The following is a 57,671-nucleotide window of genomic DNA, read 5'->3' on the forward strand; positions in this document are numbered from 1 at the left end:
CCGCGGCGACGAGCAGGCAAACGTGGACGGCAACACGCAGCTGGCGCAGCAGGTGCTGGCGGCGGCCTCGAGCGACAGCAATCCCGGCCGGATCCTGAGCACCGAGGCGATCGGGTCGCAGGTCTCGGGCGACCTGCGCAAGAACGCGATCTACGCGGCGATCTTCGTGCTGGTGGGCTTTCTGCTCTACATCAGCGTGCGCTTCGAATGGAAGTTCGCGGTGGTGGCCAGCGTGACCACGCTGTTCGACGTGCTGGTGGTCGCTGGGCTGTTTTCGCTGACCGGCCGCGAGTTCGATCTGACCGTGCTCGCCGGCCTGCTGTCGGTCATGGGCTTCTCGATCAACGACACGATCGTGGTGTTCGACCGCGTGCGCGAGAACTTCCGCGGCGTGCGCGCCGAGCCGCTGGAGATCTTCAACCGCTCGATCAACCAGACGCTCTCGCGCACGATCATCACCTCGCTGGTGTTCTTCCTGTCGGTGCTGGCGCTGTTCCTCTATGGCGGCGGTTCGCTCGAAGGCCTGGCGCTGACCCAGATGATGGGCGCCGTCGTCGGCACGCTGTCGTCGATCTTCATCGCCTGCCCGTTGCTGACCTACGGCGTGCTGCGCGTCACCAAGCAGGACCTGCTGCCCAAGGCGAAGGACGAAGCGGCGCTGGCGCGCCGGCCGTAAAGCGGTGTGCTGCCGACGCTGGGCGTCGGCAGCAGGCACTCTGACCCAGGGTTTTTGTTCGGGCTGGGGCGAAAAAAGCCACGCAATGCGTGGCTTTTTCTGTTTCTGAGCGTGCGCTCCGGCTGCTGGGGCCGTGCGCGCGAATCCTGCAGCTAACGGACCCGCAGGCTCAGTCGAACTCCTTCGCATACCCCGACGACACCAGCACCTGCTGCAGGGGCTCGATCAGCCGCACATTGGAGGCGAGGATCGGGCGGCCGCCCGCCATGGCCACGTTCATCGGACCGGTGGCGCGGCCCTTGAAGTCGCTGATGCGGCCGCCGGCTTCGCGGACCAGCAGCACGCCGGCCGCGATGTCCCAGGGGTGCACGCCGGCCTCGAAGTAGGCGTCGCAACGGCCGGCCGCGACGTAGGCCAGGTCCAGCGCGGCCGAACCGGCGCGGCGAACATCCTCGGCGGACTCGAGCAAGGCGTCGACCGCGCGCAGCTGCGCGCCGGCACGCTTGCGCTCACGCGGGGCGAAGCCGGTGGCGATCATCGCGCCCGACAGGTCCTTGCGGTCGGCGACGCGGATGCGGCGTTCGTTGAGCTGGGCGCCGGCGCCGCGCGTGGCGGTGAACAGTTCGTTGCGCAGCGGATCGAAGATCACCCCGTGCAGCGGCTCGCCGCCCTCGACCAGCGCGATCGACACGCACCAGTGGGGGAAGCCGCGCAGGTAGTTGCTGGTGCCGTCGAGCGGATCGATGACCCAGGTGTAGCGGCTCGCACCGCCACGGCCGGGCTTGGCGCCGCCTTCCTCGCCGAGGATGGCGTAATCGGGATGCGCCCGGCGCAATTCCTTGACGATCGCCTCTTCGGCCAGGCCGTCGACTTCGCTGGCGTAGTCCAGTCGGGCCTTCTCGACGACGTTGAGCGCGTCGAGCTTGTGCATGTTGCGCAGCAGGACGTTGCCGCCGGCACGCGCCGCCTTGACCATGATGTTGACAGCAGGTTGAAGCATCGCGGACGACTCCGGGCGCGGGCGGGTTCGAGGGGAAAAAGAGCGGTGCCGGCGCTTGGCCGGTCGGGCAGTTTACCATTCGCGGCATGCAAGCGCCCCTCAATCCTGACTCTTCGCCCGACACGATCGCTGCGCGCCTGCGCATCGTGCTCGTCGGCACCCAGCATCCCGGCAACATCGGCTCGGCCGCACGCGCGCTCAAGACGATGGGGCTGCACCGTCTGGTGCTGGTCGCGCCGCAGAAGTTTCCGCATGCCGAGGCCGAGGCAATGGCCGCCGGCGCCGACGACGTGCTGGCCTCGGCCGCGCGTTTCGACACCCTGGCCGATGCGGTCGCCGATTGCCGGTTCGTGCTCGGCTGCACCGCACGCAGCCGGCGGGTGCAGTTGCGCGAGTTGCGTCCGCGCGAGGCCGCGGCCGCGGCGCATGCGCAGGCGTTGGACGGCGGCGAGGTCGCGCTGGTGTTCGGGCGCGAGCGCACCGGGCTCGAGAACTCGGAACTGCAGCTGTGCCATGCGGCCGTGCACATCCCGGCCAATCCCGACTACAGCTCGTTGAACCTCGCCGCCGCGGTCCAGGTGCTCAGCTACGAACTGCGGCTGGCGCTGTTGGGCGAGGCCGCGGCCCCGTCGGCGGTCGCGCCGGTCTCCACGGACGCCGTGCCGCATGCCCAGCTCGAAGGCTTCTTTGCCCAACTGGCCGACACGCTCGAGGCGATCGACTTTCACAAGGGGCGGGCGCCGGAGTCGGCGATGCGCAAGCTGCGCCGGCTGTTCGTGCGCACCGGGCTCGACGAGAAGGAGGTCCGGCTGCTGCGCGGCATCCTGGCCGATGCCCAGCGCATGGCGCAGTTGGCCGGCGAACGCCAGCGCTGATCCGCCGGCTGCGGCGCCAGGCTAGGTGAGCCGCGAGAGCCAGTCCGTCGCGGCGGCGGCCAGCGCGCCGCTGAGCACGCCGAACACCCCGATCGCCAGCAGGCCGGCGGCCCAGGCGACCAGCAGCAGGGCACCGTCGCGCTCGAGCAGGGCCAGTGCGTAGGCCAGCAGCAGCACGGCGAAGACATAGTTGGTGAACGGGATCGGCAGCGCCAGCAAGATGCCCAGCAGCACCAGCAACAGGCCGGTGAACATGGTCGCTGCGCGATGGTCGAGGACGCCCGGCAGGCGCGGGCGGCTCACTCGCTCCAGGCGTCGGAACCAGGGCTCGAGCACGGTCTCGAAGCGCTTCACGGCGCTGCGGTGCGGGCCGCGCTCGGCGATGAAGCCGGGCAGCCACGGCTTGCGCAGCCCGATCAGCAACTGCAGCCCGACGAAGATCACCAGTGGGCCACCGACTGCGCCGCCGACCCCGGGGATCGGGATGAACGCAGGCAGTGTGGCGACGAACAGCATCATGCCGAACACGCGCTTGTCCAGGCCAGCCAGCAGGTCGCGGAAGCGCAACTGGTCGCCAGGATCGCCCGCCGCCATCGCCGCGAGCAGTTCCCGGGTCGAGGCTTCCTCGCGCGAACGCAGCTCCGGCCGGTCAGGCCGCATCGTCGGCCTCGTGCTCGGGCAGCCGCTGCAGCAGCAGCTTGTCCACGCGTGGCCCGTCCAGGTCGACGATCTCCACGCGCCAGCCGTTGGCGTCAAAATGCTCGCCGACGTTGGGGATGCGTCCGAACTGGGCGATGGTCATGCCGGCGGCGGTGTGGAAGATGTGTTCGTCCTCGCCCGGCAGCGCGCCACCGCCGAGCAGCTCGCGGACCGCCTCGACCGACAGGCTGCCGTCGACCAGCAGCGAGCCGTCGTCGCGCGTGACCACCAGTGGCGAGGCGTCGACACCGCTGCTCTGGGTGCGCCCGATCACTGCTTCCACGACATCGTTGACCGTGACCATGCCGGTGATGTCGCCGTACTCGTCGACCACCAGCGCGAGCGACTGCTGGTTCTCGCGCAGGATCTCCAGCAGCTTCATCGCCGGTGTCGATTCGGACACGAACAGCGGTTCGCGCAGGTACTTGAACAGATCGAAAGCCCCGGCATCGAACCGGTCGATCAGCGATTTGATCTCCAGGATCCCGACCACATCGGCGTCGTTGCCGCGCAGCACTGGGTAGCGCGAGTAGGGCGTGTCGCGCATCCGCGCCAGGTTCTCCTCGAAGCTGGCCGACACGTCGAGCCAGGCGATCCGGGTGCGCGGCGTCATCAGCGTCTCGGCGTCGCGGTCGCCCAGCGTCAGCACGCGGTTGACCATGTTGCGCTCGTCGGTGTCGATTACGCCCTGCTCGTGGCTCTCGCTCACCAGCATGCGGATTTCTTCTTCGGTCACCTGCGCCGCTTCGGTGTCGTTGAGTCGCAGCAGCCGCAGCAGGCCGCGGACCGAAGCGCTGAGCAGCCATACAGCCGGAGTCGCGATGCGCGAGAGCCAATGCATCGGCAGCGCGACCACGCTGGCCACGCGCTCGGGCGCCAGCAGCGCCAGCCGCTTGGGCAGCAGTTCGCCCAGCACGATGGTCAGGAACGTGATGAGGCCGACGGCCAGCACGGTGCCGAACGTGGTCGCATAGGCGCCCAGCGCCGGCAGCCTGGACGCCAGCCAGCTGCCGATGGCGCTGCCCAGTGCGTCGCCGCCGAGCATGCCGGTGAGCACGCCGATCAGCGTGATGCCGACCTGGACGGTCGACAGGAAGCGCTCGGGATGCTGGGCCAGTTCCAGGGCGGTGCGCGCGCCGCGCCGCTCGGCCATCTGCTTCAGGCGCGGCTTGCGGGACGTCACGACCGACATTTCCGACAGCGCGAAAAACGCGTTGCAGGCGATCAGCGCCAGGACGATGAGGATCAGCTCAAGCATCGACGTCGCCCGGATTCAGGCCATGGCCGGAGATGAAGGCCGGCGGGCGGGGGCATCGGCGGGCGGAGGGCGGTCTAGAGTCGTCGTCCATGGGGGGCGGGCAGCGCAGAAGGGCGCGGGCCGGACTATAGCAGGTGCCCGCGTGAGGGCCCTGGGCATGTCCGGGCTGGTCGCAGGCGTCATGGAGCCGTCATAATTCGCCCTTGCGCAAGCGCCCGGCCCCGCGGGTGCGCGGACAAAGGCGTCGGCATGTTCTCCCTGCAAACCATCTTCGGCCAAGGTAACCAGTTCTACACCCTGCTCGAGGAGGCGGCGGTCGCCGCGCACGACAGCGCCATCGCGTTGCACGCGATGCTCAAGGACGCCGATCGGCAGCCCGCGCTCGATGCCTTCAAGCTGGCGCGCATGCGCGAGCGCGAGGCCTCAGACAAGATCAGCCAGGCGCTGGTCGACAGCTTCATCACCCCGATCGAGCGCGAGGACATCGAGGCGCTGGGTTCGGCGCTGTACAAGATCCCCAAGCAGATCGAGAAGTTCGCCGATCGCTACTCGCTGGCCACCCAGCACCTGGAGCACATCGACTTCGCGCCGCGCGCGGCGATGCTCGAACAGGCCTCGGCGGTGGTCGTGAAGATGGTCAAAACCCTGCGCAGCATGAAGCTCGAGCCGATGAAGGCGCTCAACGACGAGCTGCGCGCGCTGGAGAACGAGGCCGACCGGCTGATGCTCGAGCTCTACCGCGACATCTACTCGGGCAAGCTCGATCCGCTGCAGATGTTCCTGCTCAAGGAGTTCTTCGAGATCCTCGAGAAGGCCATCGACCGCTGCCGCGAAGCCGGGGTCGTGGCCTACGAGATCGTGCTCAAGAACTCCTGACGGGCCGCCGACCATGCTGACCCTCGTGCTGATCGTGGTCGCGACCGCGCTGGTGTTCGAATACATCAACGGGTTCCACGACACCGCCAACTCGATCGCGACGGTCGTCGCCACCAAGGTGCTCTCGCCGATGCAGGCGGTTGGGCTGGCGGCGTCGATGAATCTGATCGGCGCGCTGATGGGGACCGCGGTCGCCAAGACGATCTCCTCGGGCCTGATCGACGCCGGCGTAATCGACGTCGGCTCGCAGCTGATCCTGTGCGCGCTGCTGGGCGGCATCATCTGGAACCTGATCACCTGGTGGTGGGGCCTGCCGTCGTCGTCCTCGCATGCGCTGATCGGCGGCCTGATCGGCGCCGCGCTGGCCGCGGCGTCCAACAATTTCGACGTGGTGGTGTGGTCGGAGCCGGCGACGCCGTTCTGGCAGAGCGCCGGCGTGCTGTGGAAAGTGGTCGTGCCGATGGTCAGCTCGCCGGTGCTGGGGTTCGCGGCCGGCTTTCTGATGATGGGCGTGCTGTTCTTCGTGATCTCGATGATGGCGCGCAGCGGCGGCGTGTTGGCGCGCATCGCGCGGCCGCGCTGGGTCAACGCGTTCTTCGGCAAGAGCCAGATCGTCTCGGCTGCCGGCATGGGTTTCGCCCACGGCATGAACGACGCGCAGAAGACGATGGGCATCGTGGCGCTGACCCTGGTCAGTGCGCAGAGCGTGGGCACGCTGGACAACCTGCCGGGCTGGCTGGCGTTCCTGCACCCGTCCGAGGCCGCGCTCAACGACGGCGACATCGATCTGTGGATCAAGATCTCCTGCGCCCTGGTCATGGCCGCGGGCACCGCCGCCGGTGGCTGGCGGATCATCAAGACACTGGGCCACAAGCTGGTCAAGCTACACCCGATCCACGGCTTCGCGGCCGAGACCAGCGCCGCGTCGGTGATTCTGGCGGCCTCGTCGCTGGGCATTCCGGTCTCGACCACCCACAACATCTCCTCGGCGATCATGGGCGTGGGCACCGCCAAGCGGCTGAATGCGATCAAGTGGTCGGTGGTCAACAAGATGATCTGGGCCTGGATCCTGACGATCCCGATGTCGGGCGGCATCGCCTACGGCCTGTTCCGGGTGTTCCACCACTTCGGCTGGGTGTGACGCCGGGCCGCCAAGCGAAGACCGGACGGGCCGAGCGGCCCGTATCGCCGTCCCAGGCGCCCGACCAGAACCCGCACGCGCGCATTGTGGATGCGATCCGCGCCGTGCCCGCCGGACGGGTCGCCGGCTATGGCCATATCGCACGCCGCGCCGGATTGCCCGGCCGCGCACGGATGGTGGCGCGGGTGCTGCGCGAGCACGATGGGCCGACGCTACCCTGGCACCGCATCGTCCGCAGCGATGGGCGCATTGCATTTCCCGACGGCTCGCCCGGCTTCGAGGAGCAGGTGCGCCGGCTGCGCGCCGAAGGCGTGACGGTCGTGCGAGGGCGCGTACGCATGCCGGCCGACGATGGGCTCGATGCGGTGTTGTGGGGACCGGACGCGCGCGACTGACGGCGACGCAGTCGACACGGTGCGCCGGTATCATGGGCGTGCATAACGAGGAGTGCCGATGTTCCCGAGGTTGCCGCAGGCCGTCAAAGTGATTCTGGCCATCAATGTCGTGGTGTTCCTGCTGCAACTGGTGATCGGCGGCTTGCTCGCGCCGTTCATGCTCTGGCCGCTGGGCGGTGCCGACGCCGGTGGGCTGGGCTTCCAGCCGTGGCAGCTGTTGACCTACGGCTTCATGCACGACCCGCGCAATCTCGCGCATCTGGTGTTCAACATGCTGGCGCTGGTGATGTTCGGCTCCCAGCTCGAGTACACCTGGGGCACGCGCCGCTTCGTGACCTACTACCTGGTGTGCGTGGTCGGCGCCGGGCTGTGCCAGCTCGCGGTGGTGACGTGGTCGCTGACGCAAGGGGCGTTTCCCTATCCCACGCTCGGCGCGTCGGGCGGGGTGTTCGGCCTGCTGCTGGCCTACGGCATGCTGTTTCCGAACCAGCGGATCATGCTGCTGTTCCCGCCGATCCCGATGCGGGCGCGCACCCTGGTCATCGTCTACGGCCTGGTCGAGCTGGTGCTTGGCATCACCGGCACGCGCTCGGGCGTGGCGCACTTCGCGCATCTGGGCGGTATGCTGTTCGGCTGGCTGCTGATCCAGAACTGGCGCGGCCGTCCGCCGTTCAATCGCAGTCGGCGCCACGTGCGGCGGCTGTAAGCGGGCGGGGTCGCTCCCGAAGCGGATGCCTCGATGGATCCACACTGATCGGAAACGAAGAAGGCCGCACACTGTGCGGCCTTCTTCTTGGTTGTTCTCGACGGCGGGAATGGAACTGGGGTCAGAGTGCAATTTCGCCACGCGAAATTGCACTCTGACCCCGCCGCAAGCTCGGCTCAACGCCAGATCCGGACCTGATCCTCGGCCTTGCGGTTGAGCGCGTCGCCGGCCTTGCACTGGAACGTCTCGGCGAACGCCGGCAGGTTGGCGACCGGGCCGTTGGCGCGCCACTGGCCGGGGGCCTGCTGGCTGGTCGCGGCGTTGCGCGTCGCGGTATCGACTGCCGACTGCTGCCGCCACAGCTGCCCCCAGGCGTTGAAGAACGCTTCGCGGGACGGCTTGGCCAGCTCAGGCGAGGCCTGCTGCAGCGCATCCCAGGCCAGTTCGACGCCTGCCAGGTCGGCGGCGTTCTCGTCGCGGGTCAATGCCCCGTTGACGTTGACCCCGGTCAGGCCGGGATAGGGATAGCCGTTGTACTGGGTGACCAGGCGGTCGGTCGTCTGCAGCCACGCCGCGTCATCGGCCGGGGTCCACCAGGTGCGCAGGGCGTCGTTGCTGTCGACAAACTTGCCCTTGATGTCGACCGCGCGGCTCATTTCGTGGCCGACCAGCGCGCCGAAAGTGCCGTAGTGCGCGGCGCCGTCCTGGGCCATGTCCAGCACCGGCGCCTGCAGCACCGCGGCCGAGACGATGATCCGGTTCTGCGCCGGGTCGTAGGCCAGGGCCGGCGTCTGCGGCAGCACGTCCCAGCGGCGGGCGGCATTGGTCTGCCCGATGCGGCGCATTTCCTGGCCGTGGCGCCAGGTCGCGGCGATGAGCATGTTGCTGCCGAAGCTGCCGCGGCCCATCGGCTGGACGGTGTAGTCGATGTCCTGCACCGGCGTGCCGATCTCGATCCGCAGCTTCGCCAGCTTGGCGCGCGCTTCGGCCTTGGTCGGATCGCTCATCCAGGTGCTGCGGTCGATGCCGCGGCCCAGTGCGTCGCGCACTTGGCCTGCGATCGTCTCGGCGCGTGCACGGGTGGCGTCGGGCAGGTAACGGCCGATGTACTCGCGCGAGACCATCGGGCCGGCGGCGCGGTTGATCGCCGCCATCACCTGTTGACGGCGCTCGGGCTGGGCGGCTTCGCCGCGCAGGATGCGACCGTGGAAATCGAATTCGGCATCGCGGAAGCGCTTGGACAGGTACGGCGCCATCGCATTGCCGATATGGAAGCGCAGGTAGGCCTTCCACTGCTCGGGCTTGAGCGTGTTGACCAACGTGTCGAGTTGCTGGAACAGCGCTGCATCGGCCAGCGAGACCTGCTGGGCGGTGACGTGCTGCGCCTGGAGGAATTCCTCCAGTTGCAGGCGTCGGTACTGCTTGTCCAGACCGGCGACGTCGACCAGCGCGTATTGGGTGCGCGGGTCGCGGATGTCTGCCAGCGACTTGGAGGCGGCGGCGATGCGGCGCTCGAGGTCGAGCACCAGCGCGGTGTCGGCTTCGAGCCGGTCCTCGGTGGTCCCGGTCAGCGCCAGGATGTTGCGCACGTACTGGGTGTACTGCGTGAAGACCTCCTGGGTCTGGGCATCGCCACGGCTGTAGTAGGCCGGGTCGGGCAGGCCCAGGCCGCCCTGCACGAAGTAGGCGATGTCGCGGTTGAGGTCGGCCACGTCGACCTCGGCACCGAAATTGAAGAGCACCGGGATGCCGACCGAATGCAGCGCGGCGATCGACGGCGCGATGTCGCGGGTGCGGCGGATGGCGTCGATGCGCGCGATCAGCGGCGCGATCGGCTTGGCGCCGTCGGCCTCGACCGCGGCCTCGTCCAGGCCGCTGGCCCAGAAATCGCCCAGCAACTGCTGCACGTTGTTCTGCGGCGCCTGCATCGCGGCATCGAGCAGGTCGTACTGCTGCTGTTGCGCCAGCGCCTGCAGCTCGCCGAGCGCCGAGCGTGTGCCCTGGCCGGCGACCAGGACATTGGCGGCCAGCCAGTCCTTGTTGACGACGGCGTACAGATCGCTGCAGGCGGTCACCGGCGGCGGGCCCTTGGGGGCGGCTGCGCGCCGGCGCTGGGCGTCGGCATCGGTGCTCAGGCCCACGAGCAGGGCGATCGATGCGGCGAGCAGCGCCGGGCGGGCGAGGGTGGCATGGATCGGCATTGCGGATTCCGTTCGGCGTGATGCGCGCAAGTCTAGCAAGCGCGCAAGTGCGCGACGTGCAGACGCGCGCAGGGGGTGCGGGACCAGCCGGCCGGCCGGCATCGTTGCGATGCCAGGGCCGGAAACGACGAGGCCCGGCGTCGCCGCCGGGCCTCGTTGGTCAGCCGATCGGGGCTGGCCGGGGCGTTACCAGATCACCACCTGGCGCTCGCCGTCGCGCACCATCGGGTCGCCGGGCTTGCACTGGAACGCGGCTGCGAACGCCGGCAGGTTGGACGGCGCGCCGATCGCGCGGAACGACGACAGCGCGTGCTCGTCGGTCGCCAGCCGCTGGGTCAGCTGCTCGGGCGTGAAGTTGCGGCGCCACACCGTCGCCCAGCTCAGGAAGAAGCGCTGGTCGCGGGTCATGCCATCGGTCATCGGGTCAGGCGTGCCGGCGGTGGCCTTCTTCATCGCGTCATAGGCCGTCGCCAGGCCGCCCAGGTCGGCGATGTTCTCGCCCAGCGTGTGGTTGCCATTGAGTGCGCGACCATCCGGCAGACGGTAGTCGTTGAACTGCTGGACGAGCTTGCCGGTCCGCGCCTTGAAGCCGGCGAAATCCGCCGGCGTCCACCAGTCCTCCATGTTGCCGGTCGGCCCGAAGCGCGCGCCCTGGTCGTCGTAGCCGTGCGTCATCTCGTGGCCGATCACCGCACCGATGCCGCCGTAGTTCATCTCGTCGGTGGCCTCGGGGTCGAAGAACGGCGGCTGCAGGATCGCCGCGGGGAACGTCAGCTGGTTGGCCAGCGGGTTATAGGACGCGTTGACCGTCTGCGGGCGCATGCCCCACTCGGACTTGTCGACCGGTTTGCCGATCTTGCCCAGATCCCACTTGTAGTTGAACTCGGTCGCCGCCAGCACGTTGCCCAGGTAGCTGTCGCGCGAGGTCGTCAGGCCGCTCCAGTCGCGCCACTTGTCGGGGTAGCCCACGCGCGGCTCGAACGTCTCCCACTTGGCCAGCGCCTTGCGCTTGGTCTCCGGGCTCATCCACTCCAGGTTCTCGATGCGCTGCTTGAGCGCGTCGCTGAGGTTGGCGATCAACGCCTCCATCTTGGCCTTGGACTCGGGCGGGAACGCGACCTGCACGTACAGCTGGCCCATCGCGTGGCCGATCTCGTTGTCGACCGTGCCGAGCACGCGCTTCCAGCGCGGCTCGATTTCTTTCTGGCCGCCGAGCGTGCGGTCGTAGAACGCGAAGTGCTGCTGCACGAAGGCGTCCGACAGGTACGGCGAGGCGCCGTCGACGAGATGGAAGCGCAGGTACGCCTTCCACTGCTCGACCGGCACGTCGACCAGCATCTTGTCGACTTCCTGGTGGAACTCGGGCACCGACAGCGACAGGGTCTGCGGCACCGCGACGCCCTGCGATTCGAAGAACGTCGTCCACGGGAAGTTCGGCGTGAGCTTGTCGGCCTCGGCCACGGGGATCGGGTTGTAGTACAGCCCGACATCGCGCGAGAACGCCTCGCGGGACTTGGAGACCTTGGCGATGCGGGTTTCGAACGCCATCACGTCCTTGGCTTGCGCCTGGGCCTGCTCGGCCGGCACGCCGGACAGTTCGAGCACCTTGGCGATGTGGGCGACATAGGCCTCGCGAATGCCGGCCTTGTCGGCGGCGCTGTAATAGGTGGTGTCGGGCAGACCGAGGCCGCCCTGGCCGGTCGCGGCGATGTTGACCGAGGAGTCCTTGAAGTCCGGCATCGCGCCGATGCCCCACAAGAAGCCCTGGCCCTTGGCCGCGCTCGCGCGCAGCCACTGCGCGATCGACGCGCTGTCGGTCAGGCCATCGATCGCGGCCAGCTCATCGTGCAGCGGCGCCAGCCCTTGGGCCTCGATCGCGGCCTCGTCCATGCCGGTCGCCCAGAAATCGCCGACCAGCTTCTCGATGCCGGTCGCGTCGCCGTGTTCGGCCGCCTGCTGCGCGAGCTGGTGCTGGACCGCGGTCGAGCGCTCGTCGAGCATTTCGAACGCGCCCCACGAACTGCGGTCGCCGGGGATCGGATTGGCCGCCAGCCACTTGCCGTTGACGTAGCCGCCGAAGTCGGCGCAGGCATTCTTGGTCGTGTCCAGATCGTCGATCAGGAAGCGGTTGTAGGGCGGCAGCGAGGCCTCGTCGAGGTGGAACGTCGGCGTTTGGGTCGTCTGCGGTGCGTCGGCGGCGGGGGCCGCGGCGTCCTGGCCGCCCGAGCAGGCGGACAGCGCGAGTACGACGGCGCCGGTCAGCAGCAGGCGCTTGGGAACGATGGCAATCAAGACAGTCTCCGGGAGAGCGGCGCCGGACGGCGCCCTGTGAGCGCGCACTCTACGCCTGCCCCCGGGTGCCCGGGGGTGTCGAAGGTCATGCGGGCCCGGTCCGCCGCGGCCCGCCGCGGTAGGCGACCCGGATGGCAGGGTGACGTTCGACCCATGCGCACAGCGCGGTGCGGGCGCGACGATCGGCGCTGGCATGCCGATGGACTGGAACTGCGATGCTCGCGATCGATGGCCTCACCAAGACCTATGCCAACGGCGTTCGCGCCCTTGACGGCGTGACCCTCGACATCCCGCGCGGCATGTTCGGACTGCTGGGCCCCAACGGCGCCGGCAAGTCCTCGTTGATGCGGACATTGGCGACGCTGCAGTCGGCCGACGCCGGCAGCGTGACCCTGGTGGGCGAGGGCGGCACGATCGATGTCCTGCGCGACAAGGATGCAGTGCGCAGGCAGCTCGGCTATCTGCCGCAGGATTTCGGGGTCTATCCCAAGGTCAGCGCGCTCGACCTGCTGGAGCATTTCGCCGTGCTCAAGGGGCTGACCGAGCGTAAGGTCCGACGCGAGGTCGTCGACGGTCTGCTGCAGCAGGTAAACCTCTGGGAGGCGCGCAAGCGCAAGCTCGGGACTTATTCGGGCGGTATGCGCCAGCGCTTCGGCATCGCCCAGGCCTTGCTCGGCAATCCGCGGCTGGTGATCGTCGACGAGCCCACCGCCGGCCTCGATCCGGAGGAGCGCAACCGGTTCTTGAACCTGCTGGCGGCGATCGGCGAGGACGTCGCGGTGATCCTCTCCACGCATATCGTCGAGGACGTGACCGATCTGTGTCCGACGATGGCGATCATGAACCGCGGCCAGGTGCTGCTGACCGGGCGCCCGACCGACGCGATCGCCGCGCTCTCGCAGCAAGTCTGGCGCAAGCAGGTCACCAAGGAGACGCTGGCCGGTTACGAGGCGGCCCACACCGTGCTGTCGACGCGCCTGGTCGCCGGCCAGCCGGTGATTCATGTGCACAGCGCCGAACGCCCGGATGCGGGCTTTGTGCAGATCGAACCGGATCTGGAGGATGTCTACTTCCAACGGCTGCGCCTGCAGGCCAGGCAGCAGGCCGTGTCCGCGCCGGCCGCCTGATCGGGAGCGCGACATGCTGATCGAATTCTTCCGCTTCGAGCTGCGTCAGCAGCTGCGTGCCCCGCTGCTGTGGTTCCTGGCTGTGCTGTTCGCGCTGCTGGGCTTCGGCGCCGCGTCCAGCGATGCCATCCAGATGGGCGAGGCGATCGGCAACGTGCACCGCAACGCGCCGGTGGTCATCGCGCAGATGTTTGGGGTGTTCACCCTGCTGACGATGCTGATTGTGCCGATCTTCGTCAGTACCGCGCTGCTGCGCGACTTCGAGCAGGGCACCGCCGACCTGCTGTTCGCAGGACCGGTCCGGCGTCGCGACTACCTGCTCGGCCGTATCGCCGCGGCGATGCTGGCCAGCTTTGCGGTGTTCGTGATCATCGCCATCGGCCTGTTCGTCGCCCAGTTCATGCCGTGGATCGACCCAGTCCGATTGGGACCGGTGTCGCTGCGTCCCTATCTATGGGCGCTGGGTGTCATCGTGCTGCCGAACCTGCTGTTCGTCACTGCGCTGCTGTCGCTGTTGGCGGTGACCACCCGGTCGATCCTGTGGGTCTATATCGGCGTCCTCGCGTTCTTCGTGCTCTACGGCGTCAGTGCCACATTTCTTCAGGACATCGACAACGTCTGGCTGGCGACGCTGCTCGAGCCGCTGGGCGGCCGTGCGCTGTCGCGCACGGTGCGCTACTGGTCGGCCGAGGAGCGCAATACCGGCTTGCCGGCGCTGGGGGAGTACCTGTTGGCCAACAGGGCGTTGTGGATCTGCGTGGGGTTGGCGCTGTTCGTCGCGACCTTTGCGCTGTTTCGCACCGAGCGCACCGGGACCGGTCGCGGCGTGTGGCGGCGTCGGCGCACGCGCGTGGGCTCGCCGCCCGCGGCCACGGTCGTGCCGGCGCGTGCGCCGATCCGTGCACAGCCCACGTTCGGCAGGGCCACCTCGTGGACCCAGACCTGGCGGCAGGTGCGTTTCGACACCGCCGGGGTACTGCGCAGCGTCCCGTTCCTCGTGATGCTGCTGTTTGGCATCGTCAACTTCGTGCCGTCGGCGTTCTCGCAGCAATCGCTGTACGGCACGGGTGTCTATCCGACGACCTCGCAGTTGCTCGATGCATTGCGCGGCAGCTACAGCTTCCTGCTCCTGCTGGTGGTGATGTTCTATGCCGGCGAGTTGGTCTGGAAGGAGCGCGCGGCCAAGCTCGGCGAGGTCGTCGACGCGATGCCCGTCGCCAACCGCATTCCGCTGTTGGCCAAATGCTTGACCCTGCTGGTCGTGGTGGTGCTGTTCCAGGCGCTGGGCATGGTCATGGCGATGGCGATCCAACTGGTCAAGGGCCAAGTCCAACTCGAACCGACGGTGTACCTGCAAGCGCTGGTGCTCGATTCCATTCCCTATATGGTGATGGGCGGGCTGGCGCTCGCCCTGCAGGTGTTCGCCAACAACAAGTTCATCGGCTATGGCCTGCTGGTCCTGGTGCTGGTCGCGCAGGCGGTGCTCGGCACGCTCGACTTCACCCACAATCTCTACATCATCGGCGGGTGGCCGAACGCGCCGTATTCGGACATGAACGGCTACGGCCACTTCCTGGTGGGCCAACTGGCGTTCCAGGGCTACTGGAGCCTGTTCGTCACCGCGCTGTTGTTGTTGGCCGCGTCGCTGTGGGTGCGCGGTCGTGACAACGGCCCGCGCCAGCGGCTGGCCGGCATGCGCACGCAACTGCGGGGTGGCCTGGGTGTGGCGCTCGCGGTGACGCTGGTGGCGTTCGTCGGCTTGGGCGGGGTCCTGTACTGGAACACCAACATCCGCAACGACTTCGTTTCGCCCGACGGCCAGCTCGACCTGCGCGCACGCTACGAGCGCGAGTACAAGCGGTACGCGGCCTTGCCCCAGCCCCGGATCATCGCCAGCCGGTCCGATCTCGATCTGCACCCGGAGACGCAATCGATGAGCGGCGAACTCGTCTACACCGTGCGCAATCCACACCCCACGCCCATCCAGGACGTGCATCTGGGCATGAGCGAGGACCGCGCGCTCGTCGAGGTCGATCTCGGTGGGCAGACCTTGCTCGAGCACGAGGTGCCGCTGGGGTACCGGATCTACCGCCTGGTGACGCCGCTGGCGCCGGGGGAACAGCGCGATTTCCGCTTCCGTCTGGACTTCCGCCCCACGGGCATCACCAACGATCAGGCGCAGACGGCGTTCGTCGAGAACGGCACGTTCTTCGACAGCGACCTGTTTCCCCAGTTTGGCTACAACGCGCGCCTGGAGATCGACGACCGCAACGAGCGCCGCAAGCGCGATCTCGGCGAGCCGCGCCGCATGCCCAAGCTCGAAGACGAAGCCGCGCGCGCAAACCCGTACATCGGCGACGACGCGGACTGGATCGATTTTTCGACCACCATCTGCACCGCGCCCGATCAGATCGCGCTGGCGCCGGGCTATCTGGAGCGCGAGTTCGAGCGCGACGGTCGCCGCTGCTTCCGCTATGCGATGGATCGGCCGATGCTGAATTTCTACGCGTTCCTGTCGGCGCGCTGGCAGGTTCGGAAGGCGACCTACCGCGACATCCCGATCGAGGTCTACTACGACCCCAAGCACCCGTTCAATGTCGGCCGGATGATCGAAGCGGCGCAGAAGTCGCTGGCGTACTACGAGGAGAACTTCACCCCGTACCAGCATCGCCAACTGCGGATCATCGAGTTTCCCGGCTATGCCAGCTTCGCCCAGGCGTTCGCCAACACCGTGCCGTACTCCGAGTCGATCGGTTTCATCGCCGACCTGCGCGATGCCGACAAGGTCGACTACGTGTTCTACGTCACCGCCCACGAGGTCGCCCATCAGTGGTGGGCGCATCAGGTGATCGGTGCGAACGTGCAGGGTGCGACGATGCTGTCCGAATCGCTGGCGCAGTACTCGGCCCTGATGGTGATGGAGCGCGAATACGGACGCGCCCGCATGCGTCAGTTCCTGAAGTACGAGCTGGACCGGTATCTGAGCGACCGGGGCGGTGAACGGATCGAGGAACTGCCGCTGTACCGAGTGGAGAACCAGCCGTACATCCACTATCGCAAGGGGTCGCTGGTGTTCTACCGGTTGCGCGAGGAATTGGGCGAAGCGGCGCTCAACCGAGCGCTCAAACGATTCCTCCAGGACAAGGGCTATCAGCAGCCGCCGTACACCACCTCACGCGAGTTGCTGGACTACATCCGCGCAGAAGCGCGTCCGGACCAGCAAGGTTTGATCACCGACCTGTTCGAGAAGATCGGCTTCTACGACAACCGGGTCGAGTCCGCGACGGCGAGACGGCGCGAGGACGGGCGCTTCGACGTCACTTTGAAGCTACATGCCGCCAAACGGTACGCGGACGGGACCGGACGCGAGACGGCAGGCACGATGGACGACTGGATCGAGGTTGGCGTGTTCGCACGTGGTCCCTCCGGCAAGGAACGCGATGAGCAAGTGCTGTACCTGGAGCGGCATCACATCACCGATCCGGATCCGGAGATCACCGTGACTGTCGATGCGGCGCCGTACGAAGCCGGTTTCGATCCCTACAACAAGTTGATCGACCGGGTCTCGTCGGACAACCGCAAACGCGTTGCGCTGTGATCGTCCGCTGCGTTGTCGGCGCATCCGGTCGTCCCGGCGGCCGGCAATCGCCGTGCCATGGGTCCGAAGCGCCCGAGGTCAGTCCCGTCCGGGCGGTGCGTCCGCCGGATCGACCGTCGCCCCGGCGTTCAACGACCGGCCCTCGCGCCGCGGCCGGGTGAACGGCACGGGCTTGGGGCCCGGCGCGTCGGTGTTCTTGATCAGCAGCGGGATGCCGGCGCGGGTGTCGTTGCTCGCGGTTTCCAGATCGAAGCGTTCGGCGTCGAGGCGGCGCACCTGGGCGGCGATCGCATCGGCTTCGTCGTCGTCGACCCCGAGTGCGCGCAGCGCGGCGGCGCCGAACAGCACCGCCGATTCGAAGGTCTCGCGCACCTGCACGTCGACGCCGGCATTGACCAGCTTCAGCGCATGCTCGCGGTCGTAGGCGCGGACCAGCAACCGGGCCTGGGCAAATTCGTGGGTGACCAGTTCGACGATGCGGTCGGCGGCATGGCGATCGTCGACGCAGACCGCGATCGCGCGGGCACTGTGCGCGCCCGAGGCGTGCAGCACGTCGAGCCGGGTGCCGTCGCCGTAGTAGACCTTGAAGCCGAATTCGGCGGCGCTCTGGATCATCTCGATGTCGGTGTCGATGATGGTCACGTCGACGTCCCGGGCCAGCAGCGACTGGCTCATGACCTGGCCGAAGCGGCCGAAGCCGATGATCAGTACGCTGCCGGTCTGGTCGGCGACGGCCTCCACGCCCTCGAGCGATGGCCGGTCGCGCCGGGAGGTCCAGCGTCCGGTTGCCAGCACAACCAGCGGCGTGAGCGCCATCGACAGCACGACGACGGCGGTGAGTGTGGCACTGACCCGGGCCTGGATCAGGCCGCTCGCGGCCGCGGCGGCGAACAGCACGAACGCGAACTCGCCGCCCTGGGCCATCAGCACCGCGCGTTCGAGCGCTTCGCGATGACCGCTGCGGGTGACCCGTGCGACGACGTAGATGCACAGCGCCTTGGTCGCCATCAGCGCCAGCACCGCCGAGACGATCAGCGGCCAGTCCTCGACCACCACCGCCACGTCCAGCGCCATGCCCACGCCGAGGAAGAACAGGCCCAACAGCAGGCCGCGGAACGGCTCGATGTCGGCCTCGATCTGGTGCCGGAATGCGGATTCGGACAGCAGCACGCCGGCCAGGAACGCGCCCATCGCCATCGACAGCCCGCCCAACTGCATCAGCAGGGCGGCGCCGAGCACCACCAGCAGCGCGGCGGCGGTCATCACCTCGCGCGCGCGGGCGGCGGCGAGGATCCGGAACAGGGGATTGAGCAGGTAGATGCCCGCCACGACCAGCGCGGCCAGCGAGCCGATGCCGATCGCGATCGCCATCCAGCGCGACGGGGCGTCGGCCGCGGCCTCCGGCGTCGGCGACAGGAACGCGATCGAGGCCAGCAGCGGCACGATCAGCAGGTCTTCGAACAGCAGCACCGAGACGATCTTGCGGCCGTGCGGCAAGGCGATCTCACCGCGCTCCGACAACAGTTGCATGACCACCGCAGTTGACGTCATCACGAAGCCGGCAGCGCCGACGAAGGCCACCGGCCAGGGGAAGCCGAAGGCGTAGGCCACCAGGGTCAATGCCGTGGTCGCGAGCAGGATCTGCAAGGCGCCCAGTCCGAAGATCTGCCGGCGCAGCGCCCACAGATGCGAGGGCCGCATTTCCAGGCCGATCACGAACAGGAACATCACCACGCCCAGCTCGGCCACATGCAGGATCGCCTGGGGATCGGAGAACCAGCCCAGGCCGAACGGACCGATCGCCAGACCCGCGGCGAGATAGCCGAGCACCGAGCCCAGCCGGAAGCGGCGAAACAGCGGGACCGCGACCACCGCCGCGCCCAGCAACGCGACCAGTTGCACCAACTGGCCGGTGGTGTCGTGGGCGTCGGCGGCCATCGGTCAGCGCCTCGGGGCCATGGCCGAGAGCAACAAAAAGCCCCCGGCCAGTCCCAGTTGCTGCAGGAACTGCAGTATCTGGCCGGTGCGGGCCGAGGCGCGGACGGCCCAGAACGGATGCGAGAGCACGGCATCGATGAGCACCAGCGCCATGGCCGCCAGCGCGGTCCAGCGCAACTGCCAGCCGGCGACGATCAGCACCCCCACCAGCAACTGCGCGAGGCTGAAGGCCAACGTCGTGTCGGAGGTCGGCACGCCGCGCAGCGCCGCCCACAGGCGCTGCGCGCCGGCGACGACGAGGGCCGCGGCCAGCAGCCAGCGACCGAGCGTGATCGCGCCGCCGTGAGCGCCGGAACCAGAAGCCATCGGGAACTCCGTGAACGGGAACCCGACGGAGCGTGCCATATGCGCTGCGCAACGCACAGACCCGACCGGCGGCGATGGCGCCGCGGGCCGTGGTGCCCTAGAATGGCCGGGTCCTGCAGCGCGGTCGCCCACCCAAGGTCCTCGGACCCGGTCACGATCCTGGTATGCCGTCGGCGTTTCGCGCCGTTCTCGGTCCTTATCCCGCACGTCTTTCGTCGCGCAGACACGGTGCCCGGGCGTTCCCGGTGCCGTCACATCGGATCTCGCAGCGCGGTTTACGGATAGCTCCGGGGTCCATCGCCATCGTCACGGCCATCGGCTGTCGCCCGCACGCGTGGGCCGCCGGGACGTGGACTGGCCCACAGGAGTCCATGCATGACCACGTTCGAAACCCTCGGGCTGTCGCCCGCGCTGCTGCGCGCGCTGACCGAAACCGGTTACACCACCCCCACCCCGATCCAGGCCGAAGCCATTCCGCTGGTACTGGGCGGCCATGACGTGCTGGGCGGTGCCCAGACCGGCACCGGCAAGACCGCCGCGTTCGGCCTGCCGCTGCTGCAGCGCCTGGCCAAGGAGACCCCGCCCAAGGGGCCGCGCAAGCCGCGCGCGCTGATCCTGGTGCCGACCCGCGAGCTCGCGGTGCAGGTGTCCGACAATCTCAAGGCCTATGGCCGCCACCTGCGCATGAACGTCACGACGATCTTCGGCGGCGCGGGCATGCAGCCGCAGATCGACAACCTGCGCCGTGGCGTCGACATCCTCGTCGCCTGCCCGGGCCGGTTGCTCGACCATATGGATTCGGGCCACGCCAAGCTCGACGCGGTCGAGGTGCTGGTGCTCGACGAGGCCGACCGCATGCTCGATATGGGCTTTTTGCCGCAGATGAAGCGCATCCTGGGCCGTGTGCCCAAGGCACGCCAGACGCTGCTGTTCTCGGCCACGTTCGAGCCGCGGATCAAGGCACTGGCGCTGGAGTTCATGCGCGATCCCAAGCAGGTGCAGGTCGCGGCCAACAGCACGATCGCCGACACCATCGCCCATCGCGCCCACCCGGTCGACAACAGCCGCAAGCGCGATCTGCTGGTCGATCTGCTGTCCAAGCGCCACACCGATCAGGTGTTGGTGTTCGGCAAGACCAAGCACGGCTGCAACCGACTGGCCGAGCAGCTGGCCGAGTCCGGTCTGCCGTCGGTCGCGATCCACGGCAACAAGAGCCAGGCGCAGCGGCAGAAGGCGCTGGACGCGTTCAAGTCCGGCCGTGCCCGCATCCTGGTCGCGACCGACGTCGCCGCACGCGGGCTCGACATTCCGAACCTGCCGCTGGTGATCAACCACGATCTGCCGATGGTTGCCGAGGACTACGTGCACCGCATCGGCCGGACCGGCCGCAACGGCGCGTCGGGCGAGGCGCTGTCGCTGGTGTCGCCGGAGGAGGGCGGTCTGCTGCGCCAGATCCAGCGCATGCTCAAGGCCGAGATCGACATGAGCGCGGTCGAGGGCTACGAGCCGAGCCAGCCGGTCCGGCTGGATACGCCGATCCCGAAGAACGGCGGCGGTCAGCGTCGTCAGCCGGCCGGCGGTCGTCCGGGCGCGCGCATGGGCGAGCAGAAGCCCGGCGGCCAGCGTCCGCCGCGCAAGCCCGCTGCGCGCGGCCACGGCAAGCCCCAGGAACGCGGCGCCCATGCGCACGCCGGTCCCAGGCCGCACCGCCAGGGCGCCGGCAGGCCGCAGGGCGCACGGCAAGACACCCGCGCCTGAGCCATCGGCGCGCGGCATCCAACCCCGCTTCCGCTTGCCGGAAGCGGGGTTCTTTTTTCGGGTTTCTCGCCTGGTCGGAAGGACTCTTGCGTCTGCCGCTCGCGCAGTGCGTTCGTCCTCGGGAGCGCATCGCGCGGGCCGGGGATCGCGTTCCGGCTCTGCAAAAACAAAACCGGGGTCAGAGTGCAATTTCGCCTCGCGAAATTGCACTCTGACCCCGGTTTACGAGGCGGCGGCGGGCCTGGCGTTAGCCGCGCTTGCGCTTGCCGTTGCGCGGGGCCGATGGCGTCTTGGCCGCGGTGCGCTGCGATGGCGCGGCCGGCCCGCCGTGCGCGGCGATGAAGTCGCGGACCTGCGGGTAGACCTGGTTGCGCCAGCGGCGGCCGCTGAAGATGCCGTAGTGGCCGGCGCCCTCGACGGTGAGGTGGGCGCGGTCGGCCTCGGCGATGCCGGTGCACAGCGTGTGCGCCGCGCGTGTCTGGCCTTCGCCGGAGATGTCGTCGAGCTCGCCCTCGATCGTCAGCAGCGCGGTACCGGTGATCTGCGACGGATCGACCGGCTCGCCGGCCACGACCCAACGTCCGCGCGGCAGCAGGTGCTGCTGGAACACCACGCGGATCGTGTCGAGGTAGTACTCGGCCGGCATGTCGAGCACCGCGTTGTACTCGTCGTAGAACCGGCGGTGCGCCTGTGCGTCCTCGAGGTCGCCCTTGATCAGGTTCTCGTAGAACGCACGGTGCGATTCCAGATGCCGCTCGGGATTCATCGCCATGAAGCCCATGTGCTGCAGGAAGCCGGGATAGACCAGACGCCCGCGCCCCGGATAGTTCATCGGCACCGGGTGGACGACGTTGTGCTGGAACCACGACAGCGGCTTTTCGGTCGCCAGGTTGTTGACCGCGGTCGGCGACTGTCGGGTGTCGATCGGCCCGCCCATCATCACCAGCGAGCGCGGCGTCGGCTCGCCGCGTGCGGCCATCAGCGACACCGCTGCGAGCACCGGCACAGTGGGCTGGCAGACGCTGATCACGTGCAGATCCTCGGCGCCGATGTGACGGATGAAGGTCTCGATGTAGGCGACGTAGTCGTCAAGCGAGAACCCGCCGGACTCGGTCGGCACCATCCGCGCGTCCACCCAGTCGGTGATGTAGACCTTGTGGTCGCGCAGCAGCGTGCGCACCGTATCGCGCAGCAGGGTGGCGTGGTGGCCCGACAGCGGCGCGACCACCAGCACGCGCGGCTGGGCGCGGATCACCTCCAGGTGCGCCGGATCGTCGGTGTAGCGCTTGAAGCGCAGCAGCTTGCAGAACGGCAGTTCCATTTCGTCGAGTTGCACGACCGGATAGGTGCGGTCGTTGTGCTCGACCGAATGGATGTCGAAGGCCGGTTTCTCGTAGTCCTTGCCGATCCGGTAGAGCAGTTCATTGGCCGCGGCGACCTGGTCGGCGCCCGCCAGCTGCGACAGCCAGGTGCCGCCGGGCGCGTAGGCGCGCGCGGTGGCGTCAGCCAGCAGTGTCCACGGCTTCATCCACGCGCGGCCGAGTTCGTGCATTTGGTAGAACAGCATGACGGGTATCCGGGGGCGGGTTGTGCGTTGCAACATATTCTAGGCCGCATGAACGCGTCCTGCGGGATTGCGGCCGGATTCAGCTCGTCGTCGGCACCAGTTCGAGCGCCGTGGCGGCGTCGGCCAGGGCCGGCGAGAGCCAGCAGTGCGAGCCCAGCGGGCGGAAGCCGACGCCGGTAAACCGCGTGCGGTAGAAGCGGGCCGGACGTTGCCGGAAGCCGTCGTCGTCGCCTTCGGCGCCGTCCTCGCGGGCGAAGGTCTCCAGAAACGCGACGCCGCCGCACAGCTCGGCCAGACCGGGCAGGCCGCGATCGAGCTCGCGCGTGTCCAGGTAGTGCATGACGTCGCTGCACACCAGCAGATCGACCGGCGGGCAGGGTCGCAGCATCGCGAAATCGCCGAACCGCGCCAGGTGCAGATTCCGCGTGCGTCCGTGCCGACCGACCGCGTAGGTGCTGGCATCGAAGCCCAGATACTGCGCTTTTGGGCGGAGCTTGCGCAGCGGCGCGCGCCAGGCGCCTTCGCCGCAACCGATGTCGAGCACGCTGCGCAACGGCCGCTCGAGATGGTACTCGGCGGTCGCCACCGCGAGCGCGACCTTTCGCGCCAGGCGCGCCGGCCCGCCGATGTCGCCGGCGCGGTACCAGCGGTCGAAGTAGGCACGGTCGTATTGCTTGGCCATCGAAAATGCCGGCGCGAACGGGGGGCGGCCATTCTAAGCGGCAGCGCCGCGCGCGACCGGACGCAGGCGACATGCGATCCTATGCGCCAGCCAGAGGAGCCAGCGCACAATGCAAGCCTATCTGTGGGTCAAAACCTTTCACTTGGTGTTCGTGATGGCCTGGATCGCCGCCGCGTTCTACCTGCCGCGGATCCTGATCAATCTGGTCGAGGCCCAGGGGCGCGCCGAGGTGCATGAGCGACTGGTGCTGATGGGGCGGCGGCTGTACCGCTTCGGGCATGTGATGGCGGGCCTGGCGGTCGCGCTGGGGCTGGTGCTGTGGCTGGGTTATCGGGTGCTGCCGGACTTCCCGACGATGGTCGGCGGTGCGGGCTGGATGCACGCCAAACTGCTGCTGGTGGTGCTGCTGTTCGCGCATTTCGTCGTCGGTGGGCGCTGGCTCAAGGGCGCCGGCCGCGGCCGCGCGCTGCCCTCGACACGTGCGCTGCGCTGGTTCAACGAAGTGCCGGTGCTGTTGCTGGTGGGCGTGGTGTATCTGGTGATCGCCAAGCCCTTCTAGAGCCCGTCCAGCACGACGCCCCGGCCGGCATGTCGCCGACCGGGCGTGTCCTGTCTCACTCGTGCGCGGTGACGCCGGCGTCGATGCGCGCGTAGCTGCGGTCGCCGAAGCCGCCCGCAGTGCTGCCGTCGGAGATCGAGAACAGCCGCTCCGCCAGGCCGTAATCGCTGTTGCCCAGGTTGCGACCCAGCGAGAGCGCGAAGTCCCAAGCCTTGGGCGCGGGATAGCTGCCGTCGCGGTTCTGGTAGCCCAGCAGGTGCCCCAGGCTCATATGGGCGCCATTGCCGACCGCTGTGGCGGTCTTGTCGGCCAGTGCGGCCATCTGCTGTTCGCTGAAGCTCAGGGTCACGGTCTGGCCTTCCTGGACCGGCGTGCCGTCGAGGCCGCCGCTCAGCGCGGCGTTGAGCATCTGCACATTGCTCTGGTCGACCTTGACGTCGTAACTGTAGACGCGCGCGCTGGCGATCTCATTACCGTTCGCGTCCCAGCGCTGGGTCACGTTCATCGGCACGTTGCCCGCGTACTGCAGGTCGACGTTGCGTTCGATGCTGCCATCGGCATGGGTGGTCACGACCATGTTGCCGGTGTTGCGGGCACCGTCGAGCGACAGGTTCACCGGCCCGAGCTTGGCGCTGAGGTTGGTCTGCGAGCTGTAGTCCAGGCGCTCGATGGTGGCGACGTCGGTGACGCCAGTGCCGTTCGTTTCGGGCAGGGCGCCGGTGGCCAGAAAGTCGTTGTAGGCGGCCTGGCCGGCCTCGGTGGACAGGTCGAACTCCGCGGTGCGCAGCGTCGCGCCCGCCAGGCTGTCGTTGCGGCCCAGCATGATGTTGCCGATCCCGAACTCCACGCCGACGCCGTTGTAGGCCTTGACCGCCTCGGTCGGCCCGGCGGTCACCCGCACCGTGTCCTCGCCGGTGCGCGCGATCACCGTGCTGACGCCGGTTTCGTCGGTGACCCTGGTCTGGCCCGCGAGATGGTGGAAGGTCGCCTTGAACTCGTTGGTGGTGTAGTCCGAACCGTTCATCGTGACCGTGGACCCGACCGGCATCGAGCGTGGCGAGAACGGATTCACCGACAGCGGGTCGGCCCCGGCATCGGCCGGCATCGCGACCTGGTAGCTGGCGCGGATGCCGTCGGTCCGGCCGAGCTCGACGCCGGCCTTCGGCGTGTTCACGCCGCCCTTGAGCGACACCGAGACATCGCTCGAGACCTTGTAGGTCGTCACGCCGTTGGCGGTGTTCACGCCGCCACTCACTGATGCATTTGCCCCGGCGCCGAAGCTCACGCCATAGCCCTTGGCGGACTTTAGCGACTCGCTGAAGGACACACCGCCCGAGGCGGTGACCGAGCCGGCCTCCGGATTGACGCTGACGTTGCCGCTGCCCGACGTGGTGGACTGGTGCGTGGTGCCGGCATCACTGGTGTAGGTGGTGCGGCTGTCGGTCCGCGTGCCCTGGTTGGCGCTGATGCCGCCGGTGTTGGAGATCGAGACGCCCTGGCTGTCGCTCTGCGACACGCGCGTGGGGATCACCAGCTCGTCGCTGGGATAGATCATCTCCGGGTTCACGACCTGCGGGTTGGCCTTGAGCAGGTCCTGCGGCGAGACACCGTACTGGTTCGCGATCTGGACCAGGCTCTCGGCCGGCTGCACGGTGTGCCGTGTGGGCTCGGTGGACGGGGATGTAGGAAGCGCCGACGGCGCGTGGGAGACGGGCTGGATGCTCATGCGGAACCTGACTGGAAATCCTATTCAGAATAAAAGTCGGGCCTGCGCACGGCAGCTAGGGTCATCCCGAGGTCGGGGCGCGAGCCACCTGCCGAGCCAGTCTCGATTCAGCGATGCGCCCACCGCGTCGGGGGCTACCGCATCGCCCAGCCGTGGCTGACATTGAGACTCTGCCCGGTCAGCGCGTTGGTCTCGAACGCGGCCAGCATCAACGCGACGTTGGCGACATCGTCGAGCGTGGTGAATTCGCCGTCCACGGTGTCCTTGAGCATCACCTGGCGCACGATCTCGTCCTCGCTCAGCCCCAGCGCCTGTGCCTGCTCCGGGATCTGTTTCTCCACAAGCGGCGTGCGCACGAAGCCGGGGCAGACCACGTTCGCGCGCACCCCGTACTCGGCGCCTTCCTTGGCCACCGTGCGCGCCAGGCCGAGCAGCCCGTGCTTGGCGGTGACGTAGGGGGCCTTGAGCTTGGAGGCGAGGTGGGAATGCACCGAGCCCATGTAGACGATGGCGCCGCCTTCGCGGCGCCTGGCCATGTCGCGCAGGCACTCGCGGGTGGTCAGGAACGCGCCATCGAGATGGATCGCGAGCAGCCGCTTCCAGTCGGCGAAGTCGAAGTCGATGATCGGGCTGACGATCTGGATACCGGCGTTGGCGACCAGCACGTCGATCCTGCCGTAATGCGCGATCGCGCGGGCGATGCCGTCCACGACCTGCGCCTCGTTGGCGACATCCATCGGCAACGCCAGGGCGTCGCCGCCGGTGGCGCGGATCCCGGCAGCAACCGTCTCGGCGGCCTCGGCCGCGAGGTCGGCGACGACTATCCGACCGCCGGCCGCGGCATAGACCTCGGCGATGCGCCGGCCGATGCCGCTGGCCGCGCCGGTGACCACGCAGACCTTGCCTTCGAGACGATTCATGCGCGCATTCGCCATGGGGACGTGCCGCGCAGCTTAGCCCGACCGCGGGCGCGTGCGTCAGGGCGTACGCGCCGGTGCCGGCGTCGGCAGTTCGACCGGCACGCCGTCGGCATTGCAGTGGCCGTTCGCGCACAGCTGCGCACGCAAGGCTGGGGTCGCCTGCACGATGATGTGGTAGATCGCGTTCTGCTCCATCGTGCCGCGCACCGCGTCGCTGCCCGGACCGCGTGCCCAGATGCCGACGTCGTCGCCGCCGTGCGACTCGCTCTTCATCGGTACCAGCGCCTCCTGCATGTAGTCCGGGTGCTCGGTGTCGACTGCGCGCAGGTCCGGTCGTCCCTGCGCCGGCTCAACGCTGCGGGGCGCGTGGGCGTGGGTCTTGGGCCCGGCCGGTTGCTGGTCGCTGGCACCGGTGTAGCCCGGGCCGTTGGCGTAGGACAGCGTGGTGTAGGGCAGGCCGGTGGCGTCGAGCGCGTAGGCGGTGGGATCGCCCTCTTCGCCGGTGCGGCCGCGGACCTTGCCCAGGATCGGATTGCCACGCGCCGGGTAGCCGACGAAGTTCAGCGTGTGCGAGTGGTCGGCGGTGACCAGGATCAGGGTGTCGTCGGCGGAGGTCGCCTCGACCGCGGCTTGCACGGCGCGCGACATCGAGACCGTCTCGTCCAGGGCGCGGAACGCGTTACCGGCGTGGTTGGCGTGGTCGATACGGCCGCCTTCGACCAGCAGCACGTAGCCCTTGCCGTCGCGTGACAGGGCGTCGATCGCGAAGCGCGTCATCGTCTCCAGATCGGGCTGACCGTCCGGCCCGGTGTCGCGGTCGTGCTCGTAGTCCATGTGGCTGAGGCCGAACAAGCCCAGCACCGAGGATGACGCACGCGCGGCCTGCAACTGCCGCGTGGTCCAGACGAATGCGCCATCGGGGCGGGCGGCCTGCCACTCGTCTACGAGGTTGCGGCCGTCGCGGCGTTGACCGCGGATGCCGGGCATCACCTCCGCGTCGGGCAGGAACGGGCGCGCACCGCCGCCCAGGGCGACGCGCGGGCCGTAGCCGTCGCGCACGGCGTCGACGAACTGGCTGGCGATGTCGCGGCAGCCGGCGGCGCGTGCGGCTTCGGGCATGTCGACATCGCTCTCCCAGTTGCGGTCCGGGACGTGGGCGTAGGTCGCGGCGGGGGTGGCATGGGTCAGCCGCGCGGTCGTCACGATGCCGGTCGCAAGGCCAGCCTCGGCGGCCAGGCGCAGCCACGACTGCAGGTGACGGCCCTGGCTGTCGGCGCAGTCGGTGCGGTCGCCGGCCGAGACGCCGATCGCGCCCATGTGCGATTTCACGCCGGTCGCAACCGCGGTCATCGTGCCGGCCGAGTCGGGCGTCTGCGAATCGGTGTTGTAGGTCTTGCTCAAGCCGGTATGCGGGAAGTGTTCCCAGCTCAGCTGGTGCTCCTCACCGGTGCCGCCGTTGCGCTGGCCTTCGAGGATGCGCGCGGCGGCGACCGTGGTCAGGCTCATGCCGTCGCCGAGGAAGACGATGACGTTCTTCGCGTTCCCGGCCATCGCGCCATTGCCTGCCGCGCGCGCGGCGCCGCTGCGGTACCACCATTGCGCGGTCTCGTCGGCGGGGCGCGCGGCGACGGGGACGTCGACGTGCAGTGCGGTGCCGGCCTGGGGCGGCGCGGGGGTGTCGATGGAGGCGCAGGCGGCGCAGAGCAGGGTCAGGGTGCAGGCGAGGCCCGCGGAGGAAACGCGCATGGAGAGTCGGCCCGGAAACGAAAAGATGCGCCTCCATTATGCCCGCCTCACATGGCAGGCTCGTGTCAGGTGCGCGGCGCGCTACCATCGGTGGTGTCGGCGAGGCGATGCCCCCACGCCTGCCGGCGCGGAACGACCACGATGACGCTGACCATTGCGCTGCTCGAAGACGACGACATGCTGCGCGAGCGCATCCTGCTGCCGCGCCTGGCCGACTTCGGCTTTCTGATCGACGGCATGGCCAGCGCTGCCGAGCTCGAGCTGCGCCTGCTCCGCGGCGTGCCGGACATCGTGGTGCTTGATGTCGGCCTGCCCGATGCCAGCGGCTACGACGTCGCGCGCAGCTTGCGCATGCGCCATCCGCGGATGGGCATCGTAATGCTGACCGCCCGGCGCGATACGCCCGACCGGGTGCGCGGGCTTAACGAGGGCGCCGACGCCTATCTGGCCAAGCCGGTCGAGATCGACCTGTTGGCCGCAACCCTGCACAGCCTCGCCCGTCGTCTGCACGGCGATGCGCCGTCGCCGGTAGCGACCGATGGCTGGCGACTGGCCGACAACGGCTGGCGCTTGATCGGGCCCAGTGGTCACGGCGCCGCGCTGACCAAGTCCGAGCGGCGGATGCTGCAGTGCCTGGTCGACGCCGAGGGCGAGACCGTCGCGCGCGACCGCCTGATCGCCGCGGTCTCCGACAACGTCCACGATTTCGACCCGCATCGGCTCGACACGCTGATCTACCGCCTGCGCCGCAAGGTCGCCGAGGCCTGCGGCGACGTCCTGCCGCTGTCGGCGGTGCACGGCGAAGGCTACGTGCTGACCTCGCTGCGCTGAGCGCGCGGCGCCTCGGGCGCGCGCGGCAGGCGGATGCGGAACGTGGTGCCCGCGCCGGGCGCGCTCTCGACCTCGATCGTGCCGCCGGCGCCGGTCACCAGGCTGTGCACCACGGCCAGGCCCAGACCGGTGCCGCTGCCGGCCGCCTTGGTGCTGAAGAACGGCTCGAAGATCCGTTGCCGCACAGCCTCGTGCATGCCGTGGCCATCATCGCGCAGCACGATCTCGACTCCGCCGTCGGCTGCATCCCCCGCGCTTGCCTCGAAGGTGCCGACGTCACGCATCGCGTCGCGGGCGTTGGAGGCAAGGTTGAGCAGGGCCAGGTCGAAGTGGTGGCGGTCGATGCGGATCGGCAGTGCGGCGTCGACGCGCGGCACGCGCACGCGCACCTCCGGGCCGAACGTCTGCCGCAGCATCGGCGCGAGCTCGGCCAGCGCACGGCCGACGTCGACCGTGTCCAGCGTCGCCGGCTGTGGCCGGGCGAACGTCAGCAACTTGCGCGTCAGCGCCATGCCGCGCAGGGAGGCCTGCTCGACGCCCTCGAGCGCCTGCGCCAGTGCGTCGGCACGCGCATGCGCATCCGCGCCCGGGTCGACCCGATGGCGCTCGCTGGAGAACGCCGCCATCAGCGCCAGGATGTTGTCGAAATCGTGTGCCACGCCGCTGGCCAGGCGACCGGTGGCCTCGAGCTTCTGCGCCTCGATCAGTTGCGCCTGTGTGCGCTCGCGCTCGCGCATCTCGTTTTCCAGCCGCGCGCCGCGCGCCTTCGATTCGGCCAAGGCCTCGCGCAACGCCGCGATGCTGCGGTCGAGCACCAGGGTGATCACCAGATAGCTCATGAAGAACGAGGGCAGCAGCACCGCCGCGCGGGTCAACGCCTCTTCGGCGCCTGCATTGGGGATGAGCGCCACGCCCACGCCGATCAACACCACACCCAGCAGCATCACGAACACCGTCCACAGCGCGCGGCGGCCCAGGATCAGACCGGCGATCACCAGCGTGAGCATCTGCGCGGTCTGGTCGATCAGCACGCCGGTGGTCGCGTAGCCCACGCTGGCCGCACCCAACTGCGCGGTGACGAACAGCGCGATCGCACCACGCAGCGCGCCGCGGCGGATCAGCCACAGGCACAGCCAGCACAGCAGCGCTGCGATGATGTCGGCGGCGATGAAGGGCTGGAACTGCGGCGCGAGCATGCCGGCGGCCAGATGGCGCCACCAGTTCAGCGGTACGGTGATGCCCAGAAACAGGAACAGCACCTGCAGCGTCGCGGCATTGCGACGGTCCATCGCCTCGTCGAGCGGCACGCGCTGCAACCAGTCCGAGACCTGCCGGAGCCCGGAAACGGCCCAGCGACGCAGGCGGGGAAGCAGGCTCGACGGCATGTTCGTGGCCGTCGGCGGACGGAATGTGAGAAGTCGTGATGATCCGGCCAGATTCGGAGTGTGACAAGTCACGCGACTGAAACTTAGTGTCGGACTTCGGCCGCAACGGCCGCAGGCCCCGCAGCAGGTGGGGCCCGTCGACGGGACTCGACATACAGCAGCGGCGCGGCGGACGCGGCAGGGGGGCCGCGTGCGCGGACGTGTCCATCGTTTTCGTCTCATTCCAGGGGTTAGCGTAATGAACAGGATCTACACGCTGGTCAGGCACCGGACCACCGGGCGGCTCGTCGTCGCTTCCGAATTGGCGTGCCGCGGCAGCCGCGCACGCACGGTACGGGGGCTGGCGCTGGCGGCGGCGCTGGGCGTCGTGCCGGCCGCGGTGTTCGCCGCCGACACGGACACGGATACGGCCGCGCCGCGCGCCGACGATGCCGCGTCGGTGCCGTACTTCGCCGCGGTCGGTCGTGAAGATCCGAGCGAGGACGCGGGCGCGTTCGCGGCCGGCGAGGAGGCCACGGCGGCTGGCGAGACCGCGACCGCCATCGGCTACGGCGCTTCGGCCTATGGCGCCGGCGCGACCGCCTATGCCAACGGCACGGTCGCGGTCGGCCACAACGCGCTGGCGCTGGCTGAGAACGCGTTGGCGCTGGGCGCAGGCGCCGAGGCGGCCAATCTCAACACCATCGCGATCGGCACCGAGGCGACCGCGCTGGGCGATCAGAGCCTGGCGATCGGCCTGGGCGCCTACAGCGACGGCCCGGCAAGCATGGCCGTCGGCGCGCACAGCAGCGTCGAGGGCATCTGGGCCACGGCCTATGGCTACAACGCAAGTGCAGCCGGCGAAATGGCGCACGCACTGGGCGCTGGCGCTGGGGCCAGCGGCTACAACGCCACTGCGGTCGGCGGCAGCGCACATGCCTACGAGGAAGGGGCGACGGCGCTGGGCGCCGGTGCGCTGGCGCGCGGCAGCTATTCGACCGCGGTCGGCAACTTCAGCTTCGCCAATGGCGCCCAGTCGTTGAGCCTGGGCAATGGCGCCTATGCCAACAGCGACGACGCGATCGCGGCCGGGCGCCAGGCGATCGCCGAGGGCGACGGGTCGCTCGCGCTCGGCACCTGGGCCAATGCCGGCGGTTTCCGGCCGTGGGAACTGGGTGGCGGTCCCGGTGGCCGCGAGGCCGCGCCGTATGCGGTCGCGATCGGCGGCTTCAGCACCGCGCTGGGACGCAACGCGCTGGCACTGGGCTTCCAGTCGCTGACCCTGGAGGAGAACTCAGTCGCGCTGGGTGCCGGCTCGCTGGCCGACCGCGGCAACGCGGTGTCGGTCGGTGCGTCGCAGCTGTGGACGAACGCCAACGACGGCACCGTCAACCATCCCTTCACCCGCCAGATCATCAATGTCGCCGCCGGCACCGAGGACACCGATGCGGTGAACCTCGGCCAGCTGAAGGACGCCACCGCTTCGAACCGGTACTTCGCGGCCGTCGGACGCGCTGACCCGGACGAGGACGCGGGCGCGTTCGCAGTCGGCGAGGAGGCCACCGCGGCCGGCGAGACCGCGACCGCGGTCGGTTACGGCGCCTCGGCCTACGGCGCCGGCGCGACCGCGTATGCGGACGGTACGATCGCCGTCGGTCACAACGCGCAGGCGCTGGCCGAGAACGCCCTGGCGCTGGGCGCGGGCGCCGAAGCCAGCCACTTCAACACCGTCGCGATCGGCACCGAGGCGACCGCGCTGGGTGACCAGAGCCTGGCGATCGGCCTGGCTGCCTACAGCGACGGTCCGGCGAGCATGGCCGTCGGCGCGCACAGCACGGCCGAGGGCCTGTGGGCCACGGCCTACGGCTACAACGCCACCGCCGCGGGCGAGATGTCGCATGCGCTGGGCGTCGGTTCGCAGGCCTACGGCTACGATGCGACTGCGGTCGGCGGCGTCGCGTACGCCGCGGACATGGGCGCGACGGCGATCGGCGCGAATGCGCGCGCGGATTTCGCCTACGCGACCGCGCTGGGCAACAACAGCTTTGCCACCGCCATGCGTGCGGTGGCGTTGGGCAACGGCGCCTACGCCAACAGCGAGAACGCGATCGCGGCCGGCTTCCTGGCCGTCGCCGATGGCGAGTCGAGCATCGCGATGGGCTACTTCGCCTCGGCCGGCGGCTTCCGGCCCGGCGTTGCGGGCGGGCGCGAACTGGCGCCGTTCGCGATCGCGATCGGGGCCTACAGTACGGCGCTGGGCGACAACGCGGTCGCACTCGGTCGCTACGCCACGACGCTCGGGCCCGACGCCGTCGCGCTGGGCGCCGGCTCGATGGCCGACCGTGGCAATGCGGTGTCGGTCGGTGCCTCGCAGGCCTGGGTCAATCCGAACGACGGCCACACCACGGCGCCGTTCACCCGTCAGATCATCAATGTCGCGGCCGGGACCGAGGACACCGATGCGGTGAATCTCGCCCAGCTCAAGGCGGTCTCCGGCGACCTGGGCGAACTGGCCGAGGGCGTCGTGCGTTACGACGGCGCCGACAAGGGACGCGTGTCGTTTGGCGGTGCCTCCGGCACGGTGCTGGCCAATGTCGCTGCAGGCGAGCTGTCGGCGCAGAGCACCGAGGCGGTCAACGGCAGCCAGCTGCATGCGACCAATGTCCGCGTCGACACGATCGAGACCCAGATCGGCGACGTCGGCGCGATTGCCGCCAATGCCGTGGTCTACGACGGCGCCGACAAGGGACGCGTGTCGTTCGGCGGGGCCTCCGGCACGGTGCTGGACAATGTCGCTGCCGGCCGGATCGCCGGTGACAGCCGCGAGGCGGTCAACGGCGGCCAGGTGCACGAGGCGCTGCGCAGCGTCGCCGATGTCCTGGGCGGTGGGGCGACGGTCACCGCCTTCGGCACGGTGTCGGCGCCGGCCTATGTGCTGCAGGGCGTGCAGTACACGTCGATCGGCCAGGCGCTGGGCGCCATCGACGCGCACATCAGTCGGATCGACGCGCACATCGGCGCGGTCGAGGGCGCGGGACGTGGGATCGCGATCGGCGGCGACGGCGAGGCGAGCGTCGGTCCCGATAGCCCGAATGGTGTCGCGGTCGGCAGCGGCGCGGCCGCCAATGGCGAGAACGGCGTGGCCGTGGGCGGCGGCGCGTACGCGCACGGCCCCAACGACACCGCGGTCGGCGGCAACGCGCAGGTGCACGCCGACGGCAGCACCGCGCTCGGCGCCAATACGTCGATCTCGGCCGGCGCCACGAACGCGGTGGCGGTCGGTGAGGGTGCGTCGGTGTCGGCGGCCTCGGGCACGGCGATCGGGCAGGGCGCGTCGGTGACCGCCGAGAACGCAGTCGCGCTGGGCCAGGGGTCGGTGGCCGACCGGGCGAACACAGTGTCGGTCGGCAGCACCGGCAACGCGCGGCAGATCACCCATGTCGCCGCCGGCACTGCCGCAACCGACGCGGCCAACGTCGCGCAGGTGCAGGCGGGCGTGACCGAGGCCAAGGCCTATACCGACACCACCGCGACCAAGACGCTGTCGTCGGCGAATGCCTATACCGATCAGCGTTTCGCGGCCTGGAACGACGACTTCGCGGCCTATCGCGGCGATGTCGAGCGGCGCTTCAGCGACGTCGACCGCCGGCTCGACAAGCAGGGCGCGATGAGCGCGGCGATGCTCAACATGGCCACCAACGCCGCCGGCACGCAGAGCCCGCGCGGGCGCGTGGCGGTCGGCGCCGGCTTCCAGAGCGGCGAGCGCGCGTTGTCGGTGGGCTATGCCCGCAAGCTCGGCGACCGCGGCTCCTTCAGCCTCGGCGGCGCGTTCAGCGGCGACGAGGCCTCGGCCGGCATCGGTTTCGGTATCGATCTGTGATCTGCCGGCCGGCGGACGCCGCCGGCCGTTTCCCAATGCCCGCTCCCGGCAGCGCGAGGCGCGATTGCCGAAAGCTCGACCCAATCGAGGAGTTCGACCATGAACAAGACTTCCATCAGCGTGGCCCTGGTCACGATCCTGGCCGGCGCGCTCGGCGCGCAGGTTGCCGATGCCGCCCGCACCCCCGCCAAGATCGTGCCCCGCATCGATGTGGCGCCGCCGGCCGAGGCCGCGTCCGACCGCATCGTCGTGCGCTACGCGCAGGCGCGCATCGCCAGCGGTGACCGTAGCGGCAAGCTGCAGATCGCAACAGCCGCGATCCGTCGCGCGGGCCTCGAGCGTCCGGCCGCCGCGGGGCGTGCGGCCAAGGCGCTGCCGGCGTTGCAGGTCGGCCATCTGCGCACGACCGCGGTTGGCTTCGACGTGCTGCGGCTGTCGCGGCCGCTGCCCGCGCGCGACCTGCAGGCGCTGGTGACCGAATTGGCCGCCGACCCGGCGGTGGCCTCGGTGCAGGTGGACCGGCGCATGCGCGCGACCGGTGTGGACAAGCGCACCGTCTCGCCGCAGTTCACGCCCAATGACGAGTTCTTCGCCAGCTACCAGTGGCACCTGCAGGGCTCGGCCGGCGCGATCAACGTCGCTAACGCCTGGGACCGTTCGACCGGTGCCGGCGTCGTGGTCGCGGTGCTCGACACTGGCATCCTGGCCGAGCACCCGGACTTCGCCGACAACATCCTGCCTGGCTACGACTTCATTACCGATCCGTTCGTGTCCCGTCGCGAGACTGCCGATCGCGTGCCCGGCGCGCTCGACCGCGGCGACTGGAATCCGGTGGCGGGCGAGTGCTACAGCGGCTCGCCGGTGATCGACAGCACCTGGCATGGCACCCACGTGGCCGGCACGGTCGCCGAGGCGACCCATAACGGCATCGGCGGTGCCGGCGTCGCCTACGACGCCCAGGTGTTGCCGGTGCGCGTGCTCGGCCGCTGCGGCGGCTACGAGTCCGACATTGCCGATGCGATCGTCTGGGCCTCGGGCGGCGCGGTCGACGGCGTGCCGGCGAACGCACATCCGGCCGAGGTCATCAACCTCAGCCTCGGCGGACTGGCCCCGTGCGACGCGATGACCCAGGCGGCGATCGACGGCGCGGTCGCGCGCGGCAGCGTGGTCGTGGTCGCCGCGGGCAACTACAACGACGACGCGCAGCGCTATTCGCCGGCCAGCTGCAACAACGTGATCACGGTCGGTGCGAACCGCATCAACGGCGGGCGCGCGTACTACTCCAACTTCGGCGCGGCGGTCGATGTCTCCGGCCCCGGCGGTGGCGGCGAGTTCGACACCGGCAACGGCGGCTGGAACGGCTACGTGCTGCAGACCGGCTACGACGGCAAGACCACGCCGACCTCCGGGCAGTACCTCTACACAGGGCTGATGGGCACCTCGATGGCGGCCCCGCATGTATCGGGCATCGCCGCCCTGGTGCAGAGCGCGCTGGTGGCCCAGGACCGCCCGCCGATGACGGCCGCCGAAATGGAGATCCTGCTCAAGCGCACCGCGCGTCCGTTCAATGTGCCGCCGCCGGCCAGTACGCCGATCGGCGTGGGCATCGTCGATGCGACCCGTGCGCTGGAGAAGGCCTTGGAGACGCCTTGCGATCCGGCGACCGAGACCTGCGAACTCGGCACCCAGCTGTTCAATGGCGCCGACGTCACCGACCAGGCGTCCAACGGCGAGGGCGCGCTGTTCCGCTTCGAGGCCCAGGCCGGTCGTACGCTGACGCTGATGACACTGGCCGGCCGCGGCGACGTCACCCTGTACGCGCGCTATGGCGCACCGCCGACGTCGACCGACTACGAGTTCCGCTCGGCGCGCGCGGGCAGCAACATCGAGACGATCCGCATCACCGCGCCGAAGGCCGGCACGTACTACCTGCAGTTGAGCGGCAGCTACACCGGGTTGACCGTCGTCGCCCGTCAGTAGTCGCATCCGCGCGCCCGGCGGTGGTTGATGCCGCCGGGCGTTGCACTGGTGGGACGCTGGCGTCGCGGCAGGGGCATCGCCAACCCCCATGCGCTCACGTATCGTCGCAGTTCGACGTTTCGGGCAGGCCGCAATGAACGCAGTGGCGTGGTGGTTCAGGATTCCGTTCTGGCAGCGCGTGCTCGGCGCCTTCGTGCTCGGCGCGCTGGCCGGCTGGCTGCTCGGGCCGGCGGCTGGCACCTGGCTGCAGCCGCTGGGCACGCTGTACGTCAACCTGATCCGGATGATCGCGGTGCCGCTGGTGTTCTTCGCGGTCATCAACGCGGTCGCCGCCCTGCATGGGCAGCAGTCGATCGCTGCGCTTGGCGGGCGCACGTTCGGCTGGTTCGCCGCGACCGCGGTGCTCGCGGTGGGCGTCGGCTTCGCGGTGGCCTACACCTTCAATCCCGGGCTCAGCGTCGAGCCGGGCTCGCTGATCACCGCCGCCGATTACACCCCCCGCGAGGTGCCGACCCCGGTCGAGGTGCTGCTCGGCGTGGTGCCGACCAACCCGTTCGCGGCGCTGTCGGAAGGACGGATCCTGCAGGTCATCTTCTTCGCCGGCCTGCTCGGTTTCGCGCTGGTCAAGCTCGGCGAGCGCGTGGCCGCATTGCGCTCGCTGGTCGGTCAGGCGTCCGATGCGATGATCCAGGTCACCCGCTTCGTGCTCGAAATGACCCCGATCGGCACCTTCGGCCTGATCGCGGCCCTCGTGGGCACCTACGGCTTCGAGAAGTTGCTGCCGCTGGGCAGCTTCGTGATCGCGCTGTACGTTGCGTGCGCCGCGCACATCCTCATCGTCTACAGCGGTCTGCTGCTGGTGCACGGGCTCAATCCGCTGAAGTTCTTCCGCGGCGCCGCGCCCGGCATGCAGGTCGCGTTCGTCAGCTCGTCGAGCCTGGCGGCGATGCCGGTCGCGCTGCGCGCGGTCACCCACAACCTGGGCGTGAACCGCGACTACGCCGCGTTCGCGGTGCCGCTGGGCGCGACGATCAAGATGGACGGCTGCGGCGCGATCTATCCGACGCTGGCCTCGGTGTTCATCGCGCAGTATTTCGGCATCGAGCTGAGTTTCGCGCAGTACGCGGCGATCCTGCTGGCCTCGGTGCTCGGCAGCTTCGGCACCGCCGGCGTGCCGGGCACGGCGGTGGTGATGGCGACGGTGGTGCTGTCGGCGGCCGGTCTGCCGCTCGAAGGCCTGGGCCTGCTGCTGGCGATCGACCGGATCCTGGACATGATGCGCACGATGACCAACGTCACCGGGCAGATGCTGGTGCCGGTGCTGGTCGCGCGCGAGACCGGCCTGCTCGATCGCGATGTGTATGAGGCGGCGAGCAGCAACGTCGGGCTCGACGACACCGACGCGCCGCGCTGACGCAGGCGGTGTCGTACGCCGGGGCGTCGCTCAGCGTTGCAGGGCGCGGTTGAGCGGGGCGTTCGGGCGCGGCTCGAACATCGGCACGACCTGACCTTGCAACGGTACGCCGGCCGCGTTCCAGACCGCGGTTTCGGCCGGGAATTCGCCGCTGCGGGTGACCGCATCGACCACCTGCACCAGCGCCTGCGCCGAGGCGGGCACCTCGGGATTCCACGTGAACACGCCGAAGCGCGGGTAGAACGCGACCGCGGCGTCCTGCAACCGACGGTCGGGGCACAGCACCGCGCCACGCTCGGCCAGCACCCGCAGTGCGCCGACCGGCACCGCGCGCACGGTCGGGCCGGTGCTGGCGTTCGAGTGCCCGGGGCAGACATCAGCGGCGATGGCGATCGCGCGCTCGGCGACCTCGCGATCGCTCTGGGCATGGACGGCGGTGGCGGCAAGCAGCAGCGGCAGCACGAGGGCAGGGCGCATGAGCAATTCTGTCGGAGCGGGGCCGCGATCATCGCGTGCGGCCGATGGACAGGTGTTAACGGCGCGTGCAGGCCAGCGGATGCGCGATGCCGGCTTGCGTCAGCGGGACGGCGCGCGAGCCGCCAAGCGTCCGCCGCACCAGGCCAGCGGCAGCACCCCGAGTGCATCGAGCAGGGTCATCCACACCGGTTGTGGCAACAGCCAGGCGTTGAGCAGCACGGCGATCAGGATCAGCGCGCCGACCGCCAGCGCCATGCGCATCGGCCGTCGGCGCGCGATGCGGGCGGCGACCCAGCCGCCGCACAGGGCGCCGGCCAGCCAGCCGAGCGCGACCAGCAGCAACATGCCGGTCGGTGCGACCGCGAACAACTCGGCCGGGTTGGCGTCGGTCGGCAGCGCACCGGCCGGCAGCGGAAACAGCCGCTTGCCGAGGAACTCGAAGCCCAGCGCGACCGTCGTGGCGGCCAGCATGCCGAGCATCAGCGAGGCCAGCGTGCGGAGCATCTGGCCGCGCGGCGCTGGCCGGGCAGTGGCAGGGTCGCGTCCGCGCGCCCCTGCGGGCTGCGGGCGCTGGCGTGGGCGACGTGCCGGCACGGACTTAGCGGGTGGACGCCGCCGCAGCCGGCGGCGGCTCGAAGGGAATCGTGTCGGGCGCGACCGCGCCGCCGGAGATGATGAAGCTCATCGCCTGGTCGACGGTCCAGTCGGTCGGCGTGACCTTGTCCAGCGGCACGATCTCCAGATAGCCCGAGGTCGGGTTGGGCGTGGTCGGCACGTAGACCGCGGCAAGCTCCCGGCCGGTGCCCTGTTCGCGGATCACCCGGGTGACAAAGCCCACCGACTTCATCTGGCTGTGCGGGAAATCGATCAGTACCACGCGCTGGGTGCCGTCGGGCTTGGTCTGCAGGATGTCGAGCAGCTTGCGTGCGCTCGAATAGATGATGTTGGCCAGCGGAATGCGGCGCACCAGCGCGTCGACCCAGCCGAGCATGCGCTGACCGACGACACGGCGGGTCAGCCAGCCGACGGCGAGGATCAGCACGATCGTCGCGATCATCGCGACCGTCGCCTGCACCGAGGCGACATTGATCCAGCCCAGGGCCGGGAACGCGGCGGAGATGCTGTGCGCCAGCGGCACCACCCAGGGCGTGCTGATGTCCGACAGCAGCACGAAGACGAACTTGACGACGATCCAGGTCAACCAGATCGGCAGCAACGTCAGCAGGCCGGTGAGGAACAGGCGCTGCAGGCGCCCGCCCAGGGAGTGGGCACTCATGAAAGATCCGCGAGGCGAAAGGGGGGCGTCATCATGCCCGGGAATTCATGGCAGATGCACGAGCCGGAAGCCGACGTCGTCGTAGCCGCGCTTGGGATCGAGGGCGCGGCTGTCGAGCGCGTCGCGCCGGCTGCGGCCGGCGGCGACGCGATCCTTGCATGCGGCCGCGCAGTCGCTGCGCCATTCCGCTGGTCCATCGGCGGATGTCGGGGCCGCCGCGCCCTGTGCGGTTGAGGCCACGACGATGCTGCGACCCTCGCGTTCGCTGCGCCAGCGTGCGTAGTCGACCGCGTCATGCCACGACACGCATACCACCGGATCGCTCGGGCTCTGATCGAACCCCGGCGACTCCCAGTCGCGCGGCGCCAGCGCACGCAGGACCGAGCCGCGCGCGCGGCAGGGCGCCGACTTGCGGCCGGTCGCGGAGACGAAGGCCGCGTAATCGCCGCGGCTGACCGGGGCATTGGCGATCGCGAAACTGGTGTCGCCGCTGCGGACCACCCGCGCGCCACCGGGGATCTTCGCCGCGAGCGCGTTGAGATCGGGAATGGCCGAGGCTTCGCGGCGCAAGCGCGCCTTGGTCGCGGCGTCAAGCCCGACGGCGTCGGCCGCGGCCAGGCTGGCGATCGCGTCGTCGCGATCGACCGCGGCCACGGCATCGGCGATGCGCGCCTCGATCGCATCGGCGACCTGCGCGCGCACCGGCTGCAGCGCCGCGACCTCCTCGGCGCTGCCGGCATGGGCGCGCGCGGCCTGCAGCAGTTCGGTGGCCGCGCGGTCGTCGCGCCCCGCGATCAGCGCGGTTGCGCGGCTGCCGACCGCGGCGAAGACGCGCGCGGTCAGCGACGGCAGCCCCAGGTGCTGGGCATCGGCCGCGCGCGCGCGGCGCAGGCGCTCGAGCGCGTTGTCGTCCTGCGGTGTCGCCAGCCGTCCGGCCCGCAGCAGGCGCTCGGCTGCGGCGAGATGGCGGTCGGCCTCCGACACCGGCGCGGCCTGCGAGGCTTCGATGCCGGCGGCGACCGCCACCGTGTCGGGATCGGCCTGCGGTGCGAGATCGGCATCGGCGTCGGCATCGGCGGTCTCGTGGTGCGCGACCGTTGGCGCGCTCGCGATCGACGCGGCCGGCGCGGCCTCGTCGGCCACTGCGGTCGGGGCCGAGGGGCGCTCCCAGGCGCGCCAGACGCCGACGCCGGCCAGCAGCACGACCGGGAGCGCCAGCCACGGCAACAGGCGGCGTCCGCCCTGGCCGATCCGGCGCATCTGGCCGGTGATCCGCGCCTCGCCGTTGCGCTGGGGCACCTGCTCGAGCGCCCGTAGCATCTGTCCGGCGTTGGCGAACCGCCGCTTGGGCGACTTCGCCAGCGCCTGGTCCACGAAGCGCTGCCAGTGGCGCAACTCGGGCGGCAGGCGCGGCACCGGGTTCTGCACATGCGCCAGCGCCATCGACAGCGCGTCCTCGCCCTCGAACGGCAGCGCGCCGGTGAGCATTTCCCAGGCCAGCACGCCGACGCTGTAGAGGTCGGCGCGGAAGTCGACCTGTTGCCCGCGGGCCTGTTCGGGTGCCATGTACGCGGTGCTGCCGACCGCCAGCCCGACCATCGTCATCCGGGTGCCGTAGCCGCGGCGCAGCGCGATGCCGAAGTCCGCCAGCTGCGGCCGGTCGGTCTCGTCGAACAGCACGTTCTCTGCCTTGACGTCGCGATGGATGACCCCGCGCGCGTGCGCATAGGCCAGCGCCGACAGCAGCGCGTGCAGGACCGTGCGGACCCGGGCCTGGTCGCCGCGCAGATCGCGCTGGCCCAGATGGCCATGCGGCAGGTGGGGCATCGCGTACCAGGGCAGCCCGTCGGCGGTGCGGCCGACGTCGTGGATGCCGACGATGTTGGGGTGCTCCAGGCGCGCGATCGTCCGCGTCTCGTTCTCGAACCGGCGCCGGCTGACCTCGTCGGCCAGCGTTTCGGGGCGCATGACCTTGATGGCGACATCGCGTCCCAGCGACAACTGCGTGCCGAGATACACCGTCGCCATGCCGCCGTGGCCGATGACGCGCAGCAGGCGGTAGCCCGCGATCTGCGGCAACGCCGGCGACTCGTATCCGCTTGTGGTCTGCGACATGCGTGTTCCCCGTGGCGCTACAGCATACCGACCGTTGACGGGTTGGGGGCGGCTGCGCGGCTCAGGCAGGCGGCGGGGCGCTGCCGCGGTCGCGCTTGCGGCGCACATAGATCTGTTTGCGTACACGGGCGACCGGTTCGCCCGCCGCATCGAGGACGTCGGTGGTGAACCAGCGCAGGTGTTTGTCACCGTGCGCGGTCGCCACGCGGATCGCGTCGACCGTGGCGGTATCGAGATCGAACGTGGCATGCACAGTGCCGCGGACGGGGCGGATGAACTCGATCTCGGCCGCTTTGTCCCAGACCACGTAGTCGTCGCCGAGCGCGCGCAGCGTCATCAGCATCCAGAACGGGTCGGTCATCGCGAACAGGCTGCCGCCGAAGTGGGTGCCGACGTAGTTACGGTTGTACCAGTGCCGGCGCAACTCGACCCGGGCGTGCGAGAACCCGGGCGTCAGCGCGGTGACGCGGATCCCGGTAAACAGGAACGGCGGCCAGAGGTTGAACAGCAGGCGGGCGAGGCGCGGCGACATGGCGGGCGGGCGTGACGGGACGCCAGCACCTTACCATACGCATCTGTATGGTCGGCGCCTGGTAGAGGCCTGGCCCGCCGCGCTGGTGCGTCGATGCGCCCGGCGCTTCGCCGTCCCTGTCAGAACAGCAGCGAGGCCATCTTCCTGCGGTAGCGGCCCACCAGTTCGGCGTCGTCGACGATGCGGAACGCGTCGATCAGCGCCTTGCGCGGCAGGCCGTCCTCGAAATCGCGGTCGCGGCGCAGCATCTCGATGAACTGGTCCAGGCCGGCTTGTGCATCGCCGGCGACGATCTGGCGCACGCCCAGCAGGTGGCGGGCGCGCAGATCCGCAGGATCGCGTTCGATCGCCGCCTGCAAGGCTTCGATGGGCGGCGCGTCGGCCAGCAGCGCGGCAAAATCCAGGCGCGCTCGCGCCTTCACCGCGCGATCGTCGGTGGCGAGGTTGGCTGGCAGGCCATCGAGCAGGCCTTCGACTTCCTGCGCGGCGCCGGTCTGCAGCAGCGCCAGCGCCAAGTCGAGCCGCAGTTCCGCCTTGTCGGGTTCGGCGGCCACCGCCTCGCGCAGCCGCGCGATCTCGGCCTGGGGATCGAGCGGGGCGGTGTCGGCGGGCGAGGCGCCATCGCCCTCGGCCGGCACGATGCCGTGGCGCTGCAGGAACTCGCGCAACTGGCCCTCGGGCAGCGCACCCGGAAAGCCGTCCACCGGCTGGCCACCGGCGATCAGGAAGACCGTCGGCACCGAGCGGATCTGGAACGCCGCGGCGATCTGCGATTCCTTGTCGACGTCGACCTTGGCGAGGATGAAGGCGCCGTTGTATTCGGCCGCCAGCTTCTCGAGCACCGGGCCCAGGGTCTTGCACGGGCCGCACCATTCGGCCCAGAAGTCCACCAGAACCGGCACATCCAGCGAGGCCTGCAGCACCGCCGATTCAAAGGTCTCGGTGGTGACATCGATGATATGGGGCGAGCGTTCGGGAGCGGGGGCCTGGCCGTTGAGCAGCATGCGGAAGTTCCAGTTGCGATCGGGGAGCCGCCGGAGCGGCCCGACTAGAGGTGGCGACGGTTGCGCAGGATACAAGCGCCGACCGCGCGCGCCGCCGATCCCATGCGACATCGGCGCGGTGGCACGCCGGGCGCCTATCATCCGGCCCGGACATGGCCGGAGCGGAGTGGATGGGAACATCGATGCGGTGGTGGGCGCTGGGGCTGGTGCTCGTGGCGCATGCCGTGATCTGGCTGGCGATGTTCGGCTTCGCGCGGGTTGTGGGCCTGCCGGCGGGTGTGCCGCTGGCGTTGCCCGGCGCGCACGGGCTGCCGCATGCCGGTGCGTTCAATCTGCTCGCGTTCGTGCTGCCCGGCTTCGCGTTGGCCATCGTGGCATGGCGAGCGCGCGCGCGCTGGTGGCCGGACGCGGGCCTGGCCGTCGGCATCGCCTTGCGTCTGTGGCTGCTGGCGGCCCTGCTGTTCGCGCTGCAAGGAGGACTGCCGCTCGATGCCGGCGACCTCGACGGCGGCGGCAGCCGGGCGCACGCCAGCGTGTGGATGCTGTGGGCCCTGGCCTTCGGCGCCGGCGCGTCCCTGGCCGCCATCGCCGTGCCGGGCGTGCGGCTCGCCTCGCTGCTCGCCGCGCTCGCGGTCGTGGCCGCGCTGGCGTTGCCGGCAGTCGCGGCCGCCGGGGCGGCCGACCGCGTGTTGCTGCTGGCCTGGTGCGGCTGGACGGCCTGGCTGGCGTGGCGGTTGCCGCGCCGGGCCGGCTGATTCAGTCGAGCGTCGTCGATGCGTCCGGCGCGCGGTACACGCGGCCGGCCTTCATCACGAAGTCGACCGCCAGCACCGCATTGATGTCGGCGAGCGGGTCGCCCGGCATCGCGATGATGTCGGCGCGCCGCCCGGGCTCGACGATGCCCTGATCGTCGACACCGAGCACGGTCGCGGCATGCAGCGTCGCTGACTGCAGCGCGTATGCCGCCGGGATCCCGGCCTCGACCATGTAGACGAACTCGCGCGCGTTGTCGCCGTGCGGGCCCACGCCCTGGTCGGTGCCGAAGGCGATCGGCACACCGGCGCGGTAGGCGCGCGCCGCGGTGTCCTGGATCTGCGCGCCGATCGTCGCCGCCTTCGGACGCACGACCTCGGGGAAGTAGCCCGGTTCGCGCGCCTTGTCGGCGACGAAGCGCCCGGCGTAGATCGTCGGCACGTACCAGGTGCCACGCTGCTTCATCAGTCGCATGACGTCCTCGTCCATATGGGTGCCGTGCTCGATGCTGGTCACACCGGCCAGCACCGCGCGCTTCATGCCCTCGGTGCCGTGGGCATGCGCGGCGACGCGGTAGCCGTAGTCCTTGGCGGTGTCGACGACCGCCTGGACTTCGTCGACGGTGAACTGCGGTGCATCGCCCGACCTGGCGTAGCTGAGCACGCCACCGGTCGCGGTGATCTTGATCACGTCGCTGCCGTCCTTATAGCGCTGGCGCACGGCCTGGCGGGCATCGTCGATCGAATTGATCACGCCTTCGGTCGGGCCCGGCGGGCCGATCAGGTGCGAGAGCATCGAGTTGTAGCCGTTGCTGGGATCGGCATGGCCGCCGGTGGTGGCGATCGACTTGCCGGCCGCGAAGATTCGCGGGCCGCGCACCAGGCCCTGTTCAATCGCATCGCGCAGGTGCGGCGCGACTTCGCCGCCGAGATCGCGCACCGTAGTGAAGCCGGCGAGCAGGGTCTTTTCCGCGTAGCCGATCGAGCGGTAGGCGAAATCGACCGGGTCGAGGCGGAAGCCTTCCGAATAGCTCTGCGGGCCGGACTGCGAGCCCAGGTGCACGTGCAGGTCGGTCCAGCCGGGCATGCAGGTGCGCCCGGCGAGCGCGATCGTGCGCGCCTGGTCCGCCGGCGCCGCGAGCCCGGCGGCGACCGATTCAATGCGGCCGTCGGCAACCACGATCGTATGCGCGCCGAGCATGCGGCCGCTGCGCGCATCGAACAGGCGCTCGCACTGCAGCGCGGTCCGGTCTTGCGCCTGCGCGGCTGGTGCGAGCAGGGTGACGGCGAGCAGGGCGAGTAACGCAGACGCTGCGGTGGGGCGGAAGCGGCTGGACATGCAATGGGCTCCGGACGGCCGAGACAGGAAGCCGGATTGAAGCACGGCGGCAGGGCGCGTGCCCGCGCGACGTTCAGTCGGTCTGCGAGGCGTGCAGCACGCGGTTGCGGCCTTCGGCTTTGGCGCGATACAGGGTGGCATCGGCGACCTGCAGCAGCAGTTCGGGCGTGGTGCCGTTGGCGGGGAAGGTGGCGATGCCGATCGATAACGTCACCGGGCCCAGGGTCTGGCCCATGTGCTGCACGCTGGAGATCTCGATCGCACGGCGGATCTGCTCGGCGCGCATGCGCGCGTTCGCCGCGTCGAGCTCGGGCAGGACCACTGTGAACTCCTCGCCGCCGTAGCGGCAGGCGATGTCCTCGGTCCGCACGCCGGCCTGGATCAGCCGGCCGACCTGGCTGAGCACGGCGTCGCCGGCCGCATGGCCGTGGGTGTCGTTGAAGCGCTTGAAGTGGTCGACGTCGAGCATCATCAGTGACAGCGGCAGGTGGCGGCGCTCGCAGCGCTGGAGCTCTCGCGCCAAGCTCACCTCCAGGTAGCGGCGATTGAACAGCGAGGTCAGCGGATCGCGCAGCGACTGCGTGCGCAGGGTCTCGCGCAATTGCAGGTTGGCCAGCGCCAGCGCCATCTGTTCCGACAGCGAGGCCAGGATCGCGGCATCGTTGTCGCTGCTCGACGGATCGCTGGCCGCGCTGACGTGCAGCATACCCAGCGACTGGCCCTGCGCGATCAGCGGCACGCACAGTGTCGACACGCCATCCAGTGGCACGTCCCGGTCGATGTGCGCGCAGCGCAGCCCGCCGCTGCGGCCGCGCAGGTAGTGCGGCTGACCGCGGCGCAGCGCCCAGCAATCATCCTGGGTGACAGTGTCTTCGTGGCTGATCGGGTGTTCGCCGAAGGTGCCGGCGCTTTCGAGAAAGTTCTGCGACGGCCGCGCGAGGTAGCAGCGCCCGCTGGCCTCGGGCACCAGTTCGACGACCGCGCGCGTGGTCAGCGCGACGATCTCCTCGCGGCTCTGGCAGCTTTGCAGCATGCCCGCGTACTCGCTCTGGGTGTGCCGCTGCTCCGACAGCGCATGCAGGTCGCGCATCGCATTGCGCGCGTCGCGCTCGAGCCGTCGACTGCGCCGGTTCTCGCGCGACAGGCCCCACAGCATGAAGATCAGCAGACCCAGCGCGACAACGAAGGCCAGCACGATGAACACCACCAGCCAGGTCGCGCGTTGCTGGCTGGTGACCTGGCGCTCGGCCAGCAGCCGGTTCTCCTCGTCCAGCAACTGCTGGCGCAATGCCGACATCGCGGTGGCGCGGCGGACGTTCTCGCTGATTCGCCGCTGGCCCTCGTCGTCGGGCAGGGCAGCCATCTGCGTTGGGTCGAGCAGGATCTCCATCGTGCTCAGATGCCGCTGCATGTCGGCGTCAAACGTGCGCGCCAGCGCCTGCTGCGCCGGATTGTCGGCGGTCAGTTCGATCAGCCGGCGGCTGTACTGGCCGGCGCGCGCCACCGCATCGCCGTATTCGGGACGGAAACTCTCACGGCCGGTCAGGCGGTAGCCGCGCGCTTTGGATTCGGCCTCGTGCAGCGCCGCTTCCGAGGCGACCAGCAGGTTGATCACCGAGTAGCTGTGCTCAAGCGATCCGTTCGCCCGCTCCAGGCTGCGCACACCGACGATCGCCGCAGCGGCGGCGCCCACCAGCAGCACGAACGCCAACAGGATCGTCGGCAGGCGCAAAGCTCGGGAGCGGGTGTGAGGTGATGTCCTAGACATCAAGCGAGTCTAGCAGCCGGCTCGGCCGCGCCCGGCCCGCGTGGCGGACGCGCAGGCGCTGGGGTAGGCTTGCCGGCTGTCCTCTGCCGCCAGAACCGTCCGTGTCCAGCGATCCCACCGCTTCGTCCGTCAACGCCTACCAGCCCACCCGCGTCGAGGCCGATGCCCAGCGGTTCTGGACCGACACCCGCGCCTTCGAGGTCGTCGAGCGCACCGATCGACCCAAATACTACTGCCTGTCGATGCTGCCGTATCCGTCCGGCGCGCTGCACATGGGCCATGTGCGCAACTACACGCTCAGCGACGTCATCAGCCGCTACCAGCGCATGACCGGCAAGAACGTGCTGCAGCCGATGGCCTGGGACGCGTTTGGCCTGCCGGCCGAGAATGCCGCGATCAAGAACGCGACCGCGCCGGCGAAGTGGACCTACACCAATATCGACCACATGCGCGGCCAGCTGCAGGCGCTGGGGTACGCGATCGACTGGAGCCGCGAGTTCGCCACCTGCAGCCCGGACTACTACGTGCACGAGCAGCGCATGTTCGTGCGGCTGATGAAGAAGGGCCTGGCCTACCGCCGCAACGCGGTTGTCAACTGGGATCCGATCGATCAGACCGTGCTCGCCAACGAGCAGGTCATCGACGGCCGCGGCTGGCGTTCGGGCGCGGTGGTGGAGAAGCGTGAAATCCCGCAGTGGTTCCTCAAGATCACCGACTACGCGCAGGAACTGCTCGACGGCCTGGACACGCTCGAGGGCTGGCCGGACTCGGTCAAGACCATGCAGCGCAACTGGATCGGCCGCAGCGAGGGGCTGGAGATCACCTTCGCAGTCGACGGCGAAGCGACCCCGCTGACCGTCTACACCACGCGTCCCGACACGCTGATGGGCGTCACTTTCCTCAGCATCGCCGGCGAGCACCCGCTGGCACTCAAGGCCGCGCAGGACAATCCCGAGCTGGCCGCGTTCCTTGCCGACCTGCGCCAGGGCGGGGTGTCGGAGGCCGAGCTCGAGGCCCAGGACAAGCGCGGCATGGCGACCGGCCTGTGGGCGATCCATCCGGTCACCGGCGAGGACGTGCCGATCTACGTCGCCAACTTCGTGCTGATGGGCTATGGCACCGGCGCGGTGATGGCGGTGCCCGCGCACGACCAGCGCGACTGGGAGTTCGCCAAGGCCTACGGCCTGCCGGTGCGGCCGGTGGTCGTGCCGCTGGCGGTGCGCGATGCGCTGCGCGAGGTGGTCGGCGATGTCGCCCACGATGCCGACCCGTTCCAGGCGGCGCTGTCGGGCGGTTCGGTCGATGCCTACGACACCTCGGCCGCCGTCGCGGTGGTCCGCGATTATCTCGACGGCATCGAGCAGCGCGGCGCCTACACCGAGCGCGGCGTGCTGATCAATTCCGGCCAGTACGACGGCCTGGATTTCGACGGCGCGTTCGATGCGCTGGCCGCGTACCTGGGCGCGCAGGGGCAGGGTGCACGCAAGGTCAACTTCCGGCTGCGCGACTGGGGCGTGAGCCGCCAGCGCTACTGGGGCTGCCCGATTCCGGTGATCTACTGCCAGGCCTGCGGCGCGGTGCCGGTGCCCGAGGACCAGTTGCCGGTCCTGTTGCCCGAGGATGTCGAGGATGCGTTCGCCAACCCGGGCGTGGTGCAGTCACCGATTAAGTCCGACCCGCAGTGGCGCAAGACCACCTGCCCGGACTGCGGCGGCCCCGCCGAACGCGAGACCGACACCTTCGACACCTTCATGGAGTCGAGCTGGTACACCGCGCGCTACACCTCGCCCGGTGCCGCGGACATGGTCGACGAGCGCGCCAATTACTGGATGCCGGTCGACCAGTACATCGGCGGTATCGAGCACGCGATCCTGCACCTGCTGTACTTCCGCTTCTACCATCGCCTGATGCGCGACGCGGGCCTGGTGCACGGCGACGAGCCGGTGCGCAACCTGCTGACCCAGGGCATGGTGATCGCCGAGACGTTCTATCGGGACCAGGACAACGGCGGCAAGGACTGGATCCATCCGGCCGATGTCGAGGTCACTCGCGACGACAAGGGCCGCATCGTCGGCGCGGTGTGCAAGCGCGACGGCGCGCCTGTGCGGGTGGGCGGCGTGGAGAAGATGTCCAAGTCCAAGAACAACGGCATCGATCCGCAATCGATGATCGACAAGTACGGCGCCGACACCGTGCGCCTGTTCTCGATGTTCGCCGCCCCGCCCGAGCAGTCGCTGGAATGGAACGAGGCCGGCGTCGAGGGCATGGCGCGCTTCCTGCGCAGACTGTGGACGCAGGTCCAGCGGCATGTCGAGGCTGGTCCTGCCGGCGCCTTCGACGTCGCCGCCGCGACCCCGGCGCAGCGGACGCTGCGCCGTCAGCTGCACGAGGCGATCCAGAAGGTGGGCGACGACTACGGCCGCCGCCACAGCTTCAACACCGCGATCGCGGCGGTGATGGAACTGTTCAACCACGTACAGAAGTTCGAGGCCGACAACGCCAACGCACGCGCGCTGCTGCAGGAGACCCTTTCGACGATCGTGCTGCTGCTCAATCCGATCACCCCGCACATCGCGCACGCGCTGTGGCAGCTGCTGGGCCACCCCGAGACCCTGCTCGAGGACCAGCCGTTCCCGCGTGCCGACCCATCCGCGCTGGCACGCGATGCGTTGACCCTGGCCGTCCAGGTCAACGGCAAGCTGCGCGGCACGATCGAGGTCGCTGCCGACGCCGCCAAGGACGTGGTCGAGGCGCAGGCCTTGGCCGAGCCGAACGTGGCGCGGTTCCTCGCCCAGATGACCGTGCGCAAGGTCATCGTGGTGCCGGGCAAGATCGTCAACATCGTCGCCGCCTGAACCTGCCGGGGCGGCGCGTCCGCGCGCCGCTTGCCGGCCAAGACCGCCTCGTCCAGACTCCGCCCATGAGCATCCTCCGCCCGGTTTCCCTCCGTCTGGCCGCTGTCGCCACGGTCCTTGCGCTGACCCTGTCGGCTTGCGGCTTCCATCTGCGCAACGCGCTGACGCTGCCGACGGAGCTGGGGCCGGTGGACATCGTCTCGTCCGATCCCTACAGCCGGCTCGCACGCTCGGTCGAGCGCGCGCTGGCCGCGGCCGGCGCGCAGATCGCCCCTGACGAGGCGGTCGATGTCGCCGTGCTCGACATCCGGTCCGAGCGTTGGGCGTCGCTGCCGGCCAGTCTCGACGCCCAGGGCCGCGCGCAGGAGTACACGCTGCGCTACGCGGTGGTGTTCTCGATGCGCGATGCCGACGGCCGCGACATCGTGCCCCAGCAGGCGATCGAGCTGGCGCGTGACTACCTGGCGCTGCCGACCGATTCGATCGGCGCCGATTCCGAGCGCGAGTTGCTGTCGCGCGAGCTCGAGCGCGAAATGACCGCCTCGATCATCCGCCGCATCGATGCGGTGTTCCGCAACCCGCAGGAACGCGAGCGCGGTTGATGGCGACAGTCCCGGCCAGCGGCGCGTCCTCGCCGTGGAGCTGACCCCCGAGCGCCTGGCTGCGCAACTGGCGCGCGAGCCGTTGCGGCCGGCCTACCTGATCGCCGGGCCCGAGCCGCTGCGCGTGCTCGAGGCCGCCGACGCGGTGCGGGCCGCGGCGCGCGCCCAAGGCGTGTCCGAGCGCGAGGTGTTCGAGCCCGAAGGCCGCGACGTGGACTGGAACGCGCTCGAGGCGACGTTCCGCGCGCCCAGCCTGTTCGCCAGCCGACGGCTGGTCGAGTTGCGCCTGCCCACGACCAAGCCCGGCAAGGAAGGCGCGCAGGTCATCGCCGGCTTCTGCGCCGATCCGCCGGCCGACGTCACCTTGCTGATCACCGGCGGCGAATGGAGCCGGCAGCATGGCGGCAAGTGGAGCGAGGCGGTGGCCGCAGTCGGGCACCTGGTGATCGCCTGGCAGGTCAAGCCGCACGAACTCGAAGGCTGGATGGAGGCGCGCCTGCGCAGTCGCGGCGTGCCCGCCGAGCGGGCGGCGGTGCAACTGCTGGCCGAGCGCGTCGACGGCAACCTGCTGGCCGCAGCGCAGGAGGTCGACAAGCTCGCGCTGCTGGCCGACGGTCAGCCGCTGGATGCGGCGCGGATGCAGGCGCTGGTCGCCGATGCCGCGCGCTACGACGTGTTCCGGCTGCTCGATGCGACGATGAACGGCCAGCCGGCGCAGGCCGCGCGAATGCTCGCCGGCCTGCGCGCCGAGGGCGCGGCGATTCCCGCGCTGATGGGCATGATCGTCATGGAACTCACGCGCGCGGCCAGTCTGGCGCAGGTCCAGGCGCGCGGCGGCAACATGGCCGCCGAATTCAAGGCCCAGCGCATCTGGGACGCGCGCCAGGCCGGCTACCGGCGTGCGCTGCAGCGGCACCCGGCCGCACGCTGGGACCGCTTCGTCGCCGAGGCCGGCCGGATCGACCGGATCGCCAAGGGGCGCGGCCGGCCGGGGATCGACCCGGCCGACGCCTGGCTTGCGCTGGAGCGGTTGCTGATCGCGGTCGCCGACGCCCGGGCCGGCGCGCTGCTGGCGGCCTGACCCCGGCGATGCTCTATCTGGTCTACGGCGGCACCTTCGATCCAGTGCATTGCGGCCATCTGGCGATCGCGCGGGCCGCGCGCGACGCGCTGGGCTGCACCGTCCGGCTGATGCCCGCTGCCGATCCGCCGCATCGTGCGCCGCCCGGGGCCGATGCCACGCAGCGCGCGGCGATGATCGCGCTGGCGATCGACGGCGAGCCGGGCCTGCTGCTCGATCGCGAGGAACTGCGGCGTGGCGGCCGCAGTTACACCGTCGACACATTGACTGCGCTACGCGCGCGCCTGGGCGATGCGCGGCCATTGGCGTGGCTGGTCGGCGCCGACAGCCTGCTCGGCCTGCCGCACTGGCATCGCTGGCAGGCGCTGTTCGCACTGGCGCATCTGGTGGTCGCCGAACGTCCGGGCAGTGGCTTGGACGGCGCGCTGGCCCCTGACCTGGCGGCCTGCCTGGCCGATCGCTGGACCGACACGCCGGCCGCGTTGTCGGCGACCCCGGCCGGGCGGGTGCTGCGCTTGCGCCAGCCGCTGCATCCGGTCTCGGCCACGCAAGTCCGCGCGCAGGCGGCCGCCGGTGCGTCGCTGGCGGGGCTGGTGCCTGACGCGGTGGCCGCATTCATCGAGGAGAAGGGGCTGTACCGGCCGCAGCTGGGCGCTCCGCTATAATCCACGCCGCACTTTTCGAGTCCCGATCCCTTGTCCGATACCGCTCGCGTCATCAAGACCCGTCTGCCCGAGCCGCCGCCGCCGGCAGATGTCCTGCTCCGAACCGCGCTCGATGCGGTCGATCACCTCAAGGCCGTCGACGTCGTCGATATCGATGTGCGCGGCCGCAGCAGCGTCTGCGACTTCATGGTCGTCGCCTCCGGGACCTCCAGCCGCCACGTGAAGTCGATCGCCGACGAGGTCGTCAAGCGCGCCAAGCAGCTCGACTGCCAGCCGCTCGGCGTCGAGGGCGAGCGCGAGGCCGAATGGGTGCTCGTGGACCTGGGCGATGTGGTCGTGCACGTCATGCTGCCGCGCGTGCGCGAGTTCTACGCGCTCGAGCGCCTGTGGACGGTCGGCGACCAGCCGCCGGGCGCCGGCGAGCCGCGCAGCGACGGGTGAAGCGGCATCCGGCCCCGGCCGATGCTTGTCAGTCACGCGTGACCGCATGAAGGCCCGCCTGGTCGCAGTCGGCGAGCGCGCCCCCGCCTGGGTGGCCGATGGCTTCGGTGAGTACCGCAAGCGCCTGTCGCACTGGTTGCCGCTGGACCTGGTGGAGGTCGAGCCGGGCCTGCGTGGCAAGGGCCGCGACACGGTGCGTGCGATGGCCGACGAGGGCGCGCGCGTGCTCGCCGCGCTGCCGCGCAACGCCTGGGTGGTCGCGCTCGACGGGCGAGGACGGATGCATTCGTCCGAGGACCTCGCGCAGCGGCTGGAGCACTGGCGCGCGCAGGGGCGGGATCTGGCGTTTCTGATCGGCGGACCGGAAGGCCACGCCGACGCGGTGCTGGCGCGCGCCGATGAGCGCTGGTCGCTCGGCCCGTTGACGCTGCCGCACATGCTGGTGCGGCTGGTGCTGGCCGAACAGCTCTACCGCGCCGCGGCGATGCTGGCCAACCACCCCTACCACCGCGCCTGAGGCCGGTGCCCGCGACGGCGACGGGCGCCGCGCGTGTGGGCCGCCGCGCTACAGCCGCGCGTCGACCTCGTCGGCCGGCAGGATCGCCTTGACGTCGAACAGCACCGCGCCGGGCTTGCCGTAGGCGCGGATGCCGGCGCTGCCGAGCTCGCGGAACTGGGTGTGCGCGACCGCCAGCACGATGGCGTCGTAGGCGCTCGCCTCGGGCGTGGCGACCGGGCGCAGCCCGTACTCGTGCTCGGCGTAGGCCGGGGCCACCCAGGGATCGTGCACGTCCACCTCGACGCCGTAGCTGCGCAGTTCGGCGACCACGTCGACCACGCGCGTGTTGCGCAGGTCCGGGCAATTCTCCTTGAACGCCAGGCCCAGCACCAGCACGCGTGCGCCGGCGGTCTGGATGCCGCGCTGCTGCATCAGCTTCACCAGCCGCTGCGCTACGTGCAGGCCCATACTGTCGTTGATGCGGCGCCCGGCGAGGATGACCTCCGGGTGGTAGCCGATCTGCTGGGCCTTGTGGGTGAGGTAGTAGGGATCGACGCCGATGCAGTGGCCGCCGACCAGACCGGGGCGGAACGGCAGGAAGTTCCACTTCGTACCGGCCGCTTCGAGCACCTCGTGGGTGTCGATGCCGAGCCGTTCGAAGATCAGCGCCAGTTCGTTGACCAGCGCGATGTTGACGTCGCGCTGGGTGTTCTCGATGACCTTCGCAGCTTCGGCCACGCGGATGCTCGAGACCCGGTGCGTGCCGGCTTCGACGATGTCGCGGTAGAGCGCATCGACGAAGTCGGCCGCGGCCGGCGAGGAGCCGGCAGTGACCTTCAGCGTGTTCTCCAGGCGGTGCAGCTTGTCGCCCGGGTTGATCCGCTCGGGGCTGTAGCCGACATGGAAATCGTCGCGGTAGCGCAAGCCCGAGGCCTGCTCGAGGATCGGGACGCAGACCTCCTCGGTCGCGCCTGGATACACCGTGGATTCGTAGATCACCACGTCGCCGGCCGCGAGCGTGGCGCCGACCGCGCGGCTCGCGCGTTCCAGCGCCGACAGATCCGGCCGGCGGTAGTCGTCGACCGGCGTCGGCACGGTGATCACATGCACGTTGCAGCGCGCGAGCGCTGCCGGGTCAGCGCTGTAGTGCAGGTGTGTCGCTGCGCGCAGTTCGTCTTCCGACAGCTCGCGGGTATGGTCATGGCCGGCCTGCAACTGCTCGATGCGCGCCTGGTCGATGTCGAAGCCCAGTGTGGGGTGGCGTCGCCCGAACGCGACCGCGAGCGGCAGGCCGACGTATCCCAGGCCGACGACGGAAATGCGGATGTCGTCGCGTGTGGGCAGCGTTGCGCTCATGGGCGAGGGGCATTCGGAAAAAGAGGACGGCGCAGTTTAGCGCAGCGTCCCGGGGCGGCCGGGTCAGCGCTGCGCGAGCCAGTCGGCGACCGTGTCGGGCTGCCGCATCCAGGCGAAGTGGTCGGCGGCGATGCCCAGCGCCTGGGCATCGAAGGTCGCGACCGTCAGCGCCGATGTGGCGAGCTTGCCGAGCAGGTAGCGCAGCGAGGACGCCGGGGCCAGCCAGTCGTCGGCCAGCACGGCAGCCGCGACCGGAACATCGACCCGATGCAGCGCGGTGTCCAGGTCCAGATCGAGGCCGGCGGCGCGATAGCGGCCCGACAGCCCGCTGCGCGTCCAGTCGGCGATGACGCCGCGGGCTTCATTGCCGCCGAAGCCGAGTCGGCGACCGGGCAGCACGCCGTTGACCCGCGACAGCCAGGCCATGAACCGGTACAGCGCCGGCAGTGCGAGCGCGCGCGGTCCGGGGAAGGCGCGCCAGTACGGTGCGCCGCTGGCGACCAGCCACAGCGCCTGTGCCGCATCGGGTCGGCAGGCCAGATGGCAGCATGCGAGCTGGCCGCCGAGGCTGTGGCCGCCGATGATGCGTCCGGCGTCGGGCACGGCCGCGTGCATCGCCGCCTCGCTGCAAGCGATGTCGTCGAGCAGGTCGCGATAGCCCCAATCGATGTGGCGTCCGGCGCGCAGCCCGCTCGAACCGATGCCGCGCCATTCGTGCAGGAATACCGCGACCCCGTGCGCCGCCAGGCGTTCGGCGAACGGCAGGTAGTGCCGCGCCGGCACCCCCATCGCGGGCAGCCAGAGCAGGCTGCGCTGCGGCGAGGCCGGCACGCGCGCGATCAGCTCGTAGCGGTGGCCATCGCCTGCAACCAGGGCCAGGGGCGGCGACGGCGTGTTCATCGGGCGATTGGCCCCAGGTGGCCGAGCACGCTGACCGCGCTCCGGCCGGGCCGGTAGGCGTCGCGCATCGTCGCGTGCACATAGTCGATGCCCTGACGGCAGGCGTCCGGCGCCGATGCCCCCAGCGCCAGGTGCGCGGCGATCGCTGACGACAGCGTGCAGCCGGTGCCGTGGCCGTCGATCGCCAAGCGCGGCGCGGTGTGTTCGAACTGCACCTGCGCATCGGCATAGCGGTCCACCACGCGGTCGCCTTCGTCGAGGTGGCCGCCCTTGAGCAGCACGCCGCGCGCACCGAGCGCACGCAACGCGCCAAGTGCGGTACGGGCGTGATCGGCATCGGTGATCGGGGTGCCGAGCAGCAGTTCTGCCTCCGGGATGTTGGGGGTGAGCACGGTCGCGCGCGGCAGCAGCCGGGTGCGCAATGCTTCGAGCGCATCGTCGTCGAGCAGTTTGGCGCCGGAGGTCGCGATCATTACCGGGTCGAGCACCACCGGCACGTGCGGGTGCGCGGCGAGCGCGTCGGCCACCGCGACCACGATCGACGCGGTCGCAAGCATGCCGATCTTCACCGCGCGTACGTCGAAGTCGTCGAAGCAGGCGTCGATCTGCGCCTGCAGGAACGCGACTGGCGGCGCGTGCACCGCGCTCACGCCGCGGGTGTGCTGCGCGGTCAGCGCGGCGATGGCCGACAGGCCATGGACGCGATGCGCGGCGAAGGTCTTCAGGTCGGCCTGGATACCCGCACCGCCACCCGAATCGGAGCCGGCGATGCTGAGCGCGGAAGGGGGGCGGGGGGTGTCGGACATGGCGCTATTCTGCCGCAACGCCCGGCGCGCACGTGCCGGCGTCAGTGAACGCGGCGCGCATCGCGCACCAGCGTCCAATGCCGGTAGCCCACATAGCCCAGACCGGTCAGGCCGGTCAGCGCGGCTGGGATCAACAGCGCGCGGTAGTGCAGCGCGCGGAACAGCCAGGTGCCAAGCACGCCGCCACCGAGGAAGCCGGTGATGATCAGGCCGCTGAGCGTGAGCCGGCGCATCGGCAGCGGCTTGCCGCGGATCAGATGGCCCAGGCCGATCCCTAAGTCGGTGAACATGCCGCTGAGATGGGTCGTGCGCACGATCGCGCCGCTGTAGGTGGTCACCATCGCGTTCTGCAGGCCGCAGGCCATCGCTGCCAGCAGCGCGCCGTTGAGGGGCTGGGACGAGAACAGCGGGACCGCGGCCAGCAGCAGCGCCGATTCGAGCGCAAGCGCGGCGCCGTAGCGCCGTCCCAGGCGCAGCGTACTGTCCTGGATGATCAGGCCGCTGAGCATCGCGCCGATGCTGAAGGCGATCAGGATCGCCCACAGATGGCGCACCGAGCGCCAGTCGCCGTCGGCGAGCGCGGCGCCGAGCAGACTGGTGGTGCCGGTGAGGTGGCTGACGGCCAGATGCTCGAAGCCCAGGTAGCCGGTCACATTGACCATGCCGGCAATGCACGCCAGCGTCACCGCGCCCACCCAGACCCAGCGTGGCAACTGCATCCCCATCGTCTCAGCGCATCGCCCGCGGTGGCCGTGCCTTGCTCATGCCGGATCCTTGAGCCGCACGCCGCGGCCGCGTCCATGACTGGCGCGGTCGTTGCCGATCAACTCAACGCCAGCGGTCTCCAGCGCGTCGACGATCTTGGTCAGCGTCGCGATCGAGCCGCGCACGTCGCCCGCGCTGGCCTCCATGCGCTGGATCGTCGGCAGCGAGACACCCGACAGCGCCGCCAGCGCGCGCTGGTCGAGCCCGAGTAATGCGCGCGCGGCACGCAACTGGGTGGCGGAAATCACGGGGACGGCCCTGGACGCATGCCGGCATGTTGCATCGCAGCGAATGCCGATGCAAGCCGGAGCAGTTCAAATCGATGGCTGATGCATCACTTTGGCCCGCCCAGCCTTGGGCGAGGTGGCGATGGGTCAGCCGCGCAGGGTGCGGGGCCGACACCCGCATGCGCGGGTGCCGGCGTTGTGTCGTCCCGTGATCAGGCTGCGGTAGCTGGCGCCGCGGTCAGAGCACTTCGGACGCGAAATCGGCCAGACGCGAGCGCTCGCCGCGGCGCAACGTGATGTGCGCACTGTGCGCCCACTGTTTGAAGCGATCCACCGCGTAGGTCAGGCCCGAGGTCGTCTCGGTCAGGTAGGGCGTATCGATCTGCTCGACGTTGCCCAGGCACACGATCTTGGTGCCCGGCCCGGCGCGGGTGATCAGCGTCTTCATCTGCTTGGGGGTGAGGTTCTGCGCCTCGTCGAGGATCAGATAGCGGCTGAGGAACGTGCGCCCGCGCATGAAGTTCAGCGAGCGGATCTTGATCCGCGACGCCAATAGGTCGTTGGTCGCCGCGCGCCCCCAACTGCCGCCGTCCTGGTTGTGGGTCAGCACCTCGAGGTTGTCGGTCAGCGCGCCCA

The 57,671-nt window shown here is 69.9% G+C and carries 47 protein-coding genes and 1 pseudogene (2 of these 48 cut by a window edge); 21 read left to right on the top strand and 27 right to left on the bottom strand.

The window, feature by feature from the left end; genetic code table 11:
• Positions 1-676 carry the 3' portion of a protein translocase subunit SecF gene (secF, locus tag MNO14_RS05175; protein ID WP_241945678.1) on the top strand. Its footprint begins 287 nt before the window's first position, so only the last 676 of its 963 coding nucleotides appear in the window; its start codon lies off the left edge, out of view; it ends in the stop codon at positions 674-676.
• Between the two features lie 169 nt (positions 677-845).
• Here the strand turns inward: secF and MNO14_RS05180 are convergent, their stop codons facing one another.
• Complete coding sequence (locus MNO14_RS05180) at positions 846-1,676, bottom strand: inositol monophosphatase family protein (RefSeq protein WP_241945679.1); 831 nt, start codon at positions 1,674-1,676, stop codon at positions 846-848.
• Positions 1,677-1,762: 86 nt separating this feature from the next.
• Here MNO14_RS05180 and MNO14_RS05185 point away from each other — a divergent pair, with 86 nt between their 5' ends.
• Positions 1,763-2,551, top strand: coding sequence for an RNA methyltransferase (locus MNO14_RS05185; protein WP_241945680.1), 789 nt, complete (start codon positions 1,763-1,765; stop codon positions 2,549-2,551).
• A 21-nt stretch (positions 2,552-2,572) separates the two neighbouring features.
• Here the strand turns inward: MNO14_RS05185 and MNO14_RS05190 are convergent, their stop codons facing one another.
• Positions 2,573-3,211, bottom strand: a complete 639-nt coding sequence (locus MNO14_RS05190) for an exopolysaccharide biosynthesis protein (RefSeq protein WP_241945681.1) — start codon at positions 3,209-3,211, stop codon at positions 2,573-2,575.
• The gene (locus MNO14_RS05195) at positions 3,201-4,508 is read right to left on the bottom strand and encodes a hemolysin family protein (RefSeq protein WP_241945682.1); all 1,308 of its coding nucleotides are present in this window, start codon (positions 4,506-4,508) and stop codon (positions 3,201-3,203) included. Before MNO14_RS05195 ends, MNO14_RS05190 begins: the two co-directional genes overlap by 11 nt.
• A 249-nt stretch (positions 4,509-4,757) precedes the next feature.
• Between MNO14_RS05195 and MNO14_RS05200 the strand changes: the two genes are divergently transcribed.
• The 4 genes from MNO14_RS05200 (at position 4,758) to MNO14_RS05215 (ending at position 7,626) form a co-directional block, all read left to right on the top strand.
• A complete protein-coding gene (locus tag MNO14_RS05200; protein WP_241945683.1) occupies positions 4,758-5,384 on the top strand; it encodes a DUF47 family protein in 627 nt (208 codons plus the stop codon).
• A gap of 13 nt (positions 5,385-5,397) precedes the next feature.
• Positions 5,398-6,525, top strand: a complete 1,128-nt coding sequence (locus MNO14_RS05205) for an inorganic phosphate transporter (RefSeq protein ID WP_241945684.1) — start codon at positions 5,398-5,400, stop codon at positions 6,523-6,525.
• 83 nt (positions 6,526-6,608) lie between these two features.
• Complete coding sequence (locus MNO14_RS05210; RefSeq protein WP_241946265.1) at positions 6,609-6,920, top strand: MGMT family protein; 312 nt, start codon at positions 6,609-6,611, stop codon at positions 6,918-6,920.
• Between the two features lie 58 nt (positions 6,921-6,978).
• Complete coding sequence (locus MNO14_RS05215) at positions 6,979-7,626, top strand: rhomboid family intramembrane serine protease (RefSeq protein WP_241945685.1); 648 nt, start codon at positions 6,979-6,981, stop codon at positions 7,624-7,626.
• Positions 7,627-7,802: 176 nt separating this feature from the next.
• On the opposite strand, the gene MNO14_RS05220 is transcribed toward MNO14_RS05215, so the two are convergent.
• Both MNO14_RS05220 and MNO14_RS05225 read right to left on the bottom strand, forming a co-directional pair.
• Entirely contained in the window at positions 7,803-9,827 is a 2,025-nt protein-coding gene (locus MNO14_RS05220; protein WP_241945686.1) for a M13 family metallopeptidase, read from the bottom strand.
• A gap of 186 nt (positions 9,828-10,013) precedes the next feature.
• Entirely contained in the window at positions 10,014-12,116 is a 2,103-nt protein-coding gene (locus MNO14_RS05225) for a M13-type metalloendopeptidase (RefSeq protein WP_241946266.1), read from the bottom strand.
• Between the two features lie 218 nt (positions 12,117-12,334).
• Between MNO14_RS05225 and MNO14_RS05230 the strand changes: the two genes are divergently transcribed.
• Both MNO14_RS05230 and MNO14_RS05235 read left to right on the top strand, forming a co-directional pair.
• Entirely contained in the window at positions 12,335-13,246 is a 912-nt protein-coding gene (locus tag MNO14_RS05230) for an ABC transporter ATP-binding protein (protein ID WP_241945687.1), read from the top strand.
• Between the two features lie 13 nt (positions 13,247-13,259).
• Complete coding sequence (locus MNO14_RS05235) at positions 13,260-16,844, top strand: M1 family aminopeptidase (protein ID WP_241945688.1); 3,585 nt, start codon at positions 13,260-13,262, stop codon at positions 16,842-16,844.
• 78 nt (positions 16,845-16,922) lie between these two features.
• On the opposite strand, the gene MNO14_RS05240 is transcribed toward MNO14_RS05235, so the two are convergent.
• The gene (locus MNO14_RS05240) at positions 16,923-18,782 is read right to left on the bottom strand and encodes a monovalent cation:proton antiporter-2 (CPA2) family protein (RefSeq protein WP_241945689.1); all 1,860 of its coding nucleotides are present in this window, start codon (positions 18,780-18,782) and stop codon (positions 16,923-16,925) included.
• 3 nt (positions 18,783-18,785) lie between these two features.
• Positions 18,786-19,148 carry a hypothetical protein gene (locus MNO14_RS05245; protein ID WP_241945690.1) on the bottom strand — a complete coding sequence of 121 codons (363 nt, stop codon included), beginning with the start codon at positions 19,146-19,148 and terminating at the stop codon, positions 18,786-18,788.
• Between the two features lie 375 nt (positions 19,149-19,523).
• Between MNO14_RS05245 and MNO14_RS05250 the strand changes: the two genes are divergently transcribed.
• Positions 19,524-20,906, top strand: a complete 1,383-nt coding sequence (locus tag MNO14_RS05250) for a DEAD/DEAH box helicase (RefSeq protein WP_241945691.1) — start codon at positions 19,524-19,526, stop codon at positions 20,904-20,906.
• A 328-nt stretch (positions 20,907-21,234) separates the two neighbouring features.
• Here the strand turns inward: MNO14_RS05250 and phaZ are convergent.
• Positions 21,235-22,509 (bottom strand): annotated as a pseudogene (gene phaZ / locus MNO14_RS05255) (polyhydroxyalkanoate depolymerase); the annotation flags it as partial.
• Between the two features lie 43 nt (positions 22,510-22,552).
• Complete coding sequence (locus MNO14_RS05260; protein ID WP_241945693.1) at positions 22,553-23,155, bottom strand: class I SAM-dependent methyltransferase; 603 nt, start codon at positions 23,153-23,155, stop codon at positions 22,553-22,555.
• A 109-nt stretch (positions 23,156-23,264) separates the two neighbouring features.
• Between MNO14_RS05260 and MNO14_RS05265 the strand changes: the two genes are divergently transcribed.
• Positions 23,265-23,714 carry a CopD family protein gene (locus MNO14_RS05265; RefSeq protein ID WP_241945694.1) on the top strand — a complete coding sequence of 150 codons (450 nt, stop codon included), beginning with the start codon at positions 23,265-23,267 and terminating at the stop codon, positions 23,712-23,714.
• Between the two features lie 55 nt (positions 23,715-23,769).
• Here MNO14_RS05265 and MNO14_RS05270 read toward each other — a convergent pair whose 3' ends face one another.
• From MNO14_RS05270 to MNO14_RS05280, 3 genes are all read right to left on the bottom strand, one after another.
• Positions 23,770-25,440: a LysM peptidoglycan-binding domain-containing protein gene (locus MNO14_RS05270; protein ID WP_241945695.1), complete on the bottom strand. Its 1,671-nt coding sequence runs from the start codon at positions 25,438-25,440 to the stop codon at positions 23,770-23,772.
• A 134-nt stretch (positions 25,441-25,574) separates the two neighbouring features.
• Positions 25,575-26,360, bottom strand: a complete 786-nt coding sequence (locus tag MNO14_RS05275; protein WP_241945696.1) for a 3-hydroxybutyrate dehydrogenase — start codon at positions 26,358-26,360, stop codon at positions 25,575-25,577.
• Between the two features lie 57 nt (positions 26,361-26,417).
• Positions 26,418-28,106, bottom strand: a complete 1,689-nt coding sequence (locus MNO14_RS05280) for an alkaline phosphatase (protein WP_241945697.1) — start codon at positions 28,104-28,106, stop codon at positions 26,418-26,420.
• Positions 28,107-28,247: 141 nt separating this feature from the next.
• Between MNO14_RS05280 and MNO14_RS05285 the strand changes: the two genes are divergently transcribed.
• Complete coding sequence (locus MNO14_RS05285) at positions 28,248-28,937, top strand: response regulator transcription factor (RefSeq protein ID WP_241945698.1); 690 nt, start codon at positions 28,248-28,250, stop codon at positions 28,935-28,937.
• Here MNO14_RS05285 and MNO14_RS05290 read toward each other — a convergent pair.
• Positions 28,913-30,322 carry an ATP-binding protein gene (locus tag MNO14_RS05290; RefSeq protein ID WP_241945699.1) on the bottom strand — a complete coding sequence of 470 codons (1,410 nt, stop codon included), beginning with the start codon at positions 30,320-30,322 and terminating at the stop codon, positions 28,913-28,915. The two genes, MNO14_RS05285 and MNO14_RS05290, sit on opposite strands and share 25 nt — an antisense overlap.
• A 238-nt stretch (positions 30,323-30,560) precedes the next feature.
• On the opposite strand from MNO14_RS05290, the gene MNO14_RS05295 reads away from it, so the two are divergent.
• From MNO14_RS05295 to MNO14_RS05305, 3 genes are all read left to right on the top strand, one after another.
• Positions 30,561-34,181 carry an ESPR-type extended signal peptide-containing protein gene (locus MNO14_RS05295; RefSeq protein ID WP_241945700.1) on the top strand — a complete coding sequence of 1,207 codons (3,621 nt, stop codon included), beginning with the start codon at positions 30,561-30,563 and terminating at the stop codon, positions 34,179-34,181.
• Positions 34,182-34,280: 99 nt separating this feature from the next.
• On the top strand, positions 34,281-36,161 hold the full coding sequence (locus tag MNO14_RS05300) for a S8 family peptidase (RefSeq protein ID WP_241945701.1): 1,881 nt from the start codon (positions 34,281-34,283) through the stop codon (positions 36,159-36,161).
• Positions 36,162-36,294: 133 nt separating this feature from the next.
• Positions 36,295-37,575, top strand: coding sequence for a dicarboxylate/amino acid:cation symporter (locus MNO14_RS05305; protein WP_241945702.1), 1,281 nt, complete (start codon positions 36,295-36,297; stop codon positions 37,573-37,575).
• Between the two features lie 30 nt (positions 37,576-37,605).
• Here MNO14_RS05305 and MNO14_RS05310 read toward each other — a convergent pair whose 3' ends face one another.
• The 6 genes from MNO14_RS05310 to trxA form a co-directional block, all read right to left on the bottom strand.
• Positions 37,606-38,052 carry a hypothetical protein gene (locus MNO14_RS05310; RefSeq protein ID WP_241945703.1) on the bottom strand — a complete coding sequence of 149 codons (447 nt, stop codon included), beginning with the start codon at positions 38,050-38,052 and terminating at the stop codon, positions 37,606-37,608.
• Between the two features lie 99 nt (positions 38,053-38,151).
• Positions 38,152-38,556, bottom strand: coding sequence for a hypothetical protein (locus MNO14_RS05315; protein WP_241945704.1), 405 nt, complete (start codon positions 38,554-38,556; stop codon positions 38,152-38,154).
• 94 nt (positions 38,557-38,650) lie between these two features.
• On the bottom strand, positions 38,651-39,328 hold the full coding sequence (locus MNO14_RS05320) for a DUF502 domain-containing protein (protein WP_241945705.1): 678 nt from the start codon (positions 39,326-39,328) through the stop codon (positions 38,651-38,653).
• Positions 39,329-39,373: 45 nt separating this feature from the next.
• Positions 39,374-41,443: a bifunctional serine/threonine-protein kinase/formylglycine-generating enzyme family protein gene (locus MNO14_RS05325; protein ID WP_241945706.1), complete on the bottom strand. Its 2,070-nt coding sequence runs from the start codon at positions 41,441-41,443 to the stop codon at positions 39,374-39,376.
• 61 nt (positions 41,444-41,504) lie between these two features.
• A complete protein-coding gene (locus MNO14_RS05330) occupies positions 41,505-41,975 on the bottom strand; it encodes a DUF4442 domain-containing protein (protein ID WP_241945707.1) in 471 nt (156 codons plus the stop codon).
• 119 nt (positions 41,976-42,094) lie between these two features.
• On the bottom strand, positions 42,095-42,979 hold the full coding sequence (gene trxA / locus MNO14_RS05335; protein ID WP_241946267.1) for a thioredoxin: 885 nt from the start codon (positions 42,977-42,979) through the stop codon (positions 42,095-42,097).
• A 170-nt stretch (positions 42,980-43,149) separates the two neighbouring features.
• On the opposite strand from trxA, the gene MNO14_RS05340 reads away from it, so the two are divergent.
• On the top strand, positions 43,150-43,734 hold the full coding sequence (locus MNO14_RS05340; protein WP_241945708.1) for a DUF998 domain-containing protein: 585 nt from the start codon (positions 43,150-43,152) through the stop codon (positions 43,732-43,734).
• A gap of 1 nt (position 43,735) precedes the next feature.
• Here MNO14_RS05340 and MNO14_RS05345 read toward each other — a convergent pair whose 3' ends face one another.
• Both MNO14_RS05345 and MNO14_RS05350 read right to left on the bottom strand, forming a co-directional pair.
• A complete protein-coding gene (locus MNO14_RS05345; RefSeq protein WP_241945709.1) occupies positions 43,736-45,070 on the bottom strand; it encodes an amidohydrolase family protein in 1,335 nt (444 codons plus the stop codon).
• Positions 45,071-45,143: 73 nt separating this feature from the next.
• Entirely contained in the window at positions 45,144-46,802 is a 1,659-nt protein-coding gene (locus tag MNO14_RS05350; protein WP_241945710.1) for a diguanylate cyclase, read from the bottom strand.
• Positions 46,803-46,939: 137 nt separating this feature from the next.
• On the opposite strand from MNO14_RS05350, the gene leuS reads away from it, so the two are divergent.
• From leuS to rlmH, 6 genes are all read left to right on the top strand, one after another.
• Positions 46,940-49,693: a leucine--tRNA ligase gene (gene leuS / locus MNO14_RS05355; RefSeq protein WP_241945711.1), complete on the top strand. Its 2,754-nt coding sequence runs from the start codon at positions 46,940-46,942 to the stop codon at positions 49,691-49,693.
• 65 nt (positions 49,694-49,758) lie between these two features.
• Complete coding sequence (lptE, locus tag MNO14_RS05360) at positions 49,759-50,295, top strand: LPS assembly lipoprotein LptE (protein ID WP_241945712.1); 537 nt, start codon at positions 49,759-49,761, stop codon at positions 50,293-50,295.
• 34 nt (positions 50,296-50,329) lie between these two features.
• Positions 50,330-51,376 (top strand): DNA polymerase III subunit delta, encoded by a 1,047-nt coding sequence (gene holA, locus MNO14_RS05365; protein ID WP_241945713.1) that lies wholly within the window; start codon positions 50,330-50,332, stop codon positions 51,374-51,376.
• A gap of 8 nt (positions 51,377-51,384) precedes the next feature.
• The gene (gene nadD / locus MNO14_RS05370; protein WP_241945714.1) at positions 51,385-52,041 is read left to right on the top strand and encodes a nicotinate-nucleotide adenylyltransferase; all 657 of its coding nucleotides are present in this window, start codon (positions 51,385-51,387) and stop codon (positions 52,039-52,041) included.
• 30 nt (positions 52,042-52,071) lie between these two features.
• Positions 52,072-52,482 carry a ribosome silencing factor gene (gene rsfS / locus MNO14_RS05375; RefSeq protein ID WP_241945715.1) on the top strand — a complete coding sequence of 137 codons (411 nt, stop codon included), beginning with the start codon at positions 52,072-52,074 and terminating at the stop codon, positions 52,480-52,482.
• 46 nt (positions 52,483-52,528) lie between these two features.
• The gene (rlmH, locus tag MNO14_RS05380; RefSeq protein WP_241945716.1) at positions 52,529-52,999 is read left to right on the top strand and encodes a 23S rRNA (pseudouridine(1915)-N(3))-methyltransferase RlmH; all 471 of its coding nucleotides are present in this window, start codon (positions 52,529-52,531) and stop codon (positions 52,997-52,999) included.
• A gap of 48 nt (positions 53,000-53,047) precedes the next feature.
• On the opposite strand, the gene MNO14_RS05385 is transcribed toward rlmH, so the two are convergent.
• From MNO14_RS05385 to MNO14_RS05410, 6 genes are all read right to left on the bottom strand, one after another.
• Complete coding sequence (locus MNO14_RS05385) at positions 53,048-54,337, bottom strand: nucleotide sugar dehydrogenase (protein WP_305879410.1); 1,290 nt, start codon at positions 54,335-54,337, stop codon at positions 53,048-53,050.
• A gap of 63 nt (positions 54,338-54,400) precedes the next feature.
• A complete protein-coding gene (locus MNO14_RS05390) occupies positions 54,401-55,237 on the bottom strand; it encodes an alpha/beta fold hydrolase (RefSeq protein ID WP_241945717.1) in 837 nt (278 codons plus the stop codon).
• Entirely contained in the window at positions 55,234-56,043 is an 810-nt protein-coding gene (gene thiD / locus MNO14_RS05395; protein WP_241945718.1) for a bifunctional hydroxymethylpyrimidine kinase/phosphomethylpyrimidine kinase, read from the bottom strand. Before thiD ends, MNO14_RS05390 begins: the two co-directional genes overlap by 4 nt.
• Before the next feature lie 41 nt (positions 56,044-56,084).
• Complete coding sequence (locus MNO14_RS05400) at positions 56,085-56,768, bottom strand: YoaK family protein (protein ID WP_241945719.1); 684 nt, start codon at positions 56,766-56,768, stop codon at positions 56,085-56,087.
• A gap of 36 nt (positions 56,769-56,804) precedes the next feature.
• The gene (locus MNO14_RS05405) at positions 56,805-57,056 is read right to left on the bottom strand and encodes a helix-turn-helix transcriptional regulator (protein WP_241945720.1); all 252 of its coding nucleotides are present in this window, start codon (positions 57,054-57,056) and stop codon (positions 56,805-56,807) included.
• A gap of 217 nt (positions 57,057-57,273) precedes the next feature.
• Positions 57,274-57,671, bottom strand: partial view of a PhoH family protein gene (locus tag MNO14_RS05410; RefSeq protein ID WP_241946269.1) — the end only. It continues 1,003 nt past the right edge of the window; the window shows 398 of its 1,401 coding nt (coding positions 1,004-1,401); its start codon lies beyond the right edge, outside the window; its stop codon occupies positions 57,274-57,276.

This window comes from Luteimonas sp. S4-F44 (genome assembly GCF_022637415.1).
In the GTDB taxonomy this organism is placed as follows: domain Bacteria; phylum Pseudomonadota; class Gammaproteobacteria; order Xanthomonadales; family Xanthomonadaceae; genus Luteimonas.

Coding starts and splice junctions, on each gene's coding strand:
- MNO14_RS05180 (WP_241945679.1), bottom strand. CDS start 1,676: ATGCTTCAACCTGCTGTCAACATCATGGTCAAGGCGGCGCGTGCCGGC.
- MNO14_RS05185 (WP_241945680.1), top strand. CDS start 1,763: ATGCAAGCGCCCCTCAATCCTGACTCTTCGCCCGACACGATCGCTGCG.
- MNO14_RS05190 (WP_241945681.1), bottom strand. CDS start 3,211: ATGCGGCCTGACCGGCCGGAGCTGCGTTCGCGCGAGGAAGCCTCGACC.
- MNO14_RS05195 (WP_241945682.1), bottom strand. CDS start 4,508: ATGCTTGAGCTGATCCTCATCGTCCTGGCGCTGATCGCCTGCAACGCG.
- MNO14_RS05200 (WP_241945683.1), top strand. CDS start 4,758: ATGTTCTCCCTGCAAACCATCTTCGGCCAAGGTAACCAGTTCTACACC.
- MNO14_RS05205 (WP_241945684.1), top strand. CDS start 5,398: ATGCTGACCCTCGTGCTGATCGTGGTCGCGACCGCGCTGGTGTTCGAA.
- MNO14_RS05215 (WP_241945685.1), top strand. CDS start 6,979: ATGTTCCCGAGGTTGCCGCAGGCCGTCAAAGTGATTCTGGCCATCAAT.
- MNO14_RS05220 (WP_241945686.1), bottom strand. CDS start 9,827: ATGCCGATCCATGCCACCCTCGCCCGCCCGGCGCTGCTCGCCGCATCG.
- MNO14_RS05230 (WP_241945687.1), top strand. CDS start 12,335: ATGCTCGCGATCGATGGCCTCACCAAGACCTATGCCAACGGCGTTCGC.
- MNO14_RS05235 (WP_241945688.1), top strand. CDS start 13,260: ATGCTGATCGAATTCTTCCGCTTCGAGCTGCGTCAGCAGCTGCGTGCC.
- MNO14_RS05240 (WP_241945689.1), bottom strand. CDS start 18,782: ATGGCCGCCGACGCCCACGACACCACCGGCCAGTTGGTGCAACTGGTC.
- MNO14_RS05245 (WP_241945690.1), bottom strand. CDS start 19,148: ATGGCTTCTGGTTCCGGCGCTCACGGCGGCGCGATCACGCTCGGTCGC.
- MNO14_RS05250 (WP_241945691.1), top strand. CDS start 19,524: ATGACCACGTTCGAAACCCTCGGGCTGTCGCCCGCGCTGCTGCGCGCG.
- MNO14_RS05260 (WP_241945693.1), bottom strand. CDS start 23,155: ATGGCCAAGCAATACGACCGTGCCTACTTCGACCGCTGGTACCGCGCC.
- MNO14_RS05265 (WP_241945694.1), top strand. CDS start 23,265: ATGCAAGCCTATCTGTGGGTCAAAACCTTTCACTTGGTGTTCGTGATG.
- MNO14_RS05270 (WP_241945695.1), bottom strand. CDS start 25,440: ATGAGCATCCAGCCCGTCTCCCACGCGCCGTCGGCGCTTCCTACATCC.
- MNO14_RS05275 (WP_241945696.1), bottom strand. CDS start 26,360: ATGAATCGTCTCGAAGGCAAGGTCTGCGTGGTCACCGGCGCGGCCAGC.
- MNO14_RS05280 (WP_241945697.1), bottom strand. CDS start 28,106: ATGCGCGTTTCCTCCGCGGGCCTCGCCTGCACCCTGACCCTGCTCTGC.
- MNO14_RS05285 (WP_241945698.1), top strand. CDS start 28,248: ATGACGCTGACCATTGCGCTGCTCGAAGACGACGACATGCTGCGCGAG.
- MNO14_RS05290 (WP_241945699.1), bottom strand. CDS start 30,322: ATGCCGTCGAGCCTGCTTCCCCGCCTGCGTCGCTGGGCCGTTTCCGGG.
- MNO14_RS05295 (WP_241945700.1), top strand. CDS start 30,561: ATGAACAGGATCTACACGCTGGTCAGGCACCGGACCACCGGGCGGCTC.
- MNO14_RS05300 (WP_241945701.1), top strand. CDS start 34,281: ATGAACAAGACTTCCATCAGCGTGGCCCTGGTCACGATCCTGGCCGGC.
- MNO14_RS05305 (WP_241945702.1), top strand. CDS start 36,295: ATGAACGCAGTGGCGTGGTGGTTCAGGATTCCGTTCTGGCAGCGCGTG.
- MNO14_RS05310 (WP_241945703.1), bottom strand. CDS start 38,052: ATGCGCCCTGCCCTCGTGCTGCCGCTGCTGCTTGCCGCCACCGCCGTC.
- MNO14_RS05315 (WP_241945704.1), bottom strand. CDS start 38,556: ATGCTCCGCACGCTGGCCTCGCTGATGCTCGGCATGCTGGCCGCCACG.
- MNO14_RS05320 (WP_241945705.1), bottom strand. CDS start 39,328: ATGAGTGCCCACTCCCTGGGCGGGCGCCTGCAGCGCCTGTTCCTCACC.
- MNO14_RS05325 (WP_241945706.1), bottom strand. CDS start 41,443: ATGTCGCAGACCACAAGCGGATACGAGTCGCCGGCGTTGCCGCAGATC.
- MNO14_RS05330 (WP_241945707.1), bottom strand. CDS start 41,975: ATGTCGCCGCGCCTCGCCCGCCTGCTGTTCAACCTCTGGCCGCCGTTC.
- trxA (WP_241946267.1), bottom strand. CDS start 42,979: ATGCTGCTCAACGGCCAGGCCCCCGCTCCCGAACGCTCGCCCCATATC.
- MNO14_RS05340 (WP_241945708.1), top strand. CDS start 43,150: ATGGGAACATCGATGCGGTGGTGGGCGCTGGGGCTGGTGCTCGTGGCG.
- MNO14_RS05345 (WP_241945709.1), bottom strand. CDS start 45,070: ATGTCCAGCCGCTTCCGCCCCACCGCAGCGTCTGCGTTACTCGCCCTG.
- lptE (WP_241945712.1), top strand. CDS start 49,759: ATGAGCATCCTCCGCCCGGTTTCCCTCCGTCTGGCCGCTGTCGCCACG.
- nadD (WP_241945714.1), top strand. CDS start 51,385: ATGCTCTATCTGGTCTACGGCGGCACCTTCGATCCAGTGCATTGCGGC.
- rlmH (WP_241945716.1), top strand. CDS start 52,529: ATGAAGGCCCGCCTGGTCGCAGTCGGCGAGCGCGCCCCCGCCTGGGTG.
- MNO14_RS05385 (WP_305879410.1), bottom strand. CDS start 54,337: ATGAGCGCAACGCTGCCCACACGCGACGACATCCGCATTTCCGTCGTC.
- MNO14_RS05390 (WP_241945717.1), bottom strand. CDS start 55,237: ATGAACACGCCGTCGCCGCCCCTGGCCCTGGTTGCAGGCGATGGCCAC.
- thiD (WP_241945718.1), bottom strand. CDS start 56,043: ATGTCCGACACCCCCCGCCCCCCTTCCGCGCTCAGCATCGCCGGCTCC.
- MNO14_RS05400 (WP_241945719.1), bottom strand. CDS start 56,768: ATGGGGATGCAGTTGCCACGCTGGGTCTGGGTGGGCGCGGTGACGCTG.